Genomic DNA, 57,671 nt, shown 5'->3' with positions numbered 1-57,671 from the left:
TCATGAATAAAAGAAGACTCTTTTGGGAATATTGACGATTCATTGCAGATCGGAATATGCCCAATGAGGGATTCCGGAAGACCTCAATCCGGTCGTCCGGGGTTTCGACGTTTTGAAGGAGGGGTTGTGTAATGATCGAAATCGAAAAGCCAAAGATTGAACCGGTTGAACTTAGTGAAGACGCATCTTACGGTAAGTTTGTCGTAGAACCGTTAGAACGAGGATATGGTACAACGCTCGGAAACTCTCTGCGCCGAATCCTATTATCCTCTCTGCCAGGATCTGCAGTAACAAGCGTACAGTTTGATACGGTACTTCATGAATTTTCAACTATTGAAGGCGTGTCAGAAGATGTAACTGAAATCGTTCTGAATTTGAAGAAGCTAGCTCTTAAGATCTACTCCGATGAGGAAAAAACATTGGAAGTAGAAGCACAAGGTGAAGGTGTTGTTACAGCTGCTGACCTGATGCATGATAGTGACGTGGAGGTTTTAAACCCTGATCTTCACATTGCAACCCTATCTAAAGGTGCGAATTTCCACCTTAAGCTAACGGCCAACACTGGACGCGGGTATGTACCTGCTGAAGGAAACAACACTAGCGAACTTCCAATTGGTGTGATTCCGATTGATTCCATCTACACTCCGGTTTCACGTGTAAACTTCCAAGTGGAGAACACACGTGTAGGTCAGATTACGAACTACGATAAGCTGACGCTGGATGTATGGACAGACGGAAGCATTCGTCCGGAAGAAGCGGTATCTCTTGGCGCTAAAATCTTGACTGAGCACTTGAACATCTTTGTCGGTTTAACAGATCAGGCACAAAACGCCGAGATTATGGTCGAGAAAGAAGAAGACCAAAAGGAAAAAGTGCTTGAAATGACGATTGAAGAGCTTGATCTCTCTGTACGTTCATACAACTGTTTGAAACGTGCTGGAATCAACACTGTTCAAGAGCTAACGCAAAAATCAGAAGAAGATATGATGAAAGTCCGTAACTTAGGACGCAAATCGTTAGAAGAAGTTCAGGAAAAGCTGGGCGAATTAGGCCTTGGCTTACGCAACGAAGAATAGTCTCCAAAAAGACTTCTATTCGCAGCACTTCCTCTTCTATTAGATACGGACAACCTTTAGAGAAGGAGGGACTCACATGGGATACAGAAAATTAGGTCGTGACAGCTCAGCCCGTAAGGCATTGTTCCGCGACTTGACTACTGATTTGATTATCAACGAAAGAATCGAAACGACTGAGCCTAAAGCGAAGGAGCTTCGTTCAATCGTAGAACAAATGATTACACTTGGTAAGCGTGGTGATCTTCACGCGCGTCGTCAAGCTGCTGCATTTGTTCGTGACGAAGTAGCTGATGAGGAAAACGGCACTACTGCTGTTCAAAAGCTATTTGGTGACATTGCAACACGTTATGAAGACCGTCAAGGCGGCTATACTCGTGTACACAAGCTAGGACCTCGCCGTGGGGATGGCGCAGAAATGGCAATCATCGAACTTGTATAAGTGATTGTTAAAGGGCGAGACACAGAATCTGGCAGTCGACAGGTTCTGTTTCTATGCCCTTTTTTTGTACAAAAGGCTGGGCAAGGGGGATCGATTCTCCCAACGCCCCTTTTGTGCAATATGGTTTGTCAAGATCGAATACCTGACACATGCTGAACGTGCTCAGGTTGTTTTTCAAAGCAAACACACAGTACGATACAATTCAGAACCTAAATGTAAGAGAGGAACGGTTAGTATGGATCAACGAAATGCTCACATCAACATCGATCGTGTTTCATTTCGCTATCGTGAAGAGGATCCAATGGTTCTTAATCATGTTCAATTAACGGTTCCACAAGGACAGTGGCTCGCCATTGTCGGCCATAACGGTTCTGGTAAATCAACATTGGCAAAAATGTTGAACGGCCTTCTTTTACCACAGGAAGGCGTTGTATCAATAGGAGAATGGACAACAGGAAACGAACGTCATATCAAAACGATCCGTAAAAAGCTCGGGATGGTGTTTCAAAACCCGGATAATCAGCTCGTAGCGCCAACGGTTCAAGACGATGTGGCTTTTGCTCTGGAAAACAGCGGTGTAGAACCACAAGAGATGAAACAACGAGTAATAGCGCATATCAAAAAAGTCGGCCTAGAGGGACTGGAAAATGCAGAACCTCATAAATTATCAGGCGGCCAAAAACAACGTGTCGCGATTGCAGGAGCCTTAGCATTGGAGCCTGCTATTCTTGTTATGGATGAAGCTACTTCCATGCTCGATCCGACAGGGCGTGAAGACATTCACCAGTTGATGCATGAGGTAAAACGTGAAGGAAACAAAACGATTATTAGCATTACTCATGATTTGGATGAAGCGATCTTAGCCGATCGCGTGATTGTCATGAAGCGAGGTAGTATCATCGGAGATGGAACGCCAACGGACATTTTTGAACAACGTACAATATTAAAAGAAGCAGGGCTTACAGCTCCGTTTATTGTTCAGTTGCGCCACGAACTGGAAAGTCAAGGTGTTGCTCTTTCTAAACGCATACGTACTGAAAAAGAGATGGTGGATGCCATATGCACATTAAAGCGCAAGACCTAGGCTATACGTATATGAAAAACACGCCATTTGAGAAGAAAGCACTCGATGGGGTGAATCTTGAGATCAAAGAGGGCTCAAGAGTGGCGATTGTCGGACATACTGGATCCGGCAAATCAACCCTCGTACAACACATGAACGGTCTGCTCATTCCTTCTGAAGGTTCTTTGACTGCAGGGGAGATGGAGATACGACCGGGCACAAAACAAAAAACATTAAGTAAACTAAGACAACGCGTAGGCATGGTGTTTCAATTCCCGGAACACCAGCTTTTTGATGAAACCGTAGAAAAAGACGTGGCTTTCGGTCCAATGAACTTCGGTCTCACCCGTGAGGAAGCCTGTGGTCGAGGAAGGGACGCTCTTCGAAAAGTCGGCCTTCACGATGAGAGCCTTTATAAGAAGTCTCCATTTGAGCTTAGTGGGGGACAAATGCGAAGAGTGGCGATTGCCGGTGTGTTGGCCAGTGAACCGGAGATGCTTATTCTTGATGAGCCGACAGCAGGTTTGGATCCTGAAGGTCGGGTGAAGATGATGGAGCTATTCTCCGGCTGGCAAAAAGAATCGGAGGCGCGCTCCTACGTGTTAGTCACTCATCATATGGAGGATGCGGCTACCTATGCTGACTACATCTTTGTGATGCATCAAGGAACCGTTGTGCTTGAAGGAAGTCCTGAAGTCGTGTTTTCCCATGAAGAGCGGTTGCAGCAGTGGGGACTAGGTGTTCCAAAAACAACAAAGCTATTAATCGAACTTTCAAAGAAGGCGAATACCCCAATCAATGTCGCCTCTTTTTCTGTAGAGGATACAGCAAAAGAGATTGTGAGATTGTTGAAAGGGGACAAGAGGGATGTTTGATAACCTCATCATCGGTCAATATGTACCAAGGGAATCCGTGATACACCGGATGGACCCAAGAGCAAAGCTCGTCTGTCTCTTTCTGTTTATGATTGTCCTCTTTATTGGCAATCGCATCATCGCTCTTCTCCCTGGGATCCTTTTTGTGGCTGTAGCCTTTTGGTTAGCCCAGATCCCTCTTCGTTTTTTCGCAAAAGGACTTCGGTTAATTGTGATTATCATTACGATTACCTTCATCTTGCATTTGTTTATGACACGAGAAGGCAACGTGCTGGTCGACATTGGCTGGCTAACGATCTATGAAGGGGCTTTAACTCAGGCTTCCTTAATCGCTGTAAGGCTTTTTCTTTTAGTGATCTTAGCATCGATGCTTACTCTAACCACAACGCCGATTGATTTGACCGACGGCTTAGAGACACTATTCGGTCCTTTGAAAAAAATCGGAGTTCCCGCACATGAGTTGGCACTTACCATGAGTATTGCCTTGCGATTTATCCCGACCCTACTGGGGGAAACGGAGAAGATTGTTAAAGCACAGCTAGCGAGGGGCGCGTCCTTTTCAGAAGGGTCTCTTGTTAAACGGGCAAAGGCACTCATTCCTCTTTTAGTTCCGTTGTTAATTCAATCGTTTAAACGTGCTGAGGACTTAGCTACGGCTATGGAAGCCAGAGGGTACGATGGGAGCTCGGAGCGAACGAAGTATCGTGAGTTGACATGGAAAAGATCGGACACCTTCATGCTTATGGTTACGATCCTTACAGGTGTGATGATATTAATTCTCAGAGGATAACGAAAGCAGGTGGTCACGATGACACGTTATGTATGCCGTGTTGCCTACGACGGAACCAACTTTTCAGGTTACCAGGTACAGGCGAATGGGCGAACGGTCCAAGCGACATTTGAGCAAAGCTTGAAAAAACTTCACAAAGGTGCCGTCGTGGAATCGAAGGCATCGGGTAGAACCGATGCCGGGGTTCATGCTAAAGGACAAATGATTCAATTTGATTCCGATTTAGGCATTGCTCTTGATAAGTGGCCGATCGCGCTAAATGCTGTGCTCCCACCTGAGATCGCCGTAGTGGACATTGCAACGGTCCCTAGCGACTTTCACGTACGTTACGATACAACAGGCAAAGAATATCGTTATCGAATCCTCAGAGGCCGTCAGAGGGACGTGTTTAAGAGGAACTACACGTATCAGCCTTTTCCCTTGATCGACGACGTGGAAGGGATGAGAGAGGCTGCCAGACACCTTCTTGGCAGCCACGACTTCACGAGCTTTTGCTCTCCTCGAACGGACGTAGAGGACAAAGTACGGACGATCACAGAAATTGAGATTACCGAGCACGGGGATGAACTGTTGCTTCGCTTTCGAGGAAGCGGCTTTCTTTACCAAATGGTAAGGATTCTTACAGGGACCCTTGTTGAAGTAGGTCAACGTAAACGGACACCGGCATCACTAAAAGACATCATCCAAGCAAAAGACCGAGACGCCGCAGGCCCCACAGCCCCGGGGCAAGGCCTCTATTTATGGGATGTCTTCTATGAAACCGATCTGTTTAAAAAAGAAACGTGAAGGCGAAGCTTGAGTAGATGGCATTACTCTAGATTCCATCAGGTGAAGTGATTTCTAACCTTTGCTACATTTTTAGGAAATTCAATTTCTGAAAGATGTTGCTTTCATAGAAGGAATGATGAGCGATCGACAATCTTTCGTGCGGGGACGAAACACATCCCCAGAGCACGCACGATAGTCATTATTTTATCTAGTGATGCGAAGGTGAACGGAATATGCGACACTCCTGCGGAAATGCGAAGCAGGTGAGACCCCACAGGGCAAAGGAAGGCATTGAAAAAGTTAAAGATCGAACTTTTTCAGTACCTTCGCAAAGCCCGAGGAGGCTCAGCGCGAGTCCGCGGAAAGGGAGCCTATTCCGTTCAACGTAGCTTAAATCCTTAAATGGTAAAGGAATAAACCATTATATATGTTAAGGGGAAAGCTGTAAGAATAGTTTGTTTCAAACTGGAAGAAAAAAACTTCACGTGACAACGAATCCTGGTGTAACATTCTATTGACATTCAAGTGCCAATACGTTAAGATGATCTATGGTATTCTAAAGCCCACTAGCCCCGGGCAGACGAATCGTTTTGTAACAATGTAGTTTATGATTTTGGTATTGAAGTATTAGGAGGGAAATAATCTGATGCGTACGACATATATGGCAAAGCCTAGCGAAGTAGAACGTAAATGGTACGTTGTAGACGCGGAAGGTAAAACGCTTGGTCGTCTTTCAACTGAAGTTGCGTCAATTCTTCGTGGAAAGCACAAGCCAACGTTTACACCACACATCGACACTGGAGATCACGTAATCGTGATCAATGCAGAAAAAATTCACTTGACTGGTAATAAGCTTGCTGACAAGATGTATTACCGTCACTCTCAGCACCCAGGCGGACTTAAGAGCATGACTGCTCAAGAGATGCGCGATCGCAAGCCAGTAAAAATGCTTGAGCTAGCGATTAAAGGGATGCTACCAAAAGGTTCTCTAGGCCGTAAGCAAGGCATGAAGCTTCATGTTTATGCTGGCAATGAGCACCCACACCAAGCACAACAGCCTGAAAACTACGAATTACGCGGTTAATAAAGAAGGAGGTTATCCACTTTGGCACAGGTTCAATACTACGGAACTGGTCGTCGTAAGCACTCCGTTGCACGTGTACGTTTAGTACCTGGTGATGGTGCAATCACTATCAACAAGCGTGACATCGATGAGTACTTCGACCTTGAAACTTTAAAACTTATCGTAAAACAACCACTAGCTGAGACTGAAACAGAAGGTACGTATGACATTCACGTAACAGTTCACGGCGGTGGTTACACAGGACAAGCGGGTGCGATCCGTCACGGTATCTCTCGCGCGCTTCTAGAAGCAGATCCTGAGTACCGCACGTCTCTTAAGCGTGCTGGCTTCTTGACTCGTGACGCTCGTATGAAAGAGCGTAAGAAATACGGTCTTAAAGCAGCTCGTCGTGCTCCTCAGTTCTCTAAGCGTTAATATTGTTTATACAAACCTCACTCGTTTTATGCGAGTGAGGTTTTTGTGTTTCTAGGAAAGGTCTGCGGTAGTAATTGGTTGTGGAGAGGAGTTCCGTTGGCCATTATAAGTTATTTATAATTTGGCGTAGCTAGCTCTAGAGCGCCACTCACCACCTTTTTCAAAGAAAACCCAAAAACCTTGTCAAATAATGATACAATAAAATGAAATGACAACGTTTACATATAAGTTTAATTATCTGAAATATCAAAATATAGTATGGGTAAAAGGCGGTGCCGTAGGTGAAACTTCAGGATATTAGTCGCGAAGAGCTTTTGAATTTTTTACCCTTTCCATCGTTCATTGGTGATGAAGATGGTCGGATTATTGATGCCAATAACGAAATGAAACAACTTGTTGAGATTGATCAACAGAATACACTTGAAGAGAGTGCTGAAGAAAATGAGATCAAAAAGTACTTTGAAGGAGAGATCTTGCATATTCTGATCGACGGATCCTCTTATCTCTTTATCAAAAAAGAGGTCATGGATCACCCTCGAAAAGAGTTTTTGTATATGGGTGTGCAATCAGCCGGTGTCAAAAACTTGGTGAGTCGTTTAAAGAGAACAGAAGAGTTGAATAGAGAGTTGGACGCGATTATTGATAACTCTTACGATGTGATTTACATTACGGATAAAAATGGCATGACTCTTAAAACGAATAAGGCGATCGAGCGGGTCACTAGAATACCAAAAGAATATTTTGTTGGTAAGCGTGTGGATGAACTGATTAAAAGAGGCATCTTGAAAAACTCCGTTACACATCATGTCCTAAAGAAAAAACGAACGGTCTCTTTTGTTCAGTCCAATTACGAGGGAAAAGAGATGCTCATCACGGGAAATCCCGTTTTTAACGCGAATGGCGAGATCGAAAAAATTGTCACGAACGCAAGAGACTTAACGGAGCTCAATGAGCTTCAGGCGGCTCTCAGCAAAGCCACAGAGCTAAACAAAACGTACAAAAAAGAACTGGAGACGTTAAAAGGAAAGAAGATGGACGATGATGGCATCGTTTTAGCCAGTGAAGAGTTAAGACTCATTTACGAAATGGCGAACCGCATTTCAAATGTGGATGCTACGGTTCTTATCTTAGGAGAAACAGGTGTCGGAAAAGATGTACTTGCTAAATACATTTACAACAACAGCTTCAGAGAAAAAGAAGGGAACTTTATTAAAGTGAACTGTGGCGCAATCCCTGGGGAGCTACTTGAATCGGAACTGTTCGGATATGAAGGCGGCGCGTTTTCAGGAGCAAGTAAAAACGGAAAAGCCGGTATGTTTGAGTTGGCTGATAAAGGTGTTTTGTTCTTGGACGAGATTGGCGAGCTGTCTTTGGCTTTGCAAGTAAAGTTGCTACGGGCCTTACAGGAACAAGAGATTATGCGGGTAGGAGGAACGAAGCCTAAAAAAATAAATGTGCGCGTGATTGCCGCTACGAACCGTAAGTTAAAGGAAATGGTGCAAGAAGGAACGTTCCGAGAAGACTTGTATTACCGTCTCAATGTCATTCCAATTCAAATTCCACCGCTAAGGGAGAGAAGAGATGACATTATTCCTCTCGTAAACATGTTCTTGAATAAAGTGAACAAGAAGTATGATTTATCAAAAACCATGAGTCACAGGTTGAAGAACTTCTTTGTTTCCTTCAATTGGAGCGGCAATGTAAGAGAACTGTCCAATTTAATTGAAAGACTTGTCCTTGTCACAGACAGGCAGATGATCGATATTGAGCATCTGCCGGAAGATTATTTAAGCACAGGTGATATTCCTGTCACGGGAAGTTCAACGTCCATGACATTAAAAGAAGCAGTCGAGCTTGCTGAAAAAGAGGTACTCGCATCAGCGGCAAAAGAATTTACCAATACGTATGAAATAGCAGATAAGCTAGAAACCAGTCAACCGACCGTCGTGCGGAAATTAAAGAAGTACAACATCAAAACAGGTCAATAGATAAAACAAAGAGGTCCTATCCGGTAGGTCCTCTTTTCTTAATTCATTCATGAATGACCAAGTTATTTTCGAATCAAGACTTTAGCCAGGATGTGAATCTAAAAGACAAGGATTTAAATCGAAACCACCAGCATCCCACGGAATGAACTGGTTGAATCGAAAAATAAAAATTTTGGCATGAGTATTGCATCTATAGAAAGGTAGGACCCATTTTCTTGTAAATGGGAGGTGTTCATACATGTGTAAAAGAAGGGGTGAGAGAGATGTCACATCAAGTGAGTGAGGAAGCAGGTACGGGATCAAGAAGTCTGAACGTACCTGAGAACTCCCTTTACCACATGCTAAGAAGAACGGTAAAGAAAAACGAAAAGCGTGTGGCCGTCATTTCAGAAGAAGAGAAGCTGACATATGACGAGCTTCTTGAACGAGTCAATCGATTGGCAGATTCTTGGAGAAAGCGAGGAATGAAAAAGGGAGATATGCTGGGGCTTATGCTTCCTAATCAGGCTGAATATATCGTTTGTTTTTATGCAGCACAGGCGCTCGGGATGACTGTGGTCCAAATTAACCCGAATTATACACCTAGAGAGCTTGTCCAGATCATTCATAGCGCCAAGGTAAAACATGTTGTGGTCTCAAATCGAAATGTGGAGACGGTTCTACACGTTCATGGTCTCGAGCCGATCGAGAACATCATCGTTACAGGTACGGTAGAGTCAAGCGCCGTAGAGGAGCTCTTCTGTTTGGAAAAGCAAATCCGTGAAGGGGAAAACGTCTCCCATGAAACAACTGTAAATGTAAAAGAAGATGTAGCCGTCATTCAATACACCGGAGGGACAACCGGTCAAATGAAAGGGGCCATGCTCACTCATTACAACCTGGTGGCGAACGTGGAACAGAGTTATACGATGTATGGGAGCAAGATGAAACAAGGTGAAGAAGTGTTTCTCGTGGCGACACCTCTGTATCACGTCTATGCCATGACTGCTGGGATGAATTTGGGGATCCGAATTGGAGCGACGATTTTACTAATGAAGAAGTTTGAGATTCAACAAGCGTTGGAGTGGATTAAGGAATACAGGCCAACTTATTTTCCCGGTGTTCCCGGGATGTACACAGCGTTTGTCATGCACCCTGACGTGGAACAATACGGACTTGATTGTTTGAAGTTTTGCTCAAGCGGGTCTGCGCCGCTCCCGGTTGAGATTATTAAAAGGTTTGAGTCATTAACAGGGGCAGTCATTGGTGAAGGATTTGGCATGTCTGAAGCGTCACCTACGACACACCGTAACCCGGCTGAAGGGATCAGAAAAATTGGAAGTGTGGGTCTTCCCTTACCTGGCACAGAAAGCAAAATAGTAGATGACGACAACCAGGAGCTGCCACCGAAATGCGTTGGTGAATTAATTATTAAAGGTCCTCAAATTATGAAGGGATACTTGAATAATGAAGCCGACACGGAGAATGCGCTACGAAACGGCTGGCTCTATACGGGAGACTTGGCCATGGTAGACGAAGACGGCTATTTTTACATTGTCGGTCGGAAAAAAGAAATGATCTTAATTGGCGGGTTTAATGTGTACCCGAGGGAAATAGAAAATGTATTATACGAACATCAAGATGTGAAAGAAGTGGCTGTTGTTGGGATCCCCCACGAAGAAAAAGGGGAAGTAATAAAAGCTTTTATTGTGTTACGTGAAGAGGCAACTGCCGATGTAGAAGAACTGAAAGGGTTCTGTTACAGAAACCTGACTCGCTATAAAGTACCAAAGGATTTCGAAATTAGAGATGCCCTTCCGAAAAACACGGTCGGGAAGCTGTTAAAACGGTCATTGGTCGAAGAAGAGATGGGCAATCAAAAAAAGGAGCGTGAAGAATAATGTTTTCAACTATTGAAGTAGTCAAAGACAATCGGGTCGCTTTTATTACAATTAACCGAGAAGAAGTTCGTAACGCATTGAATAAAGAGACACTGGGAGAAATCTCTGCTGCGTTAAAAGAATTAAACGATGACAGTGATGTCGGATGCGTGGTATTTACCGGAAAAGGGGAAAAGTCCTTTGCTGCGGGGGCAGACATTGCCCAGTTAAGAGAGAAATCAACGATCGATGTGTTTAAGGCCGGCGGTATGCAGGAAGTATACGATGAAATTGAAGCGTATGATAAGCCCACGGTAGCCATGATTAACGGGTTTGCCCTAGGTGGAGGCTGTGAACTTGCAATGGCTTGTGATATTCGAATTGCGTCGTCGAACGCTAAAATGGGACTTCCTGAGTTGAACTTGGCCATTATCCCTGGGGCAGGTGGAACACAACGATTGGTTCGCATTGTGGGCAAAGGCAAAGCCCTAGAACTCATCTTAACAGGAAAAATAATTGGAGCAGAAGAAGCAAAACAAATCGGACTTGTATCTGAAGTTGCTGAGCCTGAGCAATTGTTGGAGACGGTTATGGTTACTGCCCACCAGATGCTCGCTAAAGGTCCTTTAGCGTTAAAGTTGGCGAAGATCGCCGTTCATGCGGGCTCTGAAGCAGACATGAAAACCGGCCTCCTCATTGAGAAGCTCGCTCAAGGAATCTTATTTTCATCGGAAGATAAAGACGAAGGCACTCAAGCGTTCTTGGAAAAAAGAAAAGCCAATTTCGTAGGGAAGTAGTGAAAAGGGGCGTTTAACGTGGAGCGATTGAACGGCAAAGTTGCACTCGTGACCGGGGGTTGTAGAGGAATTGGTCAAGCAATTGTTAGGCGGTTTCTTTCGGAGGGGGCCAGAGTATGTGTGGCAGACTATGAAAAGGTAGACCAGGCTTTTAGCGATGCGCTAGAAGGGCCAGTTGTTTTTCAAGCGGATGTTCGTAACCGAGAGCAAATCAAATTGGTGTGTGAACAGATTGTAACCAAGTATGGACGCATCGACATTTTAGTCAATAACGCAGGCATTATACGGGATAAGATGCTTTATAAAATGTCGACGAGCGATTGGGACGACGTGTTGGATGTACATTTAAAGGGCGCATTCAACTGTAGCCAAGTTGTACAACAATACATGGTCCAAGAGGGATATGGTCGCATTATCAATCTCTCATCAACCTCCGCTCTTGGTAATAGAGGACAAGCCAATTATGCAACGGCAAAAGCCGGTATTCAAGGGTTTACAAAAACGCTGGCATTGGAGCTTGGTAAATACGGGATTACGGCAAATGCCATTGCCCCGGGGTTTATTGAAACCGATATGACGAAACAAACGGCGAAGCGATTGGGAATCGACTTTGAGACGTTGGTCGAGGCGAGCAAAGCTCAAATTCCCGTAGGGCGAACGGGAAAAGGAGAAGACATTGCCAATGCGGCTGTTTTCTTTGCTGAAGAATCGTCGTCATTTGTAAACGGCCAAGTCCTTTATGTAGCAGGAGGACCAAAATCATAAAAGAAGCGCCTGCACCTCGCAGGTGCTTCTTTTATGTGGGAGACATCACAGTAATTCAAAAATGAATCATTTAATACTTACGTGCATTGCACCTCCTTATCTATTTCGATGAAGGTGCGTGGCTCGTCGGTTTTTGAACATGGCATGAATATTGCATTATGTATAGTAACGAACAAGTCACTACTTACATTGTGTTTTCCAATATAGCTTGAAAGGGAGAGAGCGCCATGGACTTTTCATTAACAGAAGAAATAAAGTTTCTGTGTAAAGGTGTTCAGAAGTTTGTTAAAGAGGAAGTTGAGCCTGTTGCAATGGAAATTGAACAATCCAATGAAATCCCTGAAATCGTAAAAGAAAAATCGAAAGAATTAGGTTTGTTCGGGATTAGCATCCCTGAAGAATACGGTGGCCTTGGCCTCGATATGGTCGGGAAATGTGCCATATATGAAGAATTAGGAAAAACCCATAACGGATATACGACTTTGATTGGCGCCCATACTGGTATCGGCTCGGTTGGAATTGTAGAACTTGGCACCGAAGACCAAAAACAAAAATACTTACCTAAGATGGCCACAGGAGAATGGATAGGTGCCTTTGCTTTGACGGAGCCGAGTGCAGGGTCCAATGCTGCCAATCTAAAAACGAGAGCCGAGAAAAAAGGAGATAAATATATTCTAAATGGCTCCAAGCATTACATCACCAATGCGGTTGATGGTCACGTTTTTACAGTGATGGCCGTAACCGATCCGACAAAAGGTGCCAAAGGCATAACATCCTTTATCGTTGAAAAAGATTTTCCGGGCTTTCAACTTGGGGCGGTGGAAGAAAAGATGGGGTTAAGAGGATCTCATTCAGCCGAGTTGTTTTTTGAGGATATGGAAGTACCAGTAGAAAATGTTCTTGGGGAAGAGGGGCAAGGATATGTGAATGCCCTTAAGATCCTAGCGAATGGTCGAGCGGGATTGGCTGCAAGGAATCTAGGCTCGTGTGTAAAGCTCCTTGAACATTGTATGGATTATGTATTTGAGAGAAAGCAGTTTGGAAAGCCGTTGTTCGAACAGCAGGCGATTCAACATATGTTAGCCGACATTAGCGTTCAAATTGAAACGTTGCGGTCGTTAACGTATCGAGTCGCTTGGATGACCGATCAAAAGCAACGAGTGGTACGAGAAGCGGCTATAGCCAAACTTTACGGATCGGAAGTCTATAACAAGGTAGCTGACTTAGCTGTTCAAATTCACGGGGGAGTAGGATACATGAAGGATTATCCGATCGAACGCTATTTCCGTGATGCGCGAATCACGAAAATTTATGAAGGAACATCGGAAATACAGCGAAACATTATTGCCGGAGAGTTAAAAAGAGGGGGAGGTAAGTAAATGCGAATCACCATTCACTGAGGTACCAATCTGAAGTAATGAGGACGTTTTGAAATGGATGCATTGAAAACATGGGTACTCAAGCTTTTAATCGGGATTTATGTGATTCATACGTTAGTGATCATCCCTTATGGTGAAACGATATTGGCGACATTAACAGCTGTGGTGGTCGTTTTATTGCTTAGTCATTTAAGAGGTTTTTCGAGAGTGATGAGCGCTTTTATGCTGGTGACCGGATTTTTAATCATTTTCGCAACAGGAAACCTTGGATTAATCAAGAGCAGTCTAACGGTTAACCTTCCTTTGGTTGTGTTATTGGTGACGGTTCCTGTTATGGGTTTTCCTCTGCGTTTAGGAAAATATGATGAACAGTTGAGTCATTTTGTTAAAAAACATGGCCGAAACAATAACAGACTGTTCTTCTCCATAACAAGCGTCTTTTTTCTTATTGGACCGGTGATTAACATGGGCTCAATTAAGCTAATGAACAACTTGGTAGAGAAGCTTTCCTTAGCTAAGGGCCTGCTTGCGAGAAGCTACATGCAAGGATTTACCTCCACTCTGTTATGGTCTCCCTTTTTTGCATCGTTACTGCTTGTCCTTAATTTAGTCGGTGTTTCTCTTTACACATATCTGCCTTTTGGTCTGGGGATTGCCCTTCTTCATATTCTCGTAGCAAATGTCTTGTATTCCCAGTTCGCCAAAGACACTGCTTTTTCTTCCGCAGGCATCCAAACCGTAAGGATGAGAAGAATCTATGAGCTGATTGTTGTATTTGTTCTATTCTTTGGTGCTGTCTTTCTTATTGATCGACTCCTCGGTATTAGCATGATTATTAGCGTCACGTTCGCAGCCGTATTTGTAGCGATTATTTGGAGTATGTACTTGAGAGTTGGCACAGAGTTCGTTGGTCATGTGAAAGAGTATAGCGGGAAGACCATTCTCCTAAGTTCAAACGAGGTGGTTCTTTTTACAACAGCCGGCTTTTTCGGAGCTGTGATAGCTACAACAGAGGTGGGGACTTATATTAACCGGTTTGTCCTAGCGATTAGTGAGTCCTCGGTCTTCTTTCTCATTCTATCCATCATCGTCATTACAGCATTACTGGCACTAGGTGGTGTGCACCAGATTGTGACGATTACGGCTTTGGCTACAACGGTCAGGCCGTTGGAGGTTGGCGTAGACCCCCTTATCTTTGCTTTGACCCTCATGTCTGCCTGGTCGCTCGCAACGATTGTTTCTCCCATATCAGCAGCCAATGTCATTGTCATGAACTTACTCGGACGGGGATATAAAGAGATTGCATTTACGTTTAATGGGGCGTTTATTCTCGTAATGATCAGCCTATATACACTCTTTATTTACGTGATTCATTTGTTTTTCACATAACTTTTTTGGAGGGATAACCATGAATATTTTTGTACTAATGAAACGAACGTTTGATACAGAAGAACAAATTGTGGTCAAAGACGAACAAGTTGATGAGTCAGGTGCGGAATTTATTATTAATCCTTACGACGAATATGCGATTGAAGAAGCAATCTTACAGAGGGACGAGCACGGAGGAGAAGTGACGGTCGTGACGGTCGGAGACGAAGAAGCGGAAAAAGAGCTCCGCACGGCATTGGCTATGGGGGCGGACAAAGGAGTGCTTATTGATCGAGAAGAAATCGAGGAACTTGATCAGGCAGGTATTGCCCTTATTTTATCCACGTACTTGTCCGAACAAGAGTATGACCTGATTCTATGTGGAAACGTAGCCGTTGATGGAGGAAGTGGTCAAGTCGGACCAAGAGTGGCGGAGCGTTTAGGAATTGCACAAGTGACGACTGCCACCGCGATCACGATTAATGGAAGTCAGGTAACGATTCGTCGAGATGTTGAAGGAGATGAAGAAGAAGTGGAAGTGTCACTTCCGGTTTTGATTACGGCTCAGCAAGGATTAAATGACCCTCGCTATCCGTCTTTGCCGGGTATTATGAAGGCGAAAAAGAAACCTCTTGAGGTGATAGATTTGGATGACCTTGATCTTGATGAAGAAGATTTTGAATTAAAGACAAGGAATGTAGAAGTGTTCCTTCCTCCTAAGAAAGAATCGGGGGAAATGATTGATGGAGAGCCTGCTGAACAGGTGAAAACGTTGATTGCGGCGCTAAAGATTTAACACAAAAAAGAGCTGGAGGAGATACCATGGGGAAAAAGGTACTTGTAATTGGAGAAGTTCGTAACGGGGATGTGCGCGGCGTTTCTTATGAGGCTGTATCAGCAGGGGTGGACATAGCGAATGGTGGAGAGGTCGTTGCAGTGGTGTTAGGAGAAGACGTGAGATCATTAGCTGAGCCGTTTATCTCTTACGGATCAGATCGAGTCATTGCGGTGAACCACCCACAACTGAAAGGATATACCACTGACGCGTATCAGCAAGCGATTCTACAGGTGATCGACGAAGAGAAGCCTGATAGCATCCTAATGGGGCACACATCGATTGGAAAAGACCTTTCACCGCGGCTGGCTATGAAGCTTGGCGCAGGACTCATATCTGATGCCGTCGCTGTTGAAGTCTCAGGAGAAGAAGTGGTCTTTACTCGACCGATTTATTCAGGAAAAGCGTTTGAGAAGGAAGCGCCTGTAGGAGAAAAAGTGATGGCAACGATCCGTCCCAACAATATCGAGGCAAAAGAGCAAGATGAGTCAAGAACAGGGGCTGTTGAAACCTTTGATGTCGTGTTAAAGGACTTACGAACGGTGATTAAAGAAGTCGTCCAAAAAGCAACAGCAGGAGTTGACCTGTCTGAAGCGAATGTTATTGTAGCGGGGGGACGTGGCGTTAAAAGTAAAGAGGGATTTGAGCCGTTACAAGAACTGGCCGACTATCTAGGAGGGGCAGTAGGTGCTTCTCGTGGTGCGTGTGATGCGGATTATTGTGATTATGCGTTGCAGATCGGTCAAACGGGAAAGGTGGTTACACCTGATCTTTACTTTGCCATTGGAATATCCGGAGCGATCCAACACTTAGCCGGGATGTCCAACGCGAAAACGATTGTGGCCATTAACAAAGATCCGGACGCTCCCATTTTCGAAATCGCCGATTATGGGATTGTAGGGGATCTGTTCGAAATTGTTCCTCTCTTGCTGGGCGAACTGAAGAAAGTGGAAGTTAGGTCGTAATCGAGTGAAAAGATAGGAAGAGGGATGCGTATGTACGACTTTATCATTGTTGGAGGCGGCATTGTCGGCCTGTCGACGAGCATGGCATTGTACAAGAAGTATCCATCAGCAAAGGTGTTGCTGATTGAAAAAGAAAAGGAGCTGGCAACGCATCAAACCGGTCATAATAGCGGTGTGATTCATTCAGGCATCTACTATAAGCCGGGAAGTTTCAAGGCTCGATTTGCGAGAGAAGGAAGCCAATCCATGAAAGCGTTTTGCGAGAAACATGACATAGAGCATGATATTTGCGGAAAGGTGATCGTCGCGACAAAAAAAGAAGAGCTACCACGACTGGAGGCCTTGTATCATCGAAGCGTTGAAAATCAATTGAATACTCGTATGATTGATCAAGGTGAACTAAAAGAGATTGAACCTCATGTAAATGGAGTCGCAGCCATTCATGTACCTGGAGCCGGGATTGTCAATTATAAACAGGTAAGCTTGGCATTTGCGAAGATCGCACAAGAGCAAGGGTGTGAGATCCTTCTCGACACCCAAGTCACACACATTGATGAGGGTAAGGATGTGGTAACCGTTGAAACAAACCGAGGGAATTACCAATCGAAGTACATCGTCAATTGTGCCGGGTTACAAAGCGATCGTGTTGCGAACCTTTCAGGATACGTGACCGATGTGAAGATTGTACCGTTTCGAGGAGAGTACTATAAGCTCAAACCGGAAAAGCGAAGCCTCGTTAAGCATCTAATATACCCTGTACCAAACCCGGACTTTCCTTTTTTAGGCGTTCACTTTACTCGGATGATCGGAGGAGAAGTGGAAGCAGGACCAAATGCGGTTTTGAGTTTTAAGCGAGAAGGGTATAAAAAAACGGACTTCTCCATGAAAGACATGGCTGAAGTCCTTACGAATCGAGGATTTTGGAAGCTTGCCGGAAAGTACCTTGGTGAAGGTATGGGTGAAATGAAAAGATCCATTAGTAAATCAAGCTTTACGAAGAGTCTTCAAGAATTGATCCCGGAGATCCAATCAGAAGATCTAATCAAGGCTCCTGCAGGTGTGAGGGCACAGGCGTTAAAAGACGATGGCCAGTTAGTGGACGACTTCTATGTCATCAAAGGAAGCCGAACGATTCACGTATGTAACGCACCTTCGCCTGCTGCGACAGCTTCGATTGAAATCGGAAAATCCATTGTGAACCAAATGAATGTTACGATTGAAAAGACGACAACCGTCCTCACGCCTTGAGGTCGAGAAGAAGGGGAGGATAAAAAATGACCAAGCCCAATATCGTATTTATTGCAGGACACGCGCGCTTGCCACAAGGGATGGCCGCCAAAAGTATTTTTGACACACTCACGATTACTGCCGAGGTGGAAACGAGGTACGGGGTGGTTTTAGAAGCTTCATGTACACTAGCTACAGAACATGGGCGATCCTTTATCGGCGAGATCCTAAAAGGTGTGAGTTTAAAAGATGGCATCGATTCGTCCATTCAAGCCATCCAATCCTCCTATTACGGAAAAGCGAATAATGCCCTCGTAGCTGCATTGAAAGATCTTCATTTGCAGTACGAGCAAATCAAGTCAAGGTGATAATTCGGAATAATCTAACAATTTATTGACTTTTCTCTCCTTTTTCATTACAATGTATGTAGATGAATCATTGCCGTTGGGAATTTGCCTTCCCAATCTCGCAATCATCCTCAACCTATAATTAAATGGAATAATAACAATAACTGTATCATTTACAATGACTCTATCCACAATAGAGCAGGAATGTAAATATAGCCGGTTATATTATGAGTGGTTTCATAATATGGCCGGCTATTTTTGTTTCGTTTTTTCGCATAAATGGTGTGAAGGATGGATGCGGGGCACATTGATAAAACACGATGATACGATGCCCTGTTAGCTAAACGACCTTTACAGAATAACCACCATGGATGGCGAAACAAACGCCTTGTATACACTGTGGGCAAACCAAATTCCCAAGGAGGATGACACATGAGTGTTGTTAAAACAAACGAAGGCAAGGTAGTAGAAAAAACGGACTATTTTGAGGTAGCAGAGCATTCGCAAAGCAAACGGCTTTTCCACATTGATATTAATAAAGAAGTCATTGAAGAATTCTTAAACGAAGTGAAGGACGTATCGGTTCAACAATTAGAATATGTTCCATACATGCGCTTTATCGTTGCTGACAAGTTGAACACCCTTTGTGGTAATCAATTAAAACAAGTGCTCACTGATATCTTGTACGACCGGGAAACAGGAGGGTATACGATCGGTACAAAAAACCTAACCTCTGACCCAAATGATTACGTCAAGTTCTCAACAGCCATCACCCATATGATTGGTGAGCCGAACTTTGACTCCATGTCAGGAAAATACTATGCAAGATTCACGGTTCAGCATGAAGACAATAGTGACTCCTATCTAAGACAACCCTATCGTCTTTTTACCCTTCACACAGACGGAACGTTCGTCGATGAAGCAACGGATTGGCTCTTGATGATGAAGATGAAAGAGGAAAACGCTACAGGGGGAGAATCGAGACTTCTGCACCTAGACGATTGGGATGAGCTTGATACGTATTTAAATCACCCTCTAGCCACAAAGAAAATTACGTACAAAGCGCCTGCAAGTAAAAACGTGACGAAAGAAATTAACCGGACCACGTTCTTTAAGCAAAACAATAAACCTTGTATCAGCTTTATTGATCAATTTGCTTATCCGAAGAGCGTTGAAGAGGCGAGCTACTTAAAAGGACTCTCTGAATCAATGGAAAATGATCCGTCACTAATTGAGTTGAAGTTACCTGTAGGAGATCTTGTCGTACTAAACAATGCCTTCTGGTTACACGGAAGGGCTGCCTTCGAGAAAAACACAGAGCTTAACCGCGAGCTCCTTCGTCAACGAGGTAGTTTCTTAAGTTAAGGAGACGTTGACAAAGCAATGATGAGAGCCACTACCTGAGGAAGGCATACGCCTTTTTCAGTGGAGTGTATCATCATTGCTTTTTTCTTTCCCTCTCGTATGTATCGAAGGACCTTGATCATACGTTCAATCGAGTTAATTCAAATATGAATCAAGAGTCATGATTGAATTAGTGAAGATGATACAAAGGAGTAACGACCATGCCAAGTTGACTTGCTTACTTGGATTTTGTGACGGAGAGGTAAAGAAAAATTCCCGTTCATTAAGAAGATGAAACCTATTAGAACAACCATCACATTCGTACATAGAGTTGCTTAGCCCTTATTTTTTATCAAAATGTAAGCGTTTTATCTTTTTTGGCACGGTTCTTGCTTATCTATACAGTATCAAATTAAAGGGAGCGTGTATCACATGGTAGCAACAGCAAGTGAAGTAAAACAAATGACAACAATGATCCGTAATTTTGTAGAAAAGGAAGTTGAGCCTTATGCCCAACAAATTGAAGACGAAGACCGTATTCCTGATCACCTAGTTGAAAAAGCGAAAGAGTTAGGGTTATTCGGATTAAGCATCCCAGAAGAATACGGCGGAATCGGACTCAATACGGTTGGGAAAGCAGGAGTCCTCGCTCAGTTAGGACGAACCCATAACGGCTATGTCTCTCTTATCAGTGCTCACACGGGGATTGGGAGTACGGGTTTAGTAAAGCTAGGATCGGAACAGCTAAAGCAAAAGTATCTACCAGCGATGGCATCAGGTAACCTTATTGGAGCTTTCGCGCTGTCAGAGCCAGGGGCGGGATCGGACGCTACTAATTTGTCTACACGAGCAGAAAAAGTCGGAGACAAGTGGATTTTAAATGGGATGAAGCACTTTATCACCAACGGACCAATTGCAGATGTGATTACCGTTTTCGCCGTGACGGATAAAGAAAAAGGTGCTAAAGGAGGCATTACCGCTTTCTTGGTAGAGAAGGACTTTCCCGGATTTTCCGTAGGAGCGAAAGACAAGAAAATGGGGTTAAGAGGTTCTTATACATCACAAGTCATTTTTGAAGACTGTGAAGTACCTGACGAAAATGTAATTGGGGAAGTGGGTATGGGGTATGTGTCTGCCCTAACGATTCTTGGAGAAGGTCGAGTAGGGCTGGCCGCTAGAGCGGTTGGGTCATCTGAAAAGTTAATTGAGCTATCAGCCCAGTACGCAATGGAACGAAAGCAGTTTGGTAAGCCAATCGCCGATAACCAAGGAATTCAATGGATGCTTGCAGATATGGCAACGGAAACAGAAGCTGCCAAACAGCTAACGATGAATGCGGCGAGACTGATCGATGAAGGGAAAAAAGCCATTAAAGAAGCGTCTATGGCGAAAATGTTCGCTTCTGAGGTCTTCAATAAAGTAGCTGACCAAGCGGTACAAATTCACGGAGGGATCGGATACATTGCCGAATACCCAGTGGAGCGCTTTTACCGTGATGCGAGAATCACGAAGATCTATGAAGGGACTAACGAAATTCAACGAATCATTGTAGCGAAGCACATTTTAAATGAGGTAGCACGATAACCATAAAACGGAGGGGTTTGAATGAACGCAGATCAAATCAAAACCATTAGTGTCATCGGCTCAGGGGCGATGGGTTCTCAAATCGCTATGGTAGCGGCCTTAGCGGGATACAATGTGACATTACAAGATATACAAGAAGAAAGTGTAGCAAAAGCAAAACAAGCGTTACGAGACAGGTTAGAAAAACGAGTAGCTAAAGGAAAGATATCCCAAGAAGAGGTGGACGAAGCCTTTTCGAACATGATGTTTACCACTTCCTTAAAGGAAGCGGTTCGTGATGCGGACTTTGTCATTGAAGCGATTGTAGAAAACTTGGAAATCAAACGAACGCTCTTTAAAGATGTTGACCAACTTGCTCCGCCACACGCGATTTTGTCAACGAACAGTTCAACCATTGTGAGCTCAAAAGTGGCTGATGCTACTAACCGTCCTGAGAAAGTGTGCAACTTTCACTTCTTCAATCCTGCATTGGTGATGGAGATGGTTGAAGTTGTACAAGGGCCGCACACGTCTGAAGAAACAGCCGATGTGGCTATGGAACTGGCAAGGAGGTTAAACAAAACACCAATTTTGTTGAAAAAAGAAATCTCAGGATTTGTAGCCAATCGAATCTTAGGGAAGTTAATGAACGAAGCTTTGTATTTATATGAAAATGAAATTGCTACGGCAGAAGAGATTGACCTTGCTTGTACAAAAGCTTTGAACCACCCAATCGGGCCTTTTGCCTTAATCGACCTTACTGGGCTGGATGTTCATTACAACGTGAGGCAGCACCGCTTTGAGGAAACCGGAAATGAAGAAGATAAACCGTCTCCAATCATTGTAGAGAAAGTAAAAAAAGGAGAGCTTGGCCGAAAATCAGGTAAAGGATTTTATTCATACAGCTAGTGATGAAACGCTGTTGTCGAAGAGAGTGTTGCTTTTATACAAGAAAGGTTGAAGCGGAAGAACCCGAGACTCCTGTAGCTGTGGGGGCAATGCAAGACCAAACAAGGATACTATCATTTTAGTGACAAATAGAATATACAAAGAAGCTACAACCTAAAAGAAAACAAAAAAGGAGTGAACGGGATGCCGGGAACATCAGAATCATTAAAAGGACGATTTGAAACAAGCCCATTTTTTGCTCACTTAGGTTTTAAAATAGAAACCTATGAAAAAGATAAAGTAGTTTTAAAACTACCGGTTCAACAGCATCTCATAAACACAAACGGTACCGTTCACGGAGGCGTATACGCGACCATGCTCGATAACATTATGAGCATGGTTGTACGAAACGCGATTCAAGAGGACATTGTGACAGTGAATATGAACATCCATTTCCTAGCACCAGTGGAAGCAGGGGAGCTCTTTGCAGAAGCCACAATCCTTCAACAAGGGTACCGAATTGTGACGTGCGAAGGAGAGATCTATAGCAATAACCAAGTGGTAGCTAAAAGTTCGGGTACGTTTAAAGTTAAGCGCTCTACATAGGTGTATGTAGATTAAAAAGAGGGGTGAAAACATGAGTCGAGATGATATCGTGATCGTAAGTGCGGTTCGAACAGCAATCGGAAAATACGGTGGGTCACTTAGGAATATTGATTCAGGGTTTTTAGCGTCGGAGGTAATAAAGGAATCCCTAAAAAGAAGTTCTCTGCCAGCGGACCTTGTGGATGAGGTGATTATGGGAGAAGTAAGGCAAACGACGAAATCATCAAACGTAGCCCGAGTAGCCGCTTTAAGAGCAGGAATCCCGGAAGAGACACCAAGTTATACAATTAACCGGCTATGTGCATCGTCCATGCAAGCGATCGTGTCCGGTGCCCAACAGATTATGACAGGCTATGGTGAGGTTATTATAGCTGGCGGGACGGAGAATATGAGCGATTCTCCTCACTATCTTAGAGGGGCGCGATTTGGTGGGGCTCCTACGTTAGTAGATCCGAATACTGAAAACGGTCAGCAACCGATGGAGGTGTTCGGGGATCGATTGGGAATGGGACAAACAGCTGAAAATGTAGCTGAACAATATAACATCTCTCGTGAAGACCAAGATGCTTTTGCCGTTCAGAGTCAGGAAAGGGTAAAGCATGCCCAAGAAACAGGGGTGTTTAATGACGAAATCGTTCCCATTGAGGTTAGGGAAAGAAAAGAAGTGAAACAGTTTGCCACAGATGAACATCCTCGTCCATCCACGACGTTAGAAAAGCTTGAAAAACTAAAGCCTGCGTTTAGGGATGGGGGAAGTGTAACGGCCGGTAATGCTTGCGGGCGAAACGACGGTGCGTCAGCGGTGGTTCTTATGAAGCAATCAAAAGCGGAGGGATTAGGATTAAAACCACTTGCTAAGATAACGGGGTGGAGTGTAGCCGGCGTATCTCCAAAAGTGATGGGGATTGGGCCAGTACCAGCCGTTCAGAAATTATTGCAGTCAACAGGGGAACGGATTGAGGATATTGGTAGAATCGAGTTAAACGAAGCTTTTGCCTCACAAGCTTTAGCGGTCATTAGAGAGCTGGAATTACCGATGGAAAAAGTGAACGTAAACGGTGGAGCCATTGCACTTGGTCACCCATTAGGGGCTACGGGAGCTCGAATTGTAACTACACTTGTTCACGAGTTAATCAGGAGCAAAGAGAAAAAAGGGATTGCTACCTTGTGTGTAGGTGGAGGACAAGGAATGGCAATGATGGTCGAAACCGTTTAAAAAAGTCCGGAGTGTGTTTTCTGATTATTCAGTAACCTGAAAGAGTATAGAACGACCACGGAAAGAGGAGGGAAGAACATGAAGAAGGAAGAGGGAAAGGTTAGTTTGGAAGTTGAAGAGGAAGAAAGGAGTAACTTTGAGCAAGCGTTGGATCGTACAAACGGTTGGTCAAAGTTATACCGAACCTGGAGACTGTTCCTTTCTGCAATAAGCATTGGTCTGGCATTGTATGTGTTGTACGCAGCTACGTTTGGAGGAATGCCGGCATGGCAACATAGAGCAGTTTTTACGTCTGTTGCACTTTTCCTGTGTTTTAGTTTTGTTCCATATAAAAAAGGGAGAACGAGACTGCATCCTCTCTTTGACATCGTACCTCTCCTCTTATCCGGGGCACTTGTGGTTTTTACGTATACAGCATATCCAGATGTAGCTATGCGGGTAGGGAATGTCATTACAATTGATAAAATCTTCGGTACGTTGATGATTGCGCTGATCGTTGAAGGGGTTAGACGTACAATCGGTATCGTCATGGCAGGATTAACCTTGTTTTTTACCGTGTATGTCTTTATTGGACCTTGGTTTCCTGGATTGGCTGGTCACCCTGGGTACAGCTACAACCGATTAATCGATACGATGTTTATTTCGACGAACGGGATCTTTTCAGATCCGATTTATATTGCCTCCACCGTTCTCATCTTGTTTTTGCTTTTTGCATCGATTTTGTTGAGAACAGGGGCAGGACAGTTCTTTATCGATTTTGCCTTCTCCATCACAGGCCGCATGAGGGGAGGGCCAGCATTAGCGTCTGTCCTCTCCAGTGGGATGATGGGGACAATCACTGGTAACGGCGTGGCTAATGCCACAATGACAGGTCCTTTTACAATCCCGTTAATGAGAAAAGTAGGCTACTCGAAGAACTTCTCGGGAGGGATTGAGGCTGTCGCATCTCAAGGTGGTCAGATCATGCCGCCGATTATGGGAGCCGCGGCGTTTATCATGGCTGAGTATACGGGAATTCCGTTTATCCAGATTGCAGCATATGCATTAATACCCGCCATTTTGTACTTTTTCATGGCCAGTGTCATGATCTACCTTCAGGCAAGAAAACAAGGCATTCAAGGTATGCCAAAAGAGCAGCTTCCGAACTTCTGGGAAGTAGTTCTAAAAAGAGGCTACCTTATGATTCCTCTGATCTTAATTATCGTACTTATGGTTCAAGGGTATAGTCCGATGCGAGCTGGGGTTTGGGCGATTGGATCGTTAATTTTAATTAGCTTTATTCGAAAGGAAACGCGCCTTTCTTGGATTAAAATGCTCGGCGCCATTGAATCAGGCATTAAAGGGTCCATTTCGACGATTATGGCCTGTGCTGGTGCGGGAGTCATTACCGGGGCCGTCATTATGACCGGTCTTGGGACGAGGTTTTCTCGAATGGCCATTGACCTCTCTGGTGGAGAACTGTTACCGATGCTTTTAATGATTATGGTTGCCTCTATTATTCTTGGTATGGGTATGCCGACGGTTTCAGCGTATGTCATTCTTGCAACAGTGGCTGTAGGTAGTTTAACTCAGCTAGGCGTTTCCGTTATTGCAGCTCACTTGTTTGTGTTTTATTTCGGGATTTTCTCGGGCATTACGCCGCCAGTGGCCATTACCTCTTACATTACGGCAGGTATAGCCGGAGGGGATCCCATGCGGACATCGTTTCAGTCATTAAAAGTGGGGGTTGCCGCGTTTATCTTGCCATATATGTTCATCTACAATCCAACGATTTTGTTGGAAGGAAGTGTACCAACAATTATCTTGGGTGTTTCTACAGCCACGGTAGGCTTAATTGCATTCGCTTGCGTGGTTCAAGGCTACATGGTAACGAAGACGTCGATCTTACAAAGAAGCGTATTATTGGTTTCCGCGATTTCACTTGTTATTTTTGAACCGATATCGGATGGAATTGGAGTTGGCCTCTTTGCGGCAGTATTTTTGTTTCAGTGGTTTAAAAATAAGAAAAGCACGGTTATGGAAGTGCAAAGGAAGAGTAGCCGGGACTTACCATCCACAAACAGCCATATGGGTTAACGGAAGAGAAAGGTGAGAAGGAATGGAGAGACCTTGGAAAACGTTTTATCCACCGTCTGTCGAACCAAACATTGTCATTCCAACGATGCCCTTGTTCTCCTTATTGAAGCGGGCATGGGAAGAGCAACCTGATGGTCTCGCTGTAGTGGACGGGGAGGTCCGTTGGAGCTATCGAGACCTATATAAGAACGTTGTTTCTTTTGCCTCATCGTTATGGAATAAGGGATTTAGACCAGGTGACCGATGCGTGTTGATGCTATTTAACTGTAAAGAATACATCATCACGTACTTTGCCGTAATGAAGCTTGGAGGAACGGTCGTACAGGCCAATCCTTTACACTCCATTGAAGAACTAAAAAGAGTGGTGAATGATTCAGAAGCAAAGTGGATCGTTACAGAGGCTAAAGAGTGGGAAAAGGTGCATGAAGCAAGTAAACACAAGGAAACGGTGAGATCAATCCTCACGTGTGACGGTTCGATTAGGAATGGAGCATTATGCTTTGAAGAGATGGTTCGAAAAGGACAAGGTGGACGAGTTCCTGATGTGAACATTGATCCTGAACGTGACATAGCTGTTTTTCAATATACAGGAGGCACAACGGGGAAAAGCAAAGCTGCCATGCTCAGCCATCAAAACATCTTATCGAACGTCTGTCAGAATGAGCATTTCACGGTAAAAAATCTAAGTAAAGCCGACGAAAAACTCCTAGGTGTTTTACCTTTTTATCATGTGTACGGGATGAGTGCCGTCCTCCTTTTGGCTGTCTATCGAGGTTCGACGGTGATTTGTATCCGCCGATTCGACCCTAAGCATCTTTTAACCACGATTAAAAACGAAAAGCCGACTCTCTTTTCCGGTGTGCCAACAATGTATATGGCACTATTGCAACAAGAAGAGGCGACACCTGAGACGATGCAGTCGTTAAAGCTCTGCATGGCCGGCTCAGCACCATTGCCTAAAGATGTGATTCGGGTTTTTGAAGAAAAAACCGGTGCTGACATTCTGGAAGGGTACGGGCTTTCTGAAACATCGCCTACTACTCACCGCAATCCTGTAGGGGGTTTGCGGAAAGTTGGGAGCATCGGCATCCCCGTTCCAAATACCGACTGTCGCATTGTGGATCAAGTAAACGGGAACTGTGACATGCCTGTAGGAGAAATAGGAGAGCTTGTGATTAAAGGCCCCCAAGTGATGAAGGGTTATTTAAACCAAGAAGAGGAAACTCGCTTGGCACTTAGAGACGGCTGGCTTTTTACAGGCGATTTAGCTTATATGGATCCAGATGGGTACTTCTTTATCGTAGGCAGGAAAAAAGACCTCATTATTGCAAGCGGTTACAACGTATATCCAACCGAGATTGAAGATGTTCTTTATCAACATCCTGCGGTAATAGAAGCGGCCGTTTACGGTGTTTACGATGACTACCGAGGTGAAACGGTCCATGCTTCCATTGTTTTTCATGAGGCGACGTCAATCGATCCTAGTCAACTAAAAAAGTGGTTAAAAAAGCGTATTGCCAATTATAAAGTACCAACCCATATTGACGTCAGAACTTCGTTACCAAGGTCAGGTGTTGGAAAGTTACTCAAGACGATATTGAGAGATGAAGCTGAACAAAATCGAAAACAGAAAGAGGGATCGCGATGAAAAAGTGGGGAGCTTTTGTAGGTGCTGCAATGTTGTTAATGGTTGCTGGGTGTGGGGAAGAAAGTGCCGGCGGAGATGATAGGGATCTAAGACACTCTCATATTTCCGGCCCGACTGCCTCTGGTTGGTATCCCTTATCCACCTTATTAACGGATGTTTGGATGGATGAGTTGGATGGTTCCAACATCACGGTAGTAGAAGGGGGAGCGATCGGGAATATCCGTGAAGTAAATACGGGAACCGATATGCTAACTGGTATGGCTTTTGCTTCTGATTTTGCGGATGCTGTGGCGGGGAGAGGTTCCTTTGATGGTGAACCACAAGAAGATGTGATGGGGATTGCCGTTCTTTATCCGACCCTATGGAATTTTGCTGTCCTTGACTCGAGCCCTTACCAGACAATTGAAGAGGCAATTGAAGGGGGAGCAGATATTATCCCTGGACAAGCGAACGATGCAAGCTCCCAAACCGCTCACCGTGTTTTTGAAGCCATGGGTTACTCCATTGAAGACATCGAAGCGAATGGAGGAAGCGTCACATACAACGGGTATGGTGACGCGAACAACCAATTACGTGACGGAACAATTGATATGGTCGTGCAAGGGGGATCTCCTTTTGTAACGGGTCTTGCAGAGCTTGACACACAAAATCCGATTAGACCGCTACCGATTCCAGACGAAGCCCTTCAAGTACTTGATGAAGCAGGATACGGGTATAACATTGACATGGCTATCCCCGCTGGTTCTTACAACAACCAGGATGTAGACGTTCCTACAGTAGCGACAGATGCCATGATTATTGTAAATAAAGACATGAACGAAGACACGGTTTATGAGCTCACAAAAGCGCTATGGGACAATCTTAGTCGTTTCCAAGAAGAACAGCCTAATCGGGGTGATTATTTCGATCCTGAGCTTGGATACCACGGGCTTGTCGATCCTGATGTGAATATGCATCCAGGAGCGAAGCGTTATTATGAGGAGATTGGCGTTGTGGAAGAATAAAATATAAGACGAGACCTCATTCGCTGTTTAGACGGATGGGGTTTTGCTGTTTATGAATTAGGGAGGCAGAAAGAGTTTTAACCATTTCTAGTTCCTTTTTTAGCAAGAAAGAGAGCGTAAGGAGAGGATTACTGTATATCTTTTTATTCCCTTTGGTGTTCTCTATGTCATTATAAATGGTTTTTTGGGGCTTTCCATTCAATTCAATAATCCATAATTTGTTATATTTATCCAAACCGAAATCGACACTCAATTCTCCCAACAAGCCATAATGTTGTTCGACTTCTTTTGCAGCCAGCTTACTAATTTTCTTTACACGTTGAATGAGTTTACGCCGTTGGCTTTTAGGTAAATATGTTTCAAGAATTTCTTTTGTTGGATGAATGGATTCATACATACTCGTATTGTAACACTGAGGATAAGTGACCCTGGAGGTTATAGAGGAAATGCTCCATTTTCCCTCCTTGTTCTTTTGTGTGAGACACCGTATATCAAAAATACGATCTTCAAGGACTTTAAGTTCAATGGCTTGTTGGATTATATATGACCTTCCCCGACAAAGGTTTTTAATCTTTTTCGGCAGGTCCGTTAAAGTGCATATTTGTGTAGGGTATGTCGTGTGAGTGGAGATATGGACTTCACCTGAATCTTGTAAGGTAAGCCGGTATACTTTGTTTCCTTTGGAGCCGAAAACAGGTTTTAAAAAGACAGATTTGTATTTTTTTAAGTAAGATTGTAATCGTTCACTTGTGTAGGTATAGGTGTGAGGTAAAAATGGCTTTAAACGTGAGCGTCGCAAAAATTGATAGATCTCCAACTTGTTGAATCGAGTAATTTTGTTAAAACATTTCGCTTTACCTAGCTGATTTTCGAGCTTTTGTAACGCTTTGAACTTCTTCTTATAGCAACGATTATAAACCACATCAGGAAACTGAAAGTGACGTTGTTTCCACTTTCCCCCTCTTTTGTGAAGACCAATGATTCGATTCTTTTCCCAAAGAACATCCTTTTGTGTAAATGCAAAAAGTTGTACGTTCCTACTTTGGTTACCTTCGTATAATTTTAAGGCTCTTTTCCTTTGTTTTTTCCCCTTTACCAAGATGCCTACAAGTGTATTCGTTTTCAATTTCAATTTAATTCCTCCGCCCATTTCACTCCTTTATTTTATGTTTTGTAATGATGCCTGAATGGGGAAGTGCCTAGAATATTGAGTAATTATTAAAGAATTCTTTAAATGTCTTTTTGGGCAAGCACCTTAATAATGGGTGTGCATGTAATAAGATGACTATTCTTTTTCAAGGGGATGAGAAGGTGGGTAATCATAATGGCATCCCGGGACCACCAGGGCCACGGGGACCAACAGGACCATCAGGGCCGCCTGGGGCTGCCGGACCTCAGGGGCCAATCGGTCCAGAGTTTTCTGTATGCGACTGCTGTGTACAGCCGATGCAAGCGATTTTGGAACAACTTAGAGGTGTGGAAGTTATTCTCCCTACAGTAGCTGATCAAGTGAATGAGCCGCCATTGTTATTTATCGTAACGATTGAGGAAGTAAATGATTTTTTGGTCACGGTAAGGGACGCTTTTGATGTGATATCCATTGTCAGTATTCATGACACACTTGGAGTTGCTTATATACGAGGTACCGGTCCTGAAGTCCAATTGGAACCTCCGGTAAATTTGCCCGGAGAGTGCAACTGCCAAGAGCGGGCTCTAAGGGAAGAGTTCAATGGGTTAATTAACCAAGTTGTTGATATTCGTTTGCAACAAAATTTCGTTGCTGAAAACGTGACAATAGAGAGAACGGGACTAGGAATTGTAGCGGCTACTCAGCCGTTTTTCAATGAGTTTATTTTAACCACTTTAGTCTCTCTATGTAAGATAACATTGGTTGATATTCATGACATACCTGAGTAGGGGTTTAGTATAAATGATCCTTAAAAATAGGAGTTGAGATTATGGGGCGACATAACGGAATTCCCGGACCACCGGGACCACCGGGACCACAAGGGCCACCTGGACCTACGGGGCCACCAGGACCGCCAGGAGACAATTTTAGCGTATGTGATTGTTGTGTATTTCCGATGCAAAGTATCTTAGAGCAACTGGTCAATCAGGTGGTGACGATTTCCACTGATTCGGATCAACCGAACATGGCACCGTTATTAACCGACGTAACGATTACAAGTGTAAATGATTTTTTAGTGACTGTAGAAGGTGAAAGCGGCACTTCCGTTGTGAGTATTGCGGATGTTTTAGTCGTAGCCTTTGAGCCGGGAACAGATATTCAACTTGAGCCTCCGGTGGATTTTCCTGGCGAGTGTAACTGTCAGGAACGACCACTACGAGAACTGTTTGATGCCTTGATAGGCCAAACGGTTGCTGTTCGTCTTCAACAGAATTTTGTTTCTGAAGACTTCACCGTTCTTGCAACAGGTTTGGGTATTGTTTTCGGTCAGCAAACCATTTTTGGTGAGTTTGTGGAATCGGCTATTTCCCTATGTAAAATTACCCTTATTAACCCACCTCAATAAAGCATATCCTTACCATCCTTTATCGGATGGTTTTTGTTTTTAACCGATGTTCTTGTGCTCTTCTAATACAATCGTTGGTAATTGGTCAGGTGGTTTTTTGATTTTTAGTGGATACAAATGTGTTTTTGAAGGGAAGAATTATTTTGCCGTTTATTTCATCTGGCAAAGTTAGATCACTATTTTCAGAAAACCTCACTCATTTTATGCGGGTGGTTTTTTTGTGTTTGACAACATTAATCATTCTTCATTTCCCTCTCATCGTTCTCTAATAAAACTCAAAGGGTCTCTCACACACTATGCTGTGGGGTCTGTGAATCCTCTGGGTAAGCTCCCATCATTTCTCGGGTGTGAAGACGTCGCCACTGCAAAAAATAGAACTAAAAAAGAGGCGGAGACCATGAATTTAATTACATCCTTTAGTGAGAAAAGACGGACGAAGCAGTGGAACTATGAACGGCGGGTACTCCGCAGTTTATCCATAAGCGACCTTAGAAAAGATGTGCATCAGCACTTTATGACAACGATCTATATGGACAGAGTGAGCAACATGTATTTAGAGGATTTTTGTGTAGATGTAGGGATCGATGCGTTCTTGCTCGGGTCCGAATACGGACGCTTCGGTTATTACGGCGAGACCGCTGAAATAACGAAAGAGCGGTGCATCGATGACATTGATATTTACATTGAACAGGCCAGTGGACAGTTCTTGGCATGGCTAGGAGGCTCTGAGGCCGACGAGGAGCGTTACAAACAGATGAGTGAGACGTTTGTCCATCAATGGTGGGAAAGAGGTTTTAACGAAGGAATGAGACGGTACAAAATGAAGCTCCATTAAACAATTTCAGTTCTGAACCCCTCTCTTGTCCCATATAGTTATGGTGTAGACAAGGGGGGGAGCCGTTGTGCGTAAGTGGTGGATGTATGGACTTAGTATCGTGGGCTTAATCGGCATTATTATACTTGTACAATATGCGTTTACGAGCAAGGATTCAGCAGGGTTGAGTTTGCCTTTGTCTGGGAAGGTCATCGTCTTGGATCCGGGGCACGGAGGAATAGATGGAGGGGCGTCATCTCGTGCAGGAGATTTGGAAAAGGACATTGCTCTTCAGATCACGTTTATCTTGCGGGATTATTTGCAAGAATCGGGAGCTCTTGTTTTGATGACAAGAGAAGGGGACCATGACTTGGCAGCTGAAGGGACGAAGCGTATTCGTTCGAGAAAAGTGGAAGATTTGAAACGACGTGTGGCTTTAATCAATGAGTCGGATGCGGATCTGTTTATCAGTCTGCACTTAAACGCCATTCCGACTCCGCAGTGGAGCGGTGCCCAGACCTTTTATAACCGTGCTGTGGAAAAAAGCGATGTACTTGCTAAACAAATTCAAGCAGAGATTATTCGGAATTTGGAGAATACAAACCGAGATGCAAGGCCAATCAACAGCATTTATTTAATGCAACAGTCGAAGATTCCTGGAGCACTTGTTGAGGTCGGATTTTTGTCCAACCCAACAGAAGCGGAATTGTTAAAGTCAAAGGATTATCAACAAAGCGTAGCGGCGTCCATATACGAAGGGATTCTTCGCTATTCATATGATGAGCCAATACCAGGAGCAGGTCAGTGATGACCTGCTTCTTTTTTTGTTGTTTAGGAATTTATAATTCTTCTTACATGACTCTTTGTACTTCTTTTATTCGTCTAGCTTCAGCGCCAACGAGCTCGAGGTCATTTCATTCCATCAGATGAAGCTTGCGTAGCCGCTTCGAACTGATGGCCTCCCTCAAATGCTTGTACTTCCAGCATAAGCGCAACTTAGGCTTTCGCCATTGTGGGCGAAGCACGTGTTTTCTTTAACACTCGTGATCCAGGCGCTTGTACTTTTGTTCCTAAAAATCAAGTGTATAACGGGCGAGAAGAAGGACTGGTCTGTGTTATACTAGGAAATGTAATCGAATACATAGAGGGCGGTGTTACCATGCTTACAGAACAACAAGTGCTTGATGCACTCAAAGACGTGCAAGAGCCGCACTTAGGAAAAAGTCTAATCGAACTTCAGTCTGTAAAAGAAGTGAAGATTAAAAATAATCTCGTGAGCCTGAAATTGGCGATTGCTCAACCGGGTACAGCTGAACAAATGCAACTGCAACAGGCAATCGTAAGCGCAGTAAAAGGAGCTGGAGCTGAATCGGTCGGTCTTCGTTTTGAAAAGCTATCCGATGAAGTATTGGCAAAACACGGTGGCGGGGATGGTGAAGAGGAAAACGAAACGATCCTTGACCGTGCTAAAAGTGGAAAAACCACGTTTATCGCAGTCACAAGCGGTAAGGGAGGCGTAGGGAAGTCTACTGTTAGCGTAAACTTAGCCACGTCCCTTGCTCGAAAAGGGAAAAAAGTCGGTATCATTGATGCGGACATTTACGGATTTAGCGTACCTGATATGATGGGTATTGAAGAAAGACCCAAAGTCGTGGGCCAGCGCATTTATCCTGTTAATCGCTTTGGTGTTCAGGTCATCTCCATGGGCTTCTTTGTAGAAGACAACTCGCCGATTATTTGGCGTGGACCGATGCTTGGTAAAATGCTAAACAATTTCTTCAACGAAGTGGAATGGGGCGACCTTGATTACCTCGTGTTGGACCTTCCACCAGGTACAGGGGATGTGGCACTGGATATTCACTCCATGATTCCACAATGTAAAGAGATCATCGTTACAACACCACACGCTACAGCTGCGTTTGTTGCTGCTCGTGCCGGTGCGATGGCTCTAAAGACGGACCACGAAATCCTTGGAATTGTTGAAAACATGGCTTACTTTGAGAGCAAACTTACGGGCGAGAAAGAATACGTTTTCGGTACCGGTGGGGGAGAACGATTGGCAGAAGAACTTCGTAGCGAAATTCTTGTGAAGATTCCACTCGGCCAGCCGGAAATTGACGAAGATAATTTCGCGCCGTCTGTGTATGATGAAGACCATCAAATTGGACAGATTTATTCGGATCTGGCAGATTCTGTTATTGATAAGATTGGAAAATAGTTTGTTGCTCGTAGACAATAAGTCTACGGGCTTTTTTTACCTATTTTAAGCCAAGAGAACCTTTATTTTAACGAATGGTTTTAGACCCTTTGGCAAAAATATATAGGTGGGCAATGTCCACGTAACTTCCAAAGGAGGGTGTATGATGGGCTTTTTTGATTTTTTTAATGACAAAGATAACAAAAAGCGTGATGAGCGTGAGAATGTGAATGAGGAAAATAGGGATACGGAATTCGCAAGAGATGACGCGCATATTGATCTTCGACAAGAAGAGTTAGATATCCACAAACACAGAGACGAAACAGGGGATGTGGAAATCCATAAAGATATCGTTGAAGAGGAACAAACGGTAAATGTTCCTGTTTCCCACGACCAAGTTGTCATTGAAAGAAAAGCTGTAGACCACGAACCGACGGATGAGCCAATCTCAGAAGAAGAAACTGTTCATATTCCAGTTACAGCAGAAGAGGTGGATGTTGAAAAACATACTGTAGTGACTGGAGAAGTTACTGCTCATAAGCGCTCTGTTGAAGAAACAGAACAAGTCCATGACGTTCTTCACAAGGAAGTAGCGGATGTAGAAACACATGGTAAGGCAGACGTTGTAAACGATATGAATAACAAGTAGTGCTAAGAAAGGTGTCCAATCAGTCCGTCTAATGACGGTGCCTTGGATACCTTTTTTCATACTCATTTCTGCAATGGGCAAAATAGAAAAAACGTTATTGAAGGGAGAAAGGTATGGGACGATTTGTTATAACGGGGTTATTTGCAGGGGGACTGTTTGGGTGGGTTACAGGGTATCTTTTAGCCGGTGTGGTAGTAGGGGGAGTGGTCGGTGTTCTTCTTGCTAATGCGATAAGAGGGAGAAGAAATAGTGTGGCTGAAAATAAACAAGGGTCTTCTGAACAACTAATTAAACTTAAAGAAGAACAGTTGGAGATAAAAAAAGAACGAGTGACTGTAGGTGATGTTACTGTTCGCAAAGAGGTGGTTGAGGAAGAGAAAACATTCAAGATACCGGTTAGACGTGAGGAAATGGTAATTGAGGTTGGGGACGAAGAAGAACTCCGGATACCCGTTAAAGAAGAAGAAGTGGAGATAACAAAACACCCAGTAAGAATAGCGGAAGTGGATGTGTCAAAGCGGCAAGTCGAAGAACTGGAAACCGTAAAGGTTCCAGTGAAAAAAGAAGACGTTCATGTTGATGTTGTTGGTCAGGTAGATGTAAAAGAAGAATAAAGAAAAGTAAAAAAGCAGCGGTGACCCGCTGCTTTTGATCTGACCTTGTTCTACTTTGGGTACTACCGCTTTAACCTCCGCCGCCTTGGCCGGATGTTTGTCCCATCTGTTCTTCTTCTGGTTTCTGGCTATCATCTTGTTCGGGTTCTTCTTGTTCTTTGTTTTCTTCATCTTGTTTTTCCATTTGTTCTTTTGCTACATCACCTAGAATTTGATTTAATTTCGCCATGAAATAAGGACTTTCAAATGCTTCAGCCATTACATTCATCACTTGCTGGCGATATTCTTTGCTCTGCATGAGTTCGAGAAAGTGTTCTTCCATCTCAGGATCGTGCATGACGTCTACGAACATCTGTTGATATTCAGGGTCTTTCATAAGTCCTTTTAAGATTTTTTCGTTTTGTTGTTGCATGCTTTCGGCTAAGGTTTGCTTGAACTCCGCATCTTTGACCATTTCATTCCAGAATCCTTTTCCTTGGGCGGTAGTAAGTGTGTTTTCAATCGTATCCTTTACGAACACTTGGTCCATAACAACGGAACCTCTAACCTTTTCATCTTGGAGTACTTCTTGTATGGCTTGTTTTCCTTCATCGGTTTTCAACATATCGACCATCATCTTCTTTGTATCTTCATAATCGGGCTGACTGCCTTGGTCTTCCATGGCTGCGCAACCGGATGTTACGAGTATACACATAATAAAAAATGAATAGGCCGCTTTTTTTAAGACACGATTCAATTGTGTCAGCCCCTTTATTCTCTGTCTTTTTTCTTAATATGCGTAAAAAGGAGGGGGTTTATGCGACAGAAGGGAAGTTGCATCTCGTTGGCACGAATGGAGAGTTCAGGTAATGAAAAAAAGTGGAATTTGGTGCCTGGAGTTTGGTACAATGTTGGGTGGCATCTATACAATATCGGGGGCAGAATAGTGAATACACGAAAAGTCGTTTTTTTATTTTATAGTACGTTTATCATCGGAACCACTGCGGGGGTTCTAATGGGACTGTTTTTAGATTTTGGAACCCATATGCAAGATTTACGGGAAGGGAACCTAGGCGGGATGTTCATGCTCTTTGTAGGAGCGGGAATTTGGACAATCATCTCTCAAATGGGCTTCTTTGCTTATTTAACGATTCACCGTTTCGGATTAGGAATTTTTAAAAGCACACAGCTATGGAACCGTGTCCAGGTTGTTTTAATTGCATTTGTGTTGTTCGATCTGGTCTTCTTTAGGCACCTTGCTTTTGCAGACGATGGGGAATCGTTCGTTGGCTATCTAATATTACCACTGTTTCTTCTTGGATATAGTGTAATCGTTTCTTACCTGAAAGCGAAAGATACGAACTTTACCGCCTTTATTCCAACGTTGTTCTTCATGGTTGTGGTGACGACGATTGAGTGGATTCCTGCTCTTCGTGAAAATGACCCAACATTCCTGTGGACGGCCCTTGTGCCTCTTCTAGTGGCGAATACGTGGCAGATCATGGTCCTTCATCGCCTTCATCAGCAACCGAATAAAAAAGAACCTAAAAAAGCTTAGCCTCGTCGCTAAGCTTTTTTTAAATCCTTCAAATGTTTATGATTTACACAAAATTGTGCGGGGTCAGACCCCCAAAAAGTGCCTTCTTAGTTGACTTCCTGTGCGCTTGACTCTGCGCCGGTCATAAGTTCTGAAATGGAGACGAAAGTGAAACCGCCTTTTTCAAGATGTTCAATGATTTGAGGGAGTGCTTCGGCGGTTTGCTTGGCCGAATCTGAGGCGTGCATGAGCACAATATCTCCCGGTGCTGCGTTACCGACGACGTTTTCAACGATTTGATCGACCCCAGGGTTTACCCAATCGTTGGAGTCGACGCTCCAATGAACGACATCATAATTGAGCTTGTCAGCGATTGTTAGAACACGATTGTCGAAGTTCCCATTAGGGGGACGTAGAAATTGTGGGGCGGTGTCACTTACCTTTTTAATAATTTCGTGAGCGGTTAAAATATCTTTTTTAATGTTTTCGTCTTCCCACTTTGTATAGTGATCATGACGGAAACCGTGGCTGCCGATCTCGTGACCATCCTCAAGGATGCGTTCAACGACTTCGGGGTGCCGTTCAGCCCAAGCGGCAGAGATAAAGAAGGTGGCATTTGAGACGTTGTTTTCTTTTAGGGTATCAAGAATCGGTAACGCACGTTCTTCGCCCCAACTGATGTTGAATGTAAGTGCGATATCCTTGTCTTCCGTTTCCACCTTATAGATGGCCACCGGCTTTTCGCCGGTTGAGAAAACAGGGATTTGCGTACGCTCTACATACAAGATCCCGGCTGTGAATAGAGCAGCAAGGACGATAACTGAATAGCGTTTGATCCGACTCGCGTTCCAAATCCAAAAAAAATTCATCCGGAGTCCTCCTTGTCCATTGTTACCCTATATGTATTCGGAGGACTAGCATTTATGAATAAAAAGGAAGGAAGTTGAAAATAATCATGGAGAGCGGGAAATATGACACGCTTGGTACAACTTCCACCTTAGAACAGACATAATCGCTTGCAAATGTTAATGACAGAGGTGACCTATGTTTGGATTAATGCTGACCGGAAAAGAAACGCAGGAAATGGAGTATTTATTAAAACGCGAACTCGAAGAATTGCTGCTCGATTTAACCGACTCCCGTATTGATGGGATTGTAAAACGAGCGATGGAAGAAAGGTACCAAATTATTTTTCGGATGTATAAACGTTTTGTAAATCCGAAAGAATATATGAAGTATGTGAGGCACCGTCAAACGTCAAAGGCGGACGGAACCGAACGCAAGTCAAAATAATAGTTTAACCACAAATACATACGGGCCTTCAGGGTAAAAAAACGAAATTGAACATTTTGATAAAAAAATCTATAAAACCTCTTGCAAGAACGCAAGAAAATATAGTATGATATCAAATGTCTCAAACATGTCTAGTGACGATGGCGAAGAGGTCACACCCGTTCCCATGCCGAACACGGAAGTTAAGCTCTTCAGCGCCGATGGTAGTTGGGGGCTCTCCCCCTGTGAGAGTAGGACGTCGCTAGGCATTACCCTTCTGGGTTAAGTCAAAAAGCGGACAAGCAAGTGAATGACCAAAGGAGCGTACCCAAGTACGTGACTGAGGGAATGAGCACAGCAGACGAAGAGATTCGCCGCCGTTTCCAAATCCTGAATTGCCAAGAGGCAAGAAGGTCGAGGAAGCAAGTGAATGACCGAAGGAGCGTACCCAAGTACGTGACTAAGGGAATGAGCGCAGCAGACGAAGAGATTCGCCGCCTATTGGCAATTTAGTACCGTTCCACAGTAGCTCAGTGGTAGAGCAATCGGCTGTTAACCGATCGGTCGTAGGTTCGAGTCCTACCTGTGGAGCCATGCTTCCTTAGCTCAGTTGGTAGAGCGCATCCATGGTAAGGATGAGGTCAGCGGTTCAAGCCCGCTAGGAAGCTCCAGGAGGCCCGTTGGTCAAGTGGTTAAGACACCGCCCTTTCACGGCGGTAACACGGGTTCGAATCCCGTACGGGTCACCATTTTCAATCTATCTTTTTTGCTGGCCTAGCTCAATTGGTAGAGCAACTGACTTGTAATCAGTAGGTTGGGGGTTCAAGTCCTCTGGCCAGCACCACTACATATTTTTTAGGCATAGGGCTATAGCCAAGCGGTAAGGCAACGGATTTTGATTCCGTCATGCGCAGGTTCGAATCCTGCTAGCCCTGCCATTTTTATTTTGATAACCACAATTGGGGCCTTAGCTCAGCTGGGAGAGCGCCTGCTTTGCACGCAGGAGGTCAGCGGTTCGATCCCGCTAGGCTCCACCATACTTATAATCGACTCTGGCTTATTTAAGCCGGATTTTTTTGTTTTTTAGAGGGGTTTTAAAACTTTGTCCGAAGATATTGGAATTTAAGCTAATCACCCTCCTCAAACGAAGTGAGGATCAATAGGATTAAGAGCTAACTGGAACGAAACTTTAATAAATGGATCGAACTCAAAATAAGTGGTTCAATCCGAAAATTACTGGAACAATCACTCAATTATCTCAGACAAAAAAATAATAAGTGGTTTTTACGACATCCGAAACAATTTCCGATGAAGCAAAAGTAAAATAAGTGGACTACTCCTACAGTGATTAATAAGTCGATCATACATACGGGCGCTGAAAGATCCGCCTGCCACTGTCGCGTTCCCTCCCATCCCCAGCTTGACTCTCCCCAAAAACAAAAAGAAACACCCGTAGCATCTAAGCGGCGGGTGGGGATAGTATCGTTTTATATTAGTTTTCTATTTTGTAGTAAGTGGATTGGTATTTGTTAAGTAGTTTGTCTAAGTATGAACTAATTGCTACGACTTCGTGAGAGGTCCGGTTTAGTTGCGATGACAGGGTGTACATCTTCTCTCGTGCCCATTCGATTTCCTCTAACAAGTCTTTTTGTTCAAGCTCCAACATGTACGCCCTCCCATAAATTAGACTTAATTGTGTGTAGGATACCCTAAGTAAAGCTATTCTAAACATATTCTTTTTTAAAAACTGTATGATTTTTCTGTTTTTAGGTGATAAAATGTTAATTGGAAATTAGGTGAAACCTTTTTATACCCTGGTACGTAATGAAGGTAGCCGCCAAGAAGCGGAGGGGAAACAATGGATGCGGTGGTCAAAAAGATCATAATGGAAGTGAAAAAAGGAGATCAACAGGCGTTTGCTGAACTAGTTGAACTCTATAAAGATAAAGTTTATCAAATCTCATACCGCATGCTTGGTAATGTCCACGAAGCACAAGACGTGGCTCAAGAAGCATTTCTGAGGGCGTATACGAACATTGACAGTTACGATATGAACCGGAAGTTTTCAACCTGGTTGTTTCGGATTGCAACCAATTTATCGATTGATCGTATACGTAAGAAGAAGCCGGATTTTCATCTTGACGATCCGGTAGGTGGAACAGAAGATCTCACATATTATTCTCAAATTGCTGCAGATGAGGAACTGCCTGAAGATAAAGTGGTTCAGTATGAAATGCAAGAATGGATTCAAAATGAAATTGCAGCTCTTCCCCCAAAATATCGCTCAGCGATCATTTTAAAGTACTTAGAGGATTTATCTTTAAAGGAAATCGCTGAAATCCTTAATATGCCGGTGGCTACGGTAAAAACGCGAATTCACCGGGGGAGAGAAGCGTTGCGTAAGCGACTTCGCAACTCGTAAGAAAGGGGTGCTAACAATGGCTTGTGAAAAAACAAAAATGGAAGACCTTCATAAATACCTCGACGAAGAAATGACTCTTCTTGAAAAGAAGCAGTTTGAACAACATTTGGTTACTTGTGGAGAGTGTGAAAAGCACCTCAGGGAGCTGCGGAAAACGATTGCCCTCGTTCAAAGCACATCTCATGTGGAGGCCCCCGCTGATTTTACAGCTAATGTGATGGGCAAATTGCCTGCACAAAAAAAATCTAAGAAATATAAGACATGGATGAGAAAACACCCCTTTATCCTTGCGGCGGCTGTGTTTATGCTTCTTTTTGTGACGAGTGTTTCGTCTTTGTGGTCCGGAGGAGGCTCGCATATTTCGGTACAAGGACAAGGCAATTTTCATATCGATGAAACGAGAAACGTCGTTGTCGTCCCGGCGGGCGAAACCATTGAAGGCGATTTGATCATTCGTAATGGTGATGTTGAGATTGAAGGAGAAGTTCTCGGAAACGTTACGGTCATTAATGGAGAGCCGTACCTAGCTTCTGCAGGATACATTGCGGGAGAAACGAATGAAATTAATCAAATTCTAAGCTGGATATGGTATGAGACGAAATCCTTCTTTGGTGAAGTGGTGAATGTTTTTAATGGAAAGTCAGAAGAAGCCAGAACGAACTCTGCGCCTTTTTCATAACATTGCGGTGGTTAACGTGATGAGTGCTCAACTCCGCGATCTGTTCGACACTGTGACTATAAAAGAAAAAAGCTGGGTTTCCTGATTATTTAAAGGAGCTGACCGGGTAAAAACCGGACAGCTTCTTTTTTTATGTAACAAAAAAGGAGTTCCGTCGTCTGTAAAAAGGGGAGTACATCGATATGAATAAGGGAAAAAAACAGTAATGGGTCAAACCGAAAGTAAACGTTCTGTGATATAATAGGTAAGTTATTACAATACTAAAAAGATCCAGCCTTAGACGTTTCTTGAGGAAATACTTCATGGAGGAAAAGCCATGTTCGACGATATTCAAATCTTACGTATTTTAGGTATTATTTTAGATATTGCTTTAGTTTCATTTGTGATATACAAGTTGATTATGGTCATTCGAGGTACGAGGGCCGTTCAGCTTGTAAAAGGGATTATCGTTATTTTAGCGGTATGGTTCATCTCCAGTTTCTTGGGCTTGCAGACGCTCCAATGGATCATGGGCACAGCTGTTACATATGGTTTATTGGCAATTATTATTATTTTCCAGCCTGAACTGAGAAGAGCCTTAGAACAACTGGGAAGAGGGAAGTTCTTTGCGAAGAGTTCATCGGCCGAGGAAGAAGAAGTGAAAACGACGATCAATCATATCGTGAAGGCAGCGAACTATATGGGGAAGCGCCGCATTGGTGCTCTCATCTCCCTTGAGCGAGAAACGGGGATGAATGACTACGTGGAAACGGGGATCCCTATGGAGGCGAAGCTATCTTCGGAACTTTTGATCAACGTATTTATTCCGAATACGCCTCTTCATGATGGTGCTGTTATTATTAAAGGAAGTGAAATAACGGCTGCTGCTTGCTATTTACCACTGTCGGAAAACCCGTTTATTTCAAAGGAACTGGGTACCAGACACCGTGCCGCTCTTGGGGTAAGTGAAGTAACAGATGCCATTACCCTAGCTGTTTCTGAAGAGACAGGTGGTATCTCTCTTACGAAGAACGGTGAGCTTCACCGTAACTTGGATGAAGATTCGTTGAGAGAGTTGCTTATGAAAGAGATGATATCTGACCCTGGCTCCACTACATCTCGTTGGCAGTGGGGGGGCAAGAAGAATGGATAAATGGTTTAACAACAAATGGTTCATCCGCGGAATCTCCATTTTCATTGCTGTTATGCTATATATGATGGTGAGTATCGATAACGTGAACCAACAGCCGGGTGGAATCCCGGGTATTACGGATGGCCACCGTGTTTTAGAAGAGGTAGATCTTCAAATTTACTACAATGATGAGGACTATATCGTCACAGACGCTCCACAGACCGTGGAAGTGAATGTGAGAGGGCCGCAAAACGTGTTAACTATGCTGCAGTTTAGAAGCCAGCAGTATGAACTATTTATTGATTTAAGAGGGAAAGAGCCGGGTGAGCACTATGAACGGGTCCAACATAGAGGATTCTCAAGTGACTTGAACGTTTCGGTTATTCCTATGACCGTGAGAGTGACATTGGAAGAGAAACAAACGGCTTCCTTCCCTGTTGAGGTTGAATTATTGAACCAAGAAGATGTAGAGCCGGGGTATACGATCGGAGAGCCTTCGGTTGAGCCTTCCACTGTGGAAGTGACGGCTGCGGAGAGCCTGATCAACCAAATTGCGTATGCTCGTACTTTTGTTGATATTAGAGGGGAAACGGAAACGATAGAAGATCGCTTTGATGTGGTTTTGTTTGATTCTTTTGGTAACGAAATACAGCTTGAAACTACGCCGTCGGACGTTGAAGTAGAAGTGCCGATTACTGCTTCTCCGAGAAAAGATGTGCCAGTGAACATTGGACGTGAAGGCAGTCTTCCAAATGGCAGTGCGGTAGCATCGATTGAAGCTTCACCAAGTGAAGTGACGTTGTTTGGACCGTCCGATGTGTTAAATAACATCGATTCTATTGATGACTTAACCATTGATTTGAATGACATTACAGAAGATACGTCCTTTGAGTTGGACGTTCCGGTTCCTGATGGTGTTGAAAGAGTGGAGCCATCAACAATCACGGTGGATGTAGAGATTGAAGAAGAAGAAACAAGAACCTTTGGGAACTTCCCATTCGATATTGTAGGTCTTGAAGAGGGGAAAGAAGTGGAGCTTGTTTCACCTGAAAGCGCCTATTTTGACCTTCAAGTGCTTGGAGCGCCAAGCTTACTCAGCCAATTAGGAAGAAATGATATTGATGCCTTTATTGACTTAGAAGGGCTTGAAGATGGTGAACACGAAGTTCCTCTTGTGCTAAACGGACCTCGCAACCTTCGTTTTAACCAAAGTTTAAACGAAGTACAAGTCCTCGTGTATGATGAAGAGAATGAAGAGGAAGCCACACAAGCGATGAGGTCTTCACCAGGCGAAAGTGAAGAACCCGAAGAAGATTCAGAAGAACCTTCTTCTACTGAACCAGAGGATGAAGAAGCAAATAGAGAAGATGAAGAACTAGAAGAACAAGAAGAGCAAGAAGAGCCTGATGAAGAAGATGAAGATAACGAAGAGGACGAAACAGAAGAAGATGAAGGTGAAGAAGAGTCCTCTTCTACTGAATCATCAGGATTAAAGATCTGGATATAAAAAACAAGGAGAGATTCATATGGGTAAGTTTTTTGGAACTGATGGGGTAAGAGGAGTGGCAAATACAGAGCTAACACCGGAGCTTGCATTCAAGCTCGGGCGCTTTGGGGGACACGTTCTTACGAAAGAATGTGAAGGGAAACCAAAAGTATTAATCGGTCGAGACACGCGTATCTCGGGTCATATGCTTGAAGGAGCTCTTGTAGCAGGGTTATTATCTATCGGTGCGGAAGTTATGCGAATCGGTGTTATTTCAACGCCTGGAGTGGCTTACCTTACTAAAGCATTGAGTGCCCAAGCAGGTGTCATGATTTCGGCTTCTCATAACCCGGTCGCAGATAACGGAATTAAATTCTTTGGACCGGACGGATTCAAGCTTGTGGATAGTCAAGAAGAAGAGATCGAAGCGCTTCTTAACCAAGAAGAAGGAGTAGAAGATGGCCTTCCTCGTCCTACAGGTGGAGAGCTTGGTCAAGTAAATGACTATTTCGAAGGTGGTCAAAAGTATATTCAATTCTTAAAACAGACGATCCATCAAGATTTTACCGGCTTACATATCGCTTTGGATTGTGCTCACGGAGCAGCTTCTTCACTTGCGACACATTTGTTTGCAGATCTTGAAGCAGATCAGATCTCTACAATTGGCGCATCACCGAACGGTGTTAACATTAACGAAGGTGTCGGATCGACTCACCCTGAAGCCCTTGTGACTTTAGTTAAAGAAAAAGGTGCCGATATCGGCCTTGCTTTTGACGGAGACGCCGATCGATTAATCGCGGTGGACGAAAATGGTGAAATCGTTGATGGGGACCAAATCATGTTTATTTGTGCAAAGTACATGAAAGAAAAAGGATTCTTGAAAGAAGACACAATCGTTTCAACAGTCATGAGTAACCTTGGTTTCTATAAAGGGTTGGAGACGATTGGTGCCAACACAAAACAAACGGCCGTTGGGGATCGTTACGTGATGGAAGAGATGCGTAAAGGCGGCTACAACCTAGGTGGAGAGCAGAGTGGTCATATTATCTTCTTGGATTACTCCACAACAGGAGATGGCCTTCTGTCTGCTATTCAGCTCGTTAACATTATGAAAGCAACAGACAAGCCTCTTTCCCAGTTGGCGTCTGAAATGAAAAAGTTTCCTCAAAAGCTTGTGAACGTTCGTGTAGCCGATAAGCACGCTTTACATGACAGCCAAGTTCTTGCAGATGAAATCAATGCTGTTGAAGCAGAAATGAACGGTAACGGTCGTATACTAGTAAGACCTTCAGGTACTGAGCCTCTCGTACGCGTGATGGCAGAAGCGCCAACGGAAGAGTTGTGTGACACATATGTACAAAAAATCGTTGACGTTGTGAAAAGAGAGCTCGGATCTCTGGACTAACGTAGGATGGCGTGGGTGACACAGAGCGTGTCATCCACGCATATTCTAATTGTGATGGTTCACTTGTTTTAGTTGATGTTTTAGACAAAACCAGAAGACCTCACAGGATATAAGAGACCATTCTTTTTTACGGTCTTTATTAAGATGCTTTGGCTTCACTTTTTAAGGAGGTGAGGAGCAAGGAAAAAGAAACGTTTACGTATACACACACTGGGGAAATCCCAACAGTAGCCCTTTCAGATTTACTATTGACCAAAATTTCACGTTTATAGTATGATGAGCGGGTATTCAAAAATGGAAAGGTGGATGGAAGAAGGACAATTTTATTTATAAAGCGCCTGAACTACCCTTGTGGACGGAAAACACGGGTAGTTGACGAGGAGGAGGTTTATCGAGCATTTCGGCGGATGCCTCCCGGTTGCTATCATCACAACCGAAAATCTCGGGCCTAAAACAAAGAGGTGACTCTTTGAACAAAAGCCGGGATTCTGATGACCATAAAAATGATAATAGAGAGTGGGGCGAGAGTGCCCTGCGCATTTCTTGCCCTGCTATAGGGAGGAAATGGATTTATGTGTGGAATTGTTGGATATATCGGAACAGAGGATGCAAAAGAGATTTTACTAAGAGGTCTTGAAAAGCTTGAGTACCGAGGATATGACTCCGCTGGGATTGCGGTTGCAAACGAACAGGGCGTTAGCGTATTTAAAGAAAAAGGACGTATCGCCAATCTTCGTGATGCTGTTGATGGGAACAAAAAAGGGACAGTGGGCATCGGACACACTCGTTGGGCGACTCACGGTGCACCTAGCCAAGTTAACGCACACCCACATCAGAGCAGCAACGAGCGTTTCACAATCGTTCACAACGGAGTAATCGAGAATTACTCACAGCTTCGTAAAGAACACCTTCAACACGTAGAGCTTGTCAGTGATACGGATACGGAAATCATCGTACAACTGATTGAGCGCTTCGCAAGTGAAGGGAAAACCACAGAAGAAGCGTTTCGTTTAACGCTTAGCCTTCTAAAAGGTTCTTACGCAACGGCTCTGTTAGACAACCAAGATCCTAACACCATTTATGTGGGTAAAAATAAAAGCCCCCTTCTTGTTGGTGTAGCTGATGGTGTGAACGTTGTAGCCAGTGATGCTATGGCTATGCTACAAGTTACGAACGAGTTCATCGAATTGATGGACGAAGAAATCGTGATTGTCACTCGCGAAAACGTTCAAGTGAAAACGTTAGACGGAGAAGACGTTTCACGTGAGCCATACACAGCGGAGCTTGATGCAAGCGACATTGAAAAAGGCACGTATCCTCATTACATGCTCAAAGAAATCGATGAGCAGCCTTATGTTATCCGAAATATCATTACGAAATATCAGAACGAAAACGACACAATCAAACTGGACGAAGAGATCCGCCAAGCTGTACTTGATTCTGATCGCGTGTATATTATTGCAGCGGGAACAAGCTACCATGCGGGCCTTGTAGGAAAGCAATTGATTGAAAAGATCGCTAACAAACCGGTTGAAACACACATTGCTAGTGAGTTTCTATACAACATGCCATTGTTAAGCGAAAAACCACTCTTTATTTTCATCTCACAAAGTGGTGAAACGGCCGACAGCCGTGGCGTCCTTGTTGAGATCAAGAAGCTTGGCCATAAATCATTAACAATCACAAATGTACCAGGATCTACACTTTCCCGTGAAGCGGATTACACACTACACACGTATGCCGGACCTGAGATTGCTGTAGCTTCTACAAAAGCTTACACAGCGCAAATGGCAGTTCTAGCGATTCTTGCTGTAGACACAGCTCGTGCTGCTGGTATTCAAATGGACTTTGATCCTCTCCAAGAACTTGCGATTGTAGCGAACGCGATGGAAACACTAACCGATCAAAAAGAGGCTCTTGAGCAAATTGCCCGTGAATACATGAGTGTAACACGCAACTGTTTCTTCATCGGTCGTGCCATGGACTACCATGTCTGCCTTGAAGGTGCACTGAAGCTAAAAGAAATCAGCTACATTCAAGCTGAAGGATTTGCCGGCGGTGAGCTTAAGCACGGAACAATCGCTCTTATTGAAGAGGGTACACCGGTCATCGGTCTTGCTACTCAAGAGCACGTAAACTTAAGCATCCGCGGAAACATCAAAGAAGTTGTTGCACGTGGAGCCTACCCTTGCATCATCAGTATGGAGGGAATGGATGAGGAAGAAGACACGCTCGTGATCCCTCGTGTTCACGAATACTTGACGCCGCTTGTAAGCGTCCTTCCACTTCAAATTATCTCTTACTACGCAGCGCTCCACCGTGGCTGTGACGTAGATAAGCCACGTAACCTTGCTAAGAGTGTGACGGTTGAATAAACGAGTATAATTAAGTCGAGAGGAACTTCTCTCGACTTCTTTCTATAATAAGACGGTAGTCAACTAAATGTAATAGAGAACTAGGTGAAGAACAACCTAATAAAGGAGTTCGTTTTTTAGTAGGAGGAAGTTATTATGGCAATAAGAGTAAGTAGGGAACAAGACTTTAATAATATGCTAGAAATATGGTACGAGTCTTCCTTAATCGCACATAACTTTATTGATAAAGAGTATTGGAAATCTCAGCGAATGGAAATGAAAGAACGATACTTCCCAATGGCTGAAAGCTTAGTAATAGACAACGGGAAAGACATCGTTGGTTTTATTTCAATGGTAGATCACTATTTAGCTGCATTGTTTGTTCATATGAACCACCAAGGTAAGGGCTATGGAAAACAATTATTGAATAAAGTAAAAGAACAAAGAGATCAGATTCAATTGAAAGTTTACAAAAAAAATGAGGAAGCCATTCACTTTTATTTGAAACAAGGGTTTGTAATAAAAGAAGAGCAATTGGATGAACAAACGGGAGAAAATGAGATTCTAATGGATTGGCACAAGGGATAAAGGAACATGTAAGCTAAACGATGGCGACCTTCATCTACGACTACCATTCACATAAGTTAACCAAGTGAACAAGCCGGAGGTTCCAATGCTATCGGCTTGTTTTTATCAAGGAGTATTTATAGCCCTGTTTTCATGCCCTTGAATGCTTTAAGAAAGAAGTTCTACTTAGGTGAAGGGGGATACGGGTCTTTATAATTATGACTAGATGAATATGCTAATGCTAAATACCCAATAATCTGATAATTGTCAATGCCGTATTGACAGCTTCGTTACTTGGTAGATAAAATTAACGGTATAGTAGTAAGTAAATGCAAGTAAGGGGTTTTATTTTTTTAATGTTTTCGAAAGCGCTTTCTAAACGGCGCGAATCGGAAATATCATCGACCATTACTCGTGTATGTAGTAGTTGTACACGAAAGCGAAAGCGCTTTCGTTTTCGGGGTGTATCTCAAGTTTGGTAATTAAAATGTATAAGGGTTGTACATTGTAGGTCTTTCTTGATCGTTTGTTAGGTTTACTTATGGCAAAAACGAAAGCGCTTTCGTACTTGGACAGTTGATTTGTAGGAGGTGAATGTCTCACACACGCTGCACGTCAATGACTAATGAATAAGGTGGGGAAACGAATGGTGAAAAAGAGTATAGGGTTAATCATGGTGGTTCTGTTGATGGTGCCTGTTTTATTTACTACTAACGTAGAAGGCGGTAATCAAGGGAATGAGACTTCTGATGATGATTGGACGTTAACGTGGGAAGATCAGTTTGAAGGGGACGAACTTGATCTTGATAAGTGGACAATCGACACTGGAAACGGGTTTTATGATGCTAATGGAAACTGGATTCCTGGTTGGGGAAACGAGGAACTTCAATCCTATCAAGAAGATAACGTAAGAGTAGAGGATGGAAAACTCATTTTAGAAGGGCGTGAAGAAACGGTTTCGGATGAGACGGGAACGTATAACTATACGTCCGGTAAAATTCATTCTCAAGGAAAGTTCAGTCAGAAATACGGCAAATTTGAAGCGCGAATGGCGTTGCCTGAAGGGCAAGGGTACTGGCCGGCATTTTGGATGATGCCTGAAGATGATGTGTATGGGGGCTGGGCTGCATCCGGTGAAATTGATATTATGGAAGCAGCAGGAGGAAGACCTGACCACATCGGAGGAGCGATTCACTACGGTGGTCAATGGCCGAACAATACGTATACAGCAAAAGACTACTACTTTCCTGAAGGGCAAGACATTACAGACTTTAATGTTTATAGCGTGGAGTGGGAGCCTGGTGAAATCCGCTGGTACGTAAACGGTGAATTGTATCAGACGTTAAATAATTGGAGCTCTACAGGTGCAGGGAACCCGGCTAAATTCTCGTATCCTGCTCCATTTGATCAAGAATTCTTCATCATTTTAAACCTTGCTGTAGGCGGATGGTACGGTGGTGATCCGGATGAAACGACGCCGTTTCCGGGAGAGGTTGTCGTCGATTATGTGAAAGCCTACGAATTGACAGGCAGAGACTATATGGAGCCTGTAGAGCCGGTATTTGAGGCTGAGGAGCTTCCGGAAGGCGCGAAAGAAGCGGTGGATGGAAACTACGTGTATGACCCTGAGTTTGAAGAGGGCTTTACCAATATAAAAACCAATGACGATCTGGAAAATAACTGGACGGATGATTATTGGAATCTGGTTCACTTAAGTGAGTTTAACGGCGATGCGTCAGTGTCCGTAGAAGACACTTTTGCTAAAGTGGACATTAATGCAGCCGGAAGTCAGACCTATGCGGTTCAATTAATTCAAAACGTTACGCTTGGTAAAGGAAGATGGTACAAGCTAAGCTTTGATGCAAAAGCAGCAGCGGACCGCTCAATGAATGTGAAACTAGGTGGAGGTCCTGAAAGAGGCTATACCGCCTACTCACCAAGCCGGGACTTTGGGTTAACGACAGACGTAGAATCCTATGAAATGACGTTCCAGATGCAGCATGATAGTGACGCCTTAGCCCGTCTGGAATACAACCTGGGGTTAAACACTAACAGTGTCTGGGTTGGCAATGTTGTATTGGAAGAAGTAGACCCGCAGGATCCATATAACGAGTCTGCTCCGAAACGTCCGTTAGTAAACGGAAACCACGTGTACAACGGCACCTTTGATCAGGGGAACATGGACAGAATGACATTCTGGACGTTTGAAACTGACGGAGCCAATGCTTCGGCTTCTGTAGATCCGATTGCAAGAGAGCTGGAGATTGATATAACCCATGGTGGTGAAAACCCGGAAGCGATCTCTTTAAAACAAGTGGGTATGAATCTACTTGCAGGTGCTGAATATGAGCTGTCATTTAACGGAAGAGCAGCTGAAGAAAGAGAGATGACAGTCGCTTTCTTAAGCGAGGATGGGGAAGAGGTTTATCACGAAGAAATGTTAACTCTATCAGAAGATCAAGAGAAACATCGATTCACATTTACAAAGGCTGATGGAACAGATACAGCGGGACAGCTTGTGTTTTACGCTGGTGGAAACAACGGTAATGTTGTACTGAACGATATTGAACTCATCCGTTTGTCCGGTGGTGAAGATCTGACACTCGAAGAAGCTTTTCCATTAAAGAATGGGGACTTTACGAATGGTTCGTCACATTGGAACACTCACATTCAAGGGGATTACGGTGATTCCTCTTCAGCCGGGTCATTTAAAGTCGAAAATGGGGAAGCACGTTTCTCGGTAGAAGATACCGGTGCAAACCCTTGGGATATCATGTTCTTCCAAGATAACCTGTCTGTAAAAGCGGGACAAACCTATATTGTTGAATTTGATGCTAAATCTACGATTGACCGCCCTATTGAAGTGATTGTAGAAAATGCAAGCTACGAACGCTTCTTATCCGAAGAGATTTCTTTAACAGGAGAATTGGAGACGTATACGTTTGAATTTAAGCTGGGTGCAGACGAGCTCGTCGGCCTTAAGTATCTTCTTGGGGCATTTGAAAGCGACCCTCATGATGTGGTTGTAAAGAATGTTCGCTTTGAGGCGAAGGGTGAAAGAGAAAAGTATTTTCCACTGAATAACGGAGACTTCTCCCGTGGCCTTGAGGAGTGGGGTACCCACATTCAGGGTGACTATGATGGTGAATCAAGTGCAACGTTTGATGTGGAAGAGGAAGAAGTTAGAATTACGATCGGAAATACCGGAGCAAACCCTTGGGACATTCAGCTGTTCCAGGCAGGCCTGAACTTGTTTGAAGGTCAAACGTATGTGGTTGAATTTGACGCAAGGTCAACAACGGACCGCTCTATTGAAGTGGCTCTAGACAACGGCGCTGCAGGTGGGTATTACAGGCACTTTGAAACCATTGTAGAGCTGTCCGATTCACCTGAAACATTCTCGTATGAATTTGAGATGGGAGCAGATGATAACGTCGGATTGCTGTTCCTTCTTGGAAACGTGTCAGATGAACAAATCTCAGAATCCCACGACGTGGTGATCGATAATGTAAGAGTAGAGGTACAGGGAGTAAGAGACTTCCTTGCCGGTGAACCAGAAGAAAAGGAAGAGGAAGAAACGCTACCTTCAGCTGCCGAGCTCTTGGCAGAATTGGATGAGAAGCTGAATGGATACATCGACGAAGGTGCAGTGCAAAGACCGCTTACGAACAAACTAACGAACACGCTCAGACAAGCGAGCCACCATTACGATGGGGGAAGAATCAAGCAAGCTGAGAAGTTCGGAGAAAAATTCCTTAATCATATTGAAGAAGACAAAGGATCGATTGAAGAAGATGCCAAAACCACGCTCTCTGAGCTGGCTTATCAACTCCTAGAAGTATTGAGTGAAGAAGAGAAATAAGGTCGTTTGACCGTAACGGAAAATCCTCGTTTGAGTATGAACTCAAGCGGGGTTTTTCTCATTGTCTAGCATATATGTAATGAAGATCACTTTTTAGGGCGAATCTCTTTATGACCCTGATTTAGCTAGCTCGTAACTAGTGACCTTTCGATTTTGTTCTTATTAGGAAAAACTTAACGTTGATTTCATACCTCCTATAAAGTAATATTTACTGATGAATTGAAAGGTTGCATTGTCTCCTAATTTGATTCTGAGAGGAATGATTGTTTGTGGGTTATACAGAGTTGCACGTTAATCACGAGATCCGCTATATGAGAAAAGTATCCCGGTCTTTTTACAGGAATGCCTTTATTTTCGGTGTTTTCGCCACGTTGCTGTTTTGCAATACACTTCTTTGCTTGTACTACTTGGTATTTAATCCACTGGCCATCTCAGATCAACAACTTTTTCAGCTGGTACAATCGATTATTGGGGCATTAAGCATTGCTCTATTCATAGAGGCGTTTTATCAAAAACGAATTGCCCAAGTTAAAAAGCTGGCGCATATTCGCAAAAGGATAAAAGCGAGTGTCTACTTTTCAAAAGCAGACAAGAAGATTTTTTTGAAAAAGTTACGTGCGCGTAATACAGATAGAGTATCTGTTTTCCGTGAATTCTTGCAAAAAGAAGAGAGGCTGAAAAGCCAATAGCAGTTTACTTAAACGTTAATAAAGCCTGTTGCACAGGATTTCCCCTTCGGATATGATATCTGAAGGGGTTCTTCTTTACCTCATTACATAACCGGAGGGTTGAAAAATGACCGAACTGCCACATTGCCCGGAGTGCGGGTCTGAATATACATATGAAGATGGAAACCTTCTTGTTTGTCCGGAGTGCGCTCATGAATGGACAGCGGGAGATCAAGCGACTACGGAAGAAGAGACGGTCATTCGTGACGCGAATGGAAACGTTCTTTCAGACGGAGATACGGTGACCGTCATCAAAGATTTGAAGATTAAAGGTAGTTCTTCTGCTGTAAAGCAAGGGACGAAGGTGAAGAACATTCGTCTTGTAGACGGGGATCACGATATTGACTGTAAGATTGACGGTTTTGGCGCCATGAAGCTAAAGTCTGAGTTTGTAAAAAAGATCTAAAATAGGAACTGTACCTTACAATGAGGTGCGGTTCTTTTTATTTTGGTGTGATAAAATAGGATAAATATTCCTTAGATTCGATCTTTTTCACAAACTAATTAAACGTTTATTTGAAATGAAAAAGATGTTGATATAAGGGGGACGATGACGATATGGGGAGGGTACGTATGATTATTTATCCAGTATTAACAAAAGGGGACACGATCGCCGTGACGGCACCGTCATCGGGTGTGGATAAAGGGCTTCATCCGATTCTAAAAGAAGCCGTAGCACGCTTTGAACAGAATGGATATCGTGTGACGTGCGGCAATACCGCTTGGACACAGGACAAGGCAAAGTCGGCACCTGCAAAGAAGAGGGCAAAAGAACTGAACGAGGTGTTAAAAGATGAGACAACGGGTGCCATCATCCCTCCGTGGGGTGGCGAGCTACTCATTGAAATCCTAGAACATCTTCAGTTTGATAGAGTGAAAGAAAAGTGGATTCTTGGCTATTCGGACACCAGTCTTCTTTTACTGGCAATTACCGTAAACACGGGTCTGGCTACTGCTCACGGGACAAACTTTGTTGATCTTCGAGGAGAAGAAACAGACAAAACAACCGCCATGTGGGAGCGAGTCCTTCAAACAGCAACGGGTGAATCCGTTGTCCAATACTCTTCTGATTTTTACCAAACACAGTGGCAGTTTGACAACCCGACACCATGGGTTTTTCACTTGGACGAAAAGACAGAGTGGAAGACGGTTTCGGGTTCGAAGGAGAAGGTGGAAGGGCGTTTACTTGGGGGATGTATTGATGTGATTCATCACCTCGTAGGTACACCATTTGGTGATGTGAAAGCCTTCCAGGCGGAGCGAATCAACGGGGAACCGATTCTTTGGTACTTTGAAAACTGTGATTTGAGCACAACGGATCTAAAGCGATGTTTGGTTCAGATGAAAATGGCAGGGTGGTTTGATCATTGTTCCGGTATTTTGTTCGGGAGAAGTGCGTCTAACACACCGGTGGAGAACTATACGGCGGAGGATGTCTATAAGGAGATGGCGCATGAGTTAGGTGTTCCAGTGATCTATGACGTGGACTGCGGTCATGTTCCTCCTCAAGTGACCCTCGTTAATGGTGCCTATGCAACGGTTTCTGTAGATAAAGGAAAAGGGACCATTGAACAGTTTTTTAAAGCATAAAAGGCAGAGAAGACGGGTCAAGGGATACAATCCTTTACCCGTCTTTTTTTAACGTCCAATAAATCATCTGCTCTGCTTCGTTTTCCCGCCTCATCCCTACCTTTTCCAGTACACGGATCGATGGGACGTTATCGGAGTGACATTCGGCCTTTATTTCGTTTACGTGGCCGGTTGCAAAACCCCATTGAATCAAGGCAGCGACTGTTTCAGTAGCAAATCCATTGTTTTGATAAGAAGGGACGATGGCGTAGCCGATCTCCACAGAGCCACTCCTGTCCGGTTTGCCTTTAAACCCTCCGTCACCAATGACGGTGTGCGTCTCGCGATCGATCATCAGCCATGGCCCCCAACCGGCAAGTGAGGAATCGCTTTTGGCGTTTTCAGTATAAGTGAGGATGTGAGGGCGAAATGAAAAGTCCTCTGCTGTTTTATAATTGAGGGAATCTTCGTTGCACGCTTCAAGAATCAAACGTTTCGTTAATCGTTTCATATGCGGCCTCCAGGTAAGGTGAGAAGGCACTGCAAAAAGTTTTCAATGCCTTCAAGTAATGCTGTCTATTAGCAAGTATTAGTGATGGTAAAAAAAGAGGTTGATCGCAAAGAAAGCTTGTCCTTTTGCTCAACCTCCAAATCAGGTTATACCCCTTGTGATGAATGTTCGTTCGTTTCTTGAAGAGACTCTTTCTTTAGACGCTGATATTCAAATGTACCTCTGATCCCTTGTATAAAAAGGTAGGAAAACAGGGCTACTACAATAAGGGATCCGACATTTGTAAGGTCCGTTGTTAGTCGAAGAAAAAGTTGGTTGAACAAGTAATAAGCGAGCAAAATGATTGCGCACGCCCTACTTCCTTTGTACACGCCAAAACTGAGCAAAAACAAGATAAATATATCAATGAAACTCTCAGCCCAAGGCACTCCGAGGAAGTTAGGATTGAAAAATAGGATAAACAAGACAATGACAATGTTTAGAGAAGCAAGGATAAAACCTGCTGTCCAACCCGTTTTCATCTTTTTCTTAGCTTCGATTAGACTTTCTCTTCTTACAGGATCCTCGTTAATTTTAGTGATGGTTTCTTGAGTATTGACGGGCTTCGTTGAACTGCCGTCCAGTTTTCTCTGTCTTTTAGCCAAAGCATGGAGATACTCTTTTCGAATGACAATGGCGTGGACTAGACCGAGTACAAGTCCTACAAAAAATAAGAGAAAAAGCATGTACTCCAGAGTAGGCAACACATCTAAGATGAAGAAGATAAAACTAACTAGTAAAGGTAAAAAGTAAAGTAAACTATAGAGCATCCACCGCTTATTTCTCGTTCGCAATCCGATGTGAAGAAACGCAATAAAAAAGAAGAAGACCGTTAAAAACCATAAAAAATAGAGGGAGTGTCGAATCTTCCATCCCGTTGATAACTCGTTCATACGCACGCTCCTTTTTTCAGTATTTAAAGAACTTGTCTTATTCTAGCAAAAATGGAGAGAAGATAATGTCGCAATATGTCACAAATAATTTCTTTTTGCGGGTGCCAGGCACTGTGTTCGCGATCTCACACAGTGCCTGGCACCATCAAAAGAAGGTTTATCTCGTCGTTGAATTGAATCTATAAGTTGTCTTTATACGATTAATAGGAGGAATGTACGAGTGGGAGCCTGGGACACGGGGATTTTTGATGATGATACCGCTTGTGATGTAAGGGATGAGTTTCTTGATTACTTGGAGCAAGGACATTCTCCAAAGGAAGCAACGGAATTTGTACTGGAAGATTACCTGGAAGAGTACAGTTTTGATGAGGATCAGGAAATTCTTTCTCTCGTTTTTTATGGTCTAGCGGCTGTTCAACTGGAGAAGAACTGTCTTCAGGAAGATGTAAAAGTAACAACAATAAAGTTAATAATAGGTGGGGCAGATCTTGAGATGTGGGAAGGTGCTGGAGAAGAAGAGTATAAGAACAGAGAAAAGGTGTTAACTGATTTAAAAAGCACGTTAGAGCAGGTTTAAGAACGATAAACAGGTATAGATGTGTTAAGCACCGTAAAATAAAAAAGCCAAGTGCATCGTATGCACTTGGCTTTCATTCAAATTACTGATCGTCTTCTTCGTCGTTCTCGTCTTCTACGTCCATTTCATCTTCGTCGTCCATAAGGCCATCGTCTTCGCCTGGAACGTCATCTTTAAATTGAACGGTTACGTTTAATTCTTCATACGTTTCATCAAGTTGGAAAGCTTCAACTGCTGCGTCTCTAATCTCATCTTCGCTCATTTCAGCAGTTAGATCCATCTCAGGAAGGTTTTGTTCAAGTTCGTTTAGTGCTTCGTCACCTTCCATTGTAAGCTCTTCTTCGTGACGGTTATCTTCGATCGTTGCTTCTGGAGTTCCTTCATTATAATTGTACTCCACGCTGTAATCTCCCTCTTCGTACTGAGCGTCAAGCTGGAAGTCTATAAAGTTAAGGTCTTCGTACCAAGCGTCAGAAGCTTCGTCTGCCATATCTGCGTCATCAGTAGCTTCATCATCGTCAAGACCTAGCTCGTCATCATCATCTTCGTCTTCTTCGTGCTGTTCTACCTCACCATTCTCATCTGTTGCTGTGTCGTCTTGCTGTTCTTCAGCATCCCCACAAGCAGCCATTGTGAATGTAAGTGCTACAGTTGCAATAGATAGTCCGAATTTCTTCATGTCAAAAAACCTCCGAGTAAGTAGTATGATTATTTTTATGTCACAAGTGTCTCTACCCCAGGAAAAACAGCATTAAACAAAATCAGTAGAAGTCCGTCAATTCAGAATCGTTTATTGGGGTCTGACCCGCTGTTCAAAGGTTCACATGGTGCCAGACCCTGTGTTTACAATTTCACATTCACTTTCTATGAGACTTACGTACTTGCATTCTAGTGGGGTTACGACAGATAATAGAAGAAGATACTGAACAGAATTTGAACCTTGGGAGGCAGAAACGTTGAAAGCACCGACGACGATGTGGACGATGGTATATAAAGTGTACAAAGAGGTTGTGCCTGAGGTTCACGAGATTTTGGACGAATGGCGTAAAAAAGCGGAAACGATTGAAGACGAGGAGCTTCGGGCGTTCGCCCTTGAGAGTGTGAACGAAAATACGTTCCATAATGAAGGGGGAGGGGTATTCTCTCTTTTAACAAAAAAGGAAGCGAGAAAAGATGTCTTGTGGTTTATTGTTTCTTATCAAGTGATTTGTGATTACTTGGATAGTTTATGTGACCAAAGTGCATCCCTTGATCCAAATGATTTTCGTTCGTTACACGAGGCTTTAAAACAAGCCCTCCATCCGGGAACGCTGGATGAGACGGTTTATTATGAACACCGTGAGCAGAAAAATGACAATGGCTTTTTACGAGAGCTAGTGGCCAAGTGCCAAGAGAAGATTGCCACGTTTCCAGGATTTGAAGGCGCGCAGGGGTCTATGGAAGAACTGTCTTTGCACTACCGAAACCTGCAAGTTTATAAGCACGTGA

General features: G+C 43.7%; 56 protein-coding genes, 6 tRNA genes and 1 rRNA gene (1 of these 63 only partly in view). 56 read left to right on the top strand and 7 right to left on the bottom strand.

Going from position 1 to position 57,671, the window contains the following annotated elements; genetic code table 11:
* Nucleotides 1-131: 131 nt before the first annotated feature.
* The 26 genes from G476_RS0101875 (at nt 132) to G476_RS0101750 (ending at nt 28,384) form a co-directional block, all read left to right on the top strand.
* On the top strand, nt 132-1,076 hold the full coding sequence (locus G476_RS0101875; protein WP_026688598.1) for a DNA-directed RNA polymerase subunit alpha: 945 nt from the start codon (nt 132-134) through the stop codon (nt 1,074-1,076).
* Between the two features lie 76 nt (nt 1,077-1,152).
* On the top strand, nt 1,153-1,515 hold the full coding sequence (rplQ, locus tag G476_RS0101870; RefSeq protein ID WP_026688597.1) for a 50S ribosomal protein L17: 363 nt from the start codon (nt 1,153-1,155) through the stop codon (nt 1,513-1,515).
* 235 nt (nt 1,516-1,750) lie between these two features.
* Entirely contained in the window at nt 1,751-2,599 is an 849-nt protein-coding gene (locus G476_RS0101865; RefSeq protein ID WP_026688596.1) for an energy-coupling factor transporter ATPase, read from the top strand.
* Nucleotides 2,575-3,453 carry an energy-coupling factor transporter ATPase gene (locus tag G476_RS0101860; protein WP_026688595.1) on the top strand — a complete coding sequence of 293 codons (879 nt, stop codon included), beginning with the start codon at nt 2,575-2,577 and terminating at the stop codon, nt 3,451-3,453. The genes G476_RS0101865 and G476_RS0101860 overlap by 25 nt, the downstream gene beginning before the upstream one ends.
* Complete coding sequence (locus G476_RS0101855) at nt 3,446-4,243, top strand: energy-coupling factor transporter transmembrane component T family protein (protein WP_026688594.1); 798 nt, start codon at nt 3,446-3,448, stop codon at nt 4,241-4,243. Before G476_RS0101860 ends, G476_RS0101855 begins: the two co-directional genes overlap by 8 nt.
* Nucleotides 4,244-4,261: 18 nt before the next feature.
* Complete coding sequence (gene truA / locus G476_RS0101850) at nt 4,262-5,029, top strand: tRNA pseudouridine(38-40) synthase TruA (protein WP_026688593.1); 768 nt, start codon at nt 4,262-4,264, stop codon at nt 5,027-5,029.
* A gap of 628 nt (nt 5,030-5,657) precedes the next feature.
* Nucleotides 5,658-6,095: a 50S ribosomal protein L13 gene (gene rplM, locus G476_RS0101845; protein WP_026688592.1), complete on the top strand. Its 438-nt coding sequence runs from the start codon at nt 5,658-5,660 to the stop codon at nt 6,093-6,095.
* Between the two features lie 21 nt (nt 6,096-6,116).
* A complete protein-coding gene (gene rpsI / locus G476_RS0101840; RefSeq protein WP_026688591.1) occupies nt 6,117-6,509 on the top strand; it encodes a 30S ribosomal protein S9 in 393 nt (130 codons plus the stop codon).
* 281 nt (nt 6,510-6,790) lie between these two features.
* Entirely contained in the window at nt 6,791-8,497 is a 1,707-nt protein-coding gene (locus G476_RS21105; RefSeq protein ID WP_245579623.1) for a sigma-54 interaction domain-containing protein, read from the top strand.
* Between the two features lie 263 nt (nt 8,498-8,760).
* Nucleotides 8,761-10,377, top strand: coding sequence for a long-chain-fatty-acid--CoA ligase (locus tag G476_RS0101830; protein ID WP_035185931.1), 1,617 nt, complete (start codon nt 8,761-8,763; stop codon nt 10,375-10,377).
* Nucleotides 10,377-11,153 carry an enoyl-CoA hydratase/isomerase family protein gene (locus G476_RS0101825; protein WP_035185928.1) on the top strand — a complete coding sequence of 259 codons (777 nt, stop codon included), beginning with the start codon at nt 10,377-10,379 and terminating at the stop codon, nt 11,151-11,153. The genes G476_RS0101830 and G476_RS0101825 overlap by 1 nt, the downstream gene beginning before the upstream one ends.
* Before the next feature lie 18 nt (nt 11,154-11,171).
* Nucleotides 11,172-11,918 (top strand): 3-oxoacyl-ACP reductase FabG, encoded by a 747-nt coding sequence (fabG, locus tag G476_RS0101820; protein ID WP_026688588.1) that lies wholly within the window; start codon nt 11,172-11,174, stop codon nt 11,916-11,918.
* Between the two features lie 227 nt (nt 11,919-12,145).
* Nucleotides 12,146-13,297 carry an acyl-CoA dehydrogenase family protein gene (locus G476_RS0101815; protein WP_026688587.1) on the top strand — a complete coding sequence of 384 codons (1,152 nt, stop codon included), beginning with the start codon at nt 12,146-12,148 and terminating at the stop codon, nt 13,295-13,297.
* Between the two features lie 54 nt (nt 13,298-13,351).
* Nucleotides 13,352-14,686, top strand: a complete 1,335-nt coding sequence (locus tag G476_RS0101810) for a hypothetical protein (RefSeq protein WP_026688586.1) — start codon at nt 13,352-13,354, stop codon at nt 14,684-14,686.
* A gap of 19 nt (nt 14,687-14,705) precedes the next feature.
* Nucleotides 14,706-15,461, top strand: coding sequence for an electron transfer flavoprotein subunit beta/FixA family protein (locus G476_RS0101805; protein ID WP_026688585.1), 756 nt, complete (start codon nt 14,706-14,708; stop codon nt 15,459-15,461).
* A gap of 26 nt (nt 15,462-15,487) precedes the next feature.
* Nucleotides 15,488-16,465, top strand: a complete 978-nt coding sequence (locus G476_RS0101800) for an electron transfer flavoprotein subunit alpha/FixB family protein (RefSeq protein ID WP_026688584.1) — start codon at nt 15,488-15,490, stop codon at nt 16,463-16,465.
* Between the two features lie 30 nt (nt 16,466-16,495).
* Complete coding sequence (lhgO, locus tag G476_RS0101795) at nt 16,496-17,713, top strand: L-2-hydroxyglutarate oxidase (RefSeq protein WP_026688583.1); 1,218 nt, start codon at nt 16,496-16,498, stop codon at nt 17,711-17,713.
* A 26-nt stretch (nt 17,714-17,739) separates the two neighbouring features.
* Complete coding sequence (locus tag G476_RS0101790; RefSeq protein ID WP_026688582.1) at nt 17,740-18,060, top strand: DUF3870 domain-containing protein; 321 nt, start codon at nt 17,740-17,742, stop codon at nt 18,058-18,060.
* 411 nt (nt 18,061-18,471) lie between these two features.
* The gene (glaH, locus tag G476_RS0101785) at nt 18,472-19,404 is read left to right on the top strand and encodes a glutarate dioxygenase GlaH (RefSeq protein ID WP_026688581.1); all 933 of its coding nucleotides are present in this window, start codon (nt 18,472-18,474) and stop codon (nt 19,402-19,404) included.
* Nucleotides 19,405-19,815: 411 nt separating this feature from the next.
* Nucleotides 19,816-20,967, top strand: coding sequence for an acyl-CoA dehydrogenase family protein (locus G476_RS0101780; protein WP_026688580.1), 1,152 nt, complete (start codon nt 19,816-19,818; stop codon nt 20,965-20,967).
* 21 nt (nt 20,968-20,988) lie between these two features.
* Complete coding sequence (locus G476_RS0101775) at nt 20,989-21,855, top strand: 3-hydroxyacyl-CoA dehydrogenase family protein (RefSeq protein WP_026688579.1); 867 nt, start codon at nt 20,989-20,991, stop codon at nt 21,853-21,855.
* Nucleotides 21,856-22,038: 183 nt separating this feature from the next.
* Nucleotides 22,039-22,440, top strand: a complete 402-nt coding sequence (locus G476_RS0101770; protein ID WP_026688578.1) for a PaaI family thioesterase — start codon at nt 22,039-22,041, stop codon at nt 22,438-22,440.
* Between the two features lie 31 nt (nt 22,441-22,471).
* Nucleotides 22,472-23,656: a thiolase family protein gene (locus tag G476_RS0101765; protein WP_026688577.1), complete on the top strand. Its 1,185-nt coding sequence runs from the start codon at nt 22,472-22,474 to the stop codon at nt 23,654-23,656.
* A gap of 78 nt (nt 23,657-23,734) precedes the next feature.
* Nucleotides 23,735-25,732, top strand: coding sequence for a TRAP transporter permease (locus G476_RS21100; protein ID WP_084405558.1), 1,998 nt, complete (start codon nt 23,735-23,737; stop codon nt 25,730-25,732).
* A gap of 22 nt (nt 25,733-25,754) precedes the next feature.
* Nucleotides 25,755-27,380, top strand: a complete 1,626-nt coding sequence (locus G476_RS0101755; protein WP_026688576.1) for a long-chain-fatty-acid--CoA ligase — start codon at nt 25,755-25,757, stop codon at nt 27,378-27,380.
* Complete coding sequence (locus G476_RS0101750; protein ID WP_026688575.1) at nt 27,377-28,384, top strand: TAXI family TRAP transporter solute-binding subunit; 1,008 nt, start codon at nt 27,377-27,379, stop codon at nt 28,382-28,384. The genes G476_RS0101755 and G476_RS0101750 overlap by 4 nt, the downstream gene beginning before the upstream one ends.
* Before the next feature lie 16 nt (nt 28,385-28,400).
* On the opposite strand, the gene G476_RS21095 is transcribed toward G476_RS0101750, so the two are convergent.
* Nucleotides 28,401-29,534, bottom strand: coding sequence for a YheC/YheD family endospore coat-associated protein (locus G476_RS21095; protein ID WP_051314616.1), 1,134 nt, complete (start codon nt 29,532-29,534; stop codon nt 28,401-28,403).
* A 161-nt stretch (nt 29,535-29,695) separates the two neighbouring features.
* Here G476_RS21095 and G476_RS21090 point away from each other — a divergent pair, with 161 nt between their 5' ends.
* From G476_RS21090 to G476_RS0101710, 7 genes are all read left to right on the top strand, one after another.
* The gene (locus G476_RS21090) at nt 29,696-30,301 is read left to right on the top strand and encodes a hypothetical protein (RefSeq protein WP_051314615.1); all 606 of its coding nucleotides are present in this window, start codon (nt 29,696-29,698) and stop codon (nt 30,299-30,301) included.
* 41 nt (nt 30,302-30,342) lie between these two features.
* Nucleotides 30,343-30,918, top strand: a complete 576-nt coding sequence (locus G476_RS21085) for a hypothetical protein (protein WP_051314614.1) — start codon at nt 30,343-30,345, stop codon at nt 30,916-30,918.
* Nucleotides 30,919-31,315: 397 nt separating this feature from the next.
* On the top strand, nt 31,316-31,753 hold the full coding sequence (locus G476_RS0101730; protein WP_026688574.1) for a DUF2521 family protein: 438 nt from the start codon (nt 31,316-31,318) through the stop codon (nt 31,751-31,753).
* Nucleotides 31,754-31,835: 82 nt separating this feature from the next.
* Nucleotides 31,836-32,540, top strand: a complete 705-nt coding sequence (gene cwlD / locus G476_RS0101725) for an N-acetylmuramoyl-L-alanine amidase CwlD (RefSeq protein WP_026688573.1) — start codon at nt 31,836-31,838, stop codon at nt 32,538-32,540.
* Nucleotides 32,541-32,891: 351 nt separating this feature from the next.
* Nucleotides 32,892-33,950, top strand: a complete 1,059-nt coding sequence (locus G476_RS0101720) for an Mrp/NBP35 family ATP-binding protein (protein ID WP_026688572.1) — start codon at nt 32,892-32,894, stop codon at nt 33,948-33,950.
* A 142-nt stretch (nt 33,951-34,092) separates the two neighbouring features.
* Nucleotides 34,093-34,578 carry a YsnF/AvaK domain-containing protein gene (locus tag G476_RS0101715; RefSeq protein ID WP_026688571.1) on the top strand — a complete coding sequence of 162 codons (486 nt, stop codon included), beginning with the start codon at nt 34,093-34,095 and terminating at the stop codon, nt 34,576-34,578.
* A 113-nt stretch (nt 34,579-34,691) separates the two neighbouring features.
* Nucleotides 34,692-35,192, top strand: coding sequence for a YsnF/AvaK domain-containing protein (locus tag G476_RS0101710; RefSeq protein WP_026688570.1), 501 nt, complete (start codon nt 34,692-34,694; stop codon nt 35,190-35,192).
* 70 nt (nt 35,193-35,262) lie between these two features.
* Here G476_RS0101710 and gerD read toward each other — a convergent pair whose 3' ends face one another.
* Nucleotides 35,263-35,928 (bottom strand): spore germination lipoprotein GerD, encoded by a 666-nt coding sequence (gerD, locus tag G476_RS21080; protein WP_342664031.1) that lies wholly within the window; start codon nt 35,926-35,928, stop codon nt 35,263-35,265.
* Between the two features lie 60 nt (nt 35,929-35,988).
* On the opposite strand from gerD, the gene G476_RS0101700 reads away from it, so the two are divergent.
* Nucleotides 35,989-36,729, top strand: a complete 741-nt coding sequence (locus G476_RS0101700; protein WP_342664030.1) for a KinB-signaling pathway activation protein — start codon at nt 35,989-35,991, stop codon at nt 36,727-36,729.
* An 86-nt stretch (nt 36,730-36,815) separates the two neighbouring features.
* Here the strand turns inward: G476_RS0101700 and pdaB are convergent, their stop codons facing one another.
* Nucleotides 36,816-37,577: a polysaccharide deacetylase family sporulation protein PdaB gene (gene pdaB / locus G476_RS0101695; protein WP_026688568.1), complete on the bottom strand. Its 762-nt coding sequence runs from the start codon at nt 37,575-37,577 to the stop codon at nt 36,816-36,818.
* A 175-nt stretch (nt 37,578-37,752) separates the two neighbouring features.
* Between pdaB and G476_RS0101690 the strand changes: the two genes are divergently transcribed.
* The 9 genes from G476_RS0101690 to G476_RS0101650 all read left to right on the top strand — a co-directional run bounded on the left by G476_RS0101690 (nt 37,753) and on the right by G476_RS0101650 (nt 39,017).
* Nucleotides 37,753-38,001 (top strand): hypothetical protein, encoded by a 249-nt coding sequence (locus G476_RS0101690; RefSeq protein WP_026688567.1) that lies wholly within the window; start codon nt 37,753-37,755, stop codon nt 37,999-38,001.
* A gap of 130 nt (nt 38,002-38,131) precedes the next feature.
* Nucleotides 38,132-38,248 (top strand): 5S ribosomal RNA (gene rrf, locus G476_RS0101685).
* 80 nt (nt 38,249-38,328) lie between these two features.
* A complete protein-coding gene (locus G476_RS23455) occupies nt 38,329-38,493 on the top strand; it encodes a hypothetical protein (protein ID WP_205620284.1) in 165 nt (54 codons plus the stop codon).
* A gap of 6 nt (nt 38,494-38,499) precedes the next feature.
* Nucleotides 38,500-38,574: transfer RNA gene (locus tag G476_RS0101675), tRNA-Asn, on the top strand.
* Between the two features lies 1 nt (nt 38,575).
* A tRNA-Thr gene (locus G476_RS0101670) sits at nt 38,576-38,651 on the top strand.
* A gap of 3 nt (nt 38,652-38,654) precedes the next feature.
* Nucleotides 38,655-38,729 (top strand) — tRNA-Glu (locus G476_RS0101665).
* A gap of 19 nt (nt 38,730-38,748) precedes the next feature.
* Nucleotides 38,749-38,824, top strand: a tRNA-Thr gene (locus G476_RS0101660).
* A 19-nt stretch (nt 38,825-38,843) separates the two neighbouring features.
* A tRNA-Gln gene (locus G476_RS0101655) sits at nt 38,844-38,918 on the top strand.
* A 23-nt stretch (nt 38,919-38,941) separates the two neighbouring features.
* Nucleotides 38,942-39,017 (top strand) — tRNA-Ala (locus G476_RS0101650).
* A 455-nt stretch (nt 39,018-39,472) separates the two neighbouring features.
* Here G476_RS0101650 and G476_RS23135 read toward each other — a convergent pair.
* The gene (locus G476_RS23135; RefSeq protein ID WP_156906501.1) at nt 39,473-39,646 is read right to left on the bottom strand and encodes an aspartyl-phosphate phosphatase Spo0E family protein; all 174 of its coding nucleotides are present in this window, start codon (nt 39,644-39,646) and stop codon (nt 39,473-39,475) included.
* A 192-nt stretch (nt 39,647-39,838) separates the two neighbouring features.
* Between G476_RS23135 and sigW the strand changes: the two genes are divergently transcribed.
* From sigW to G476_RS0101590, 11 genes are all read left to right on the top strand, one after another.
* Nucleotides 39,839-40,402, top strand: coding sequence for an RNA polymerase sigma factor SigW (gene sigW, locus G476_RS0101640; protein ID WP_026688566.1), 564 nt, complete (start codon nt 39,839-39,841; stop codon nt 40,400-40,402).
* Between the two features lie 16 nt (nt 40,403-40,418).
* A complete protein-coding gene (locus G476_RS0101635) occupies nt 40,419-41,081 on the top strand; it encodes an anti-sigma factor family protein (RefSeq protein ID WP_026688565.1) in 663 nt (220 codons plus the stop codon).
* Between the two features lie 316 nt (nt 41,082-41,397).
* Nucleotides 41,398-42,213, top strand: a complete 816-nt coding sequence (gene cdaA / locus G476_RS0101630; protein WP_026688564.1) for a diadenylate cyclase CdaA — start codon at nt 41,398-41,400, stop codon at nt 42,211-42,213.
* On the top strand, nt 42,206-43,699 hold the full coding sequence (locus G476_RS21070; protein ID WP_051314612.1) for a CdaR family protein: 1,494 nt from the start codon (nt 42,206-42,208) through the stop codon (nt 43,697-43,699). The genes cdaA and G476_RS21070 overlap by 8 nt, the downstream gene beginning before the upstream one ends.
* A 19-nt stretch (nt 43,700-43,718) precedes the next feature.
* Complete coding sequence (glmM, locus tag G476_RS0101620) at nt 43,719-45,083, top strand: phosphoglucosamine mutase (RefSeq protein ID WP_026688563.1); 1,365 nt, start codon at nt 43,719-43,721, stop codon at nt 45,081-45,083.
* A 572-nt stretch (nt 45,084-45,655) separates the two neighbouring features.
* Nucleotides 45,656-47,458 carry a glutamine--fructose-6-phosphate transaminase (isomerizing) gene (gene glmS / locus G476_RS0101615; protein ID WP_026688562.1) on the top strand — a complete coding sequence of 601 codons (1,803 nt, stop codon included), beginning with the start codon at nt 45,656-45,658 and terminating at the stop codon, nt 47,456-47,458.
* A gap of 135 nt (nt 47,459-47,593) precedes the next feature.
* Nucleotides 47,594-48,025 carry an N-acetyltransferase gene (locus tag G476_RS0101610; protein WP_026688561.1) on the top strand — a complete coding sequence of 144 codons (432 nt, stop codon included), beginning with the start codon at nt 47,594-47,596 and terminating at the stop codon, nt 48,023-48,025.
* A 625-nt stretch (nt 48,026-48,650) separates the two neighbouring features.
* Nucleotides 48,651-51,866, top strand: coding sequence for a carbohydrate binding domain-containing protein (locus G476_RS21065; RefSeq protein WP_245579622.1), 3,216 nt, complete (start codon nt 48,651-48,653; stop codon nt 51,864-51,866).
* A gap of 269 nt (nt 51,867-52,135) precedes the next feature.
* Entirely contained in the window at nt 52,136-52,555 is a 420-nt protein-coding gene (locus tag G476_RS0101600) for a DUF5392 family protein (protein WP_035185918.1), read from the top strand.
* A gap of 106 nt (nt 52,556-52,661) precedes the next feature.
* Complete coding sequence (locus G476_RS0101595; RefSeq protein WP_026688559.1) at nt 52,662-53,000, top strand: zinc ribbon domain-containing protein YjdM; 339 nt, start codon at nt 52,662-52,664, stop codon at nt 52,998-53,000.
* Between the two features lie 167 nt (nt 53,001-53,167).
* The gene (locus G476_RS0101590) at nt 53,168-54,184 is read left to right on the top strand and encodes a S66 family peptidase (RefSeq protein ID WP_026688558.1); all 1,017 of its coding nucleotides are present in this window, start codon (nt 53,168-53,170) and stop codon (nt 54,182-54,184) included.
* A gap of 34 nt (nt 54,185-54,218) precedes the next feature.
* On the opposite strand, the gene G476_RS0101585 is transcribed toward G476_RS0101590, so the two are convergent.
* Both G476_RS0101585 and G476_RS0101580 read right to left on the bottom strand, forming a co-directional pair.
* Nucleotides 54,219-54,674 (bottom strand): GNAT family N-acetyltransferase, encoded by a 456-nt coding sequence (locus G476_RS0101585; RefSeq protein WP_026688557.1) that lies wholly within the window; start codon nt 54,672-54,674, stop codon nt 54,219-54,221.
* Nucleotides 54,675-54,820: 146 nt separating this feature from the next.
* On the bottom strand, nt 54,821-55,606 hold the full coding sequence (locus tag G476_RS0101580; RefSeq protein WP_026688556.1) for a hypothetical protein: 786 nt from the start codon (nt 55,604-55,606) through the stop codon (nt 54,821-54,823).
* A gap of 220 nt (nt 55,607-55,826) precedes the next feature.
* Here G476_RS0101580 and G476_RS0101575 point away from each other — a divergent pair, with 220 nt between their 5' ends.
* Entirely contained in the window at nt 55,827-56,183 is a 357-nt protein-coding gene (locus tag G476_RS0101575) for a DUF4259 domain-containing protein (RefSeq protein WP_026688555.1), read from the top strand.
* 82 nt (nt 56,184-56,265) lie between these two features.
* Here G476_RS0101575 and G476_RS0101570 read toward each other — a convergent pair whose 3' ends face one another.
* Nucleotides 56,266-56,862 carry a YusW family protein gene (locus G476_RS0101570; protein ID WP_026688554.1) on the bottom strand — a complete coding sequence of 199 codons (597 nt, stop codon included), beginning with the start codon at nt 56,860-56,862 and terminating at the stop codon, nt 56,266-56,268.
* A 277-nt stretch (nt 56,863-57,139) separates the two neighbouring features.
* Here G476_RS0101570 and G476_RS0101565 point away from each other — a divergent pair, with 277 nt between their 5' ends.
* Nucleotides 57,140-57,671: the beginning of a tetraprenyl-beta-curcumene synthase family protein gene (locus G476_RS0101565; RefSeq protein ID WP_026688553.1), read on the top strand. It continues 557 nt past the right edge of the window; 532 of the gene's 1,089 nt are visible here — the first part of the coding sequence; its start codon is at nt 57,140-57,142; its stop codon lies off the right edge, out of view.

The sequence above is a fragment of the Alteribacter aurantiacus DSM 18675 genome, assembly GCF_000429705.1.
Classification (GTDB): Bacteria; Bacillota; Bacilli; order Bacillales; family Salisediminibacteriaceae; genus Alteribacter; species Alteribacter aurantiacus.
This window is presented reverse-complemented; position numbering and strand designations above follow the sequence as displayed.

What these genes read in the sequence shown, in the direction of transcription:
- G476_RS0101875 (WP_026688598.1), top strand. Translation starts at nt 132, where the DNA reads ATGATCGAAATCGAAAAGCCAAAGATTGAACCGGTTGAACTTAGTGAA.
- rplQ (WP_026688597.1), top strand. Translation starts at nt 1,153, where the DNA reads ATGGGATACAGAAAATTAGGTCGTGACAGCTCAGCCCGTAAGGCATTG.
- G476_RS0101865 (WP_026688596.1), top strand. Translation starts at nt 1,751, where the DNA reads ATGGATCAACGAAATGCTCACATCAACATCGATCGTGTTTCATTTCGC.
- G476_RS0101860 (WP_026688595.1), top strand. Translation starts at nt 2,575, where the DNA reads ATGCACATTAAAGCGCAAGACCTAGGCTATACGTATATGAAAAACACG.
- G476_RS0101855 (WP_026688594.1), top strand. Translation starts at nt 3,446, where the DNA reads ATGTTTGATAACCTCATCATCGGTCAATATGTACCAAGGGAATCCGTG.
- truA (WP_026688593.1), top strand. Translation starts at nt 4,262, where the DNA reads ATGACACGTTATGTATGCCGTGTTGCCTACGACGGAACCAACTTTTCA.
- rplM (WP_026688592.1), top strand. Translation starts at nt 5,658, where the DNA reads ATGCGTACGACATATATGGCAAAGCCTAGCGAAGTAGAACGTAAATGG.
- G476_RS0101830 (WP_035185931.1), top strand. Translation starts at nt 8,761, where the DNA reads ATGTCACATCAAGTGAGTGAGGAAGCAGGTACGGGATCAAGAAGTCTG.
- G476_RS0101825 (WP_035185928.1), top strand. Translation starts at nt 10,377, where the DNA reads ATGTTTTCAACTATTGAAGTAGTCAAAGACAATCGGGTCGCTTTTATT.
- G476_RS0101815 (WP_026688587.1), top strand. Translation starts at nt 12,146, where the DNA reads ATGGACTTTTCATTAACAGAAGAAATAAAGTTTCTGTGTAAAGGTGTT.
- G476_RS0101810 (WP_026688586.1), top strand. Translation starts at nt 13,352, where the DNA reads ATGGATGCATTGAAAACATGGGTACTCAAGCTTTTAATCGGGATTTAT.
- G476_RS0101805 (WP_026688585.1), top strand. Translation starts at nt 14,706, where the DNA reads ATGAATATTTTTGTACTAATGAAACGAACGTTTGATACAGAAGAACAA.
- G476_RS0101800 (WP_026688584.1), top strand. Translation starts at nt 15,488, where the DNA reads ATGGGGAAAAAGGTACTTGTAATTGGAGAAGTTCGTAACGGGGATGTG.
- lhgO (WP_026688583.1), top strand. Translation starts at nt 16,496, where the DNA reads ATGTACGACTTTATCATTGTTGGAGGCGGCATTGTCGGCCTGTCGACG.
- G476_RS0101790 (WP_026688582.1), top strand. Translation starts at nt 17,740, where the DNA reads ATGACCAAGCCCAATATCGTATTTATTGCAGGACACGCGCGCTTGCCA.
- glaH (WP_026688581.1), top strand. Translation starts at nt 18,472, where the DNA reads ATGAGTGTTGTTAAAACAAACGAAGGCAAGGTAGTAGAAAAAACGGAC.
- G476_RS0101780 (WP_026688580.1), top strand. Translation starts at nt 19,816, where the DNA reads ATGGTAGCAACAGCAAGTGAAGTAAAACAAATGACAACAATGATCCGT.
- G476_RS0101775 (WP_026688579.1), top strand. Translation starts at nt 20,989, where the DNA reads ATGAACGCAGATCAAATCAAAACCATTAGTGTCATCGGCTCAGGGGCG.
- G476_RS0101770 (WP_026688578.1), top strand. Translation starts at nt 22,039, where the DNA reads ATGCCGGGAACATCAGAATCATTAAAAGGACGATTTGAAACAAGCCCA.
- G476_RS0101765 (WP_026688577.1), top strand. Translation starts at nt 22,472, where the DNA reads ATGAGTCGAGATGATATCGTGATCGTAAGTGCGGTTCGAACAGCAATC.
- G476_RS21100 (WP_084405558.1), top strand. Translation starts at nt 23,735, where the DNA reads ATGAAGAAGGAAGAGGGAAAGGTTAGTTTGGAAGTTGAAGAGGAAGAA.
- G476_RS0101755 (WP_026688576.1), top strand. Translation starts at nt 25,755, where the DNA reads ATGGAGAGACCTTGGAAAACGTTTTATCCACCGTCTGTCGAACCAAAC.
- G476_RS0101750 (WP_026688575.1), top strand. Translation starts at nt 27,377, where the DNA reads ATGAAAAAGTGGGGAGCTTTTGTAGGTGCTGCAATGTTGTTAATGGTT.
- G476_RS21095 (WP_051314616.1), bottom strand. Translation starts at nt 29,534, where the DNA reads ATGGGCGGAGGAATTAAATTGAAATTGAAAACGAATACACTTGTAGGC.
- G476_RS21085 (WP_051314614.1), top strand. Translation starts at nt 30,343, where the DNA reads ATGGGGCGACATAACGGAATTCCCGGACCACCGGGACCACCGGGACCA.
- G476_RS0101730 (WP_026688574.1), top strand. Translation starts at nt 31,316, where the DNA reads ATGAATTTAATTACATCCTTTAGTGAGAAAAGACGGACGAAGCAGTGG.
- cwlD (WP_026688573.1), top strand. Translation starts at nt 31,836, where the DNA reads ATGTATGGACTTAGTATCGTGGGCTTAATCGGCATTATTATACTTGTA.
- G476_RS0101720 (WP_026688572.1), top strand. Translation starts at nt 32,892, where the DNA reads ATGCTTACAGAACAACAAGTGCTTGATGCACTCAAAGACGTGCAAGAG.
- G476_RS0101715 (WP_026688571.1), top strand. Translation starts at nt 34,093, where the DNA reads ATGATGGGCTTTTTTGATTTTTTTAATGACAAAGATAACAAAAAGCGT.
- G476_RS0101710 (WP_026688570.1), top strand. Translation starts at nt 34,692, where the DNA reads ATGGGACGATTTGTTATAACGGGGTTATTTGCAGGGGGACTGTTTGGG.
- G476_RS0101700 (WP_342664030.1), top strand. Translation starts at nt 35,989, where the DNA reads ATGCGACAGAAGGGAAGTTGCATCTCGTTGGCACGAATGGAGAGTTCA.
- pdaB (WP_026688568.1), bottom strand. Translation starts at nt 37,577, where the DNA reads ATGAATTTTTTTTGGATTTGGAACGCGAGTCGGATCAAACGCTATTCA.
- G476_RS0101690 (WP_026688567.1), top strand. Translation starts at nt 37,753, where the DNA reads ATGTTTGGATTAATGCTGACCGGAAAAGAAACGCAGGAAATGGAGTAT.
- G476_RS23455 (WP_205620284.1), top strand. Translation starts at nt 38,329, where the DNA reads ATGAGCACAGCAGACGAAGAGATTCGCCGCCGTTTCCAAATCCTGAAT.
- G476_RS23135 (WP_156906501.1), bottom strand. Translation starts at nt 39,646, where the DNA reads ATGTTGGAGCTTGAACAAAAAGACTTGTTAGAGGAAATCGAATGGGCA.
- sigW (WP_026688566.1), top strand. Translation starts at nt 39,839, where the DNA reads ATGGATGCGGTGGTCAAAAAGATCATAATGGAAGTGAAAAAAGGAGAT.
- G476_RS0101635 (WP_026688565.1), top strand. Translation starts at nt 40,419, where the DNA reads ATGGCTTGTGAAAAAACAAAAATGGAAGACCTTCATAAATACCTCGAC.
- cdaA (WP_026688564.1), top strand. Translation starts at nt 41,398, where the DNA reads ATGTTCGACGATATTCAAATCTTACGTATTTTAGGTATTATTTTAGAT.
- G476_RS21070 (WP_051314612.1), top strand. Translation starts at nt 42,206, where the DNA reads ATGGATAAATGGTTTAACAACAAATGGTTCATCCGCGGAATCTCCATT.
- glmM (WP_026688563.1), top strand. Translation starts at nt 43,719, where the DNA reads ATGGGTAAGTTTTTTGGAACTGATGGGGTAAGAGGAGTGGCAAATACA.
- glmS (WP_026688562.1), top strand. Translation starts at nt 45,656, where the DNA reads ATGTGTGGAATTGTTGGATATATCGGAACAGAGGATGCAAAAGAGATT.
- G476_RS0101610 (WP_026688561.1), top strand. Translation starts at nt 47,594, where the DNA reads ATGGCAATAAGAGTAAGTAGGGAACAAGACTTTAATAATATGCTAGAA.
- G476_RS21065 (WP_245579622.1), top strand. Translation starts at nt 48,651, where the DNA reads ATGGTGAAAAAGAGTATAGGGTTAATCATGGTGGTTCTGTTGATGGTG.
- G476_RS0101595 (WP_026688559.1), top strand. Translation starts at nt 52,662, where the DNA reads ATGACCGAACTGCCACATTGCCCGGAGTGCGGGTCTGAATATACATAT.
- G476_RS0101590 (WP_026688558.1), top strand. Translation starts at nt 53,168, where the DNA reads ATGATTATTTATCCAGTATTAACAAAAGGGGACACGATCGCCGTGACG.
- G476_RS0101585 (WP_026688557.1), bottom strand. Translation starts at nt 54,674, where the DNA reads ATGAAACGATTAACGAAACGTTTGATTCTTGAAGCGTGCAACGAAGAT.
- G476_RS0101580 (WP_026688556.1), bottom strand. Translation starts at nt 55,606, where the DNA reads ATGAACGAGTTATCAACGGGATGGAAGATTCGACACTCCCTCTATTTT.
- G476_RS0101570 (WP_026688554.1), bottom strand. Translation starts at nt 56,862, where the DNA reads ATGAAGAAATTCGGACTATCTATTGCAACTGTAGCACTTACATTCACA.